We start from the raw sequence: 42,699 nt of genomic DNA, 5'->3' as shown, positions 1-42,699 counted from the left end.
CTAAGCAGAGCGACCGACCACTTCCAATCGCGTTGGGTTCGGCATCATCCGCGACCACGCGGTGCGAGCGCAGCGATGCACTCCGTGCCCGGGCCCTCCGACCTGAGATGCTGCGTGCGCGCAGCGCAGCCGAAGGCGTCCCACCGATGGCTGTCTTAGCAGGCTGCCAATCCCCTAAAGTCGGGTTCGTCCAATAGTCCGTCGACGCAGGCACCAGACAGGGAGCGTAGCTGGCTCGAACCACCGATCACATCAGCGGAAATCACCACCGCCCGAACCACCAACGCCGATGACTTTATTGCCAGCCGCACAGGCGACGCGTTCTTTGGTTACTTTCTGTCGCTCGGACAGAAAGTGACTCGCCGGCTACGCGGGCGAAACAGCCCACGCCCGTCAAGCACGACACCCGCCCTCATGGCGACAAGCCCATAAGCAACCACACCTGCCAAGACCCCCACCAATCATAAAAAAAAACCCCACAGACCCTTGCGAGCCGGCGGGGCATGCCGTCGGAACTACCGACGCCTGGCAGACGCTTACAGGCCAGCCGCAGCGCGCAGGGCAGCCGCCTTGTCGGTGGCTTCCCACGAGAATTCCGGCTCTTCACGGCCGAAGTGGCCATAGGCGGCGGTCTTCTCGTAGATCGGGCGTAGCAGGTCCAGCATCTGCACGATACCCTTCGGGCGCAGGTCGAAATGCTCCTGCACCAGTTCGGCGATCTTGGCGTCGGGGATCTTGCCGGTGCCTTCGGTGTAGACCGTCACGTTGATCGGGCGGGCCACGCCGATGGCGTAGCTGACCTGCAGCTGGCACTGGCGCGCCAGGCCCGAGGCCACCACGTTCTTGGCCACGTAGCGCGCGGCATAGGCGGCCGAGCGGTCGACCTTGGACGGGTCCTTGCCCGAGAACGCGCCGCCACCGTGGGGCGAGGCGCCGCCGTAGGTATCGACGATGATCTTGCGCCCGGTCAGGCCGCAGTCGCCCTGCGGGCCGCCGATCACGAAGCGCCCGGTGGGGTTCACCAGGTACTTGGTTTCCTTGAGCATCTCGGCCGGCAGCACCGGCTTGATGATTTCCTCGATCACGGCTTCGCGGATCTGGGCCTGGGTGATGTCGGGCGAATGCTGGGTCGACAGCACCACGGTGTCCACGCTATGCGGCTTGCCGTCGACGTAACGCACCGTGACCTGCGACTTGGCGTCCGGGCGCAGCCAGGGCAGGCGGCCGTCGCGGCGCAGCAGCGACTGGCGCTCGACCAGGCGGTGGGCGTAGTAGATCGGGAACGGCATCAGTTCCGGGGTCTCGTCGCAGGCGTAGCCGAACATCAGGCCCTGGTCGCCGGCACCCTGGTTCAGGTAGTCGTCGGAAGCGCGGTCCACGCCCTGGGCGATGTCAGGCGACTGCTTGTCATAGGCGACCAGCACCGCGCAGCCCTTGTAGTCGATCCCGTACTCGGTATTGTCATAGCCGATGCGCTTGATCGTGTCGCGCGCGATCTGGATATAGTCGACGTTGGCGGTCGTGGTGATTTCCCCAGCCAGCACCACCAGACCGGTGTTGCAAAGCGTCTCGGCCGCCACACGCGCGTACTTGTCCTGAGCCAGGATGGCGTCCAGGACTGCGTCGGAAATCTGGTCGGCGACCTTGTCGGGATGGCCTTCGGAGACGGATTCCGAAGTAAAAAGGAAGTCGTTTGCCACGAACTTATTCTCCAGGTTGGCTATTGCGTGCCAGCCCGTGCGGTTCATGGCGGCGACGCTTTAGCGGTATTTCAGGCAGCCCGGTTAGAGCCGCATCGCCCCGCAAGTTGTCAGTTAACTCGGCGATACACGCTATTATACGCGCCTGCCGGGCTCGTTGCAGCGCGCCAACGGTACGGCACGGCACCCTGCCAACCGGCCGGGACACCGTGCATATGAATCCCCGATGACGGCACGCTGCGCGCGGAACTGAATACCGCCATGGAAAAAACGCTGCTTGCCCGTCTGTTCCCCGGCACGGACCCGCAGCAGACCTGCTTTTCGCGCCTGATGACCTTTTTATTCTGGCTGATCTCCCGTTTTCCCCTGCGGCTGCTGCAAGCCGCGGGCGGCGCGCTCGGACTGCTGAGCGCGCGCCTGCCCGGCCGCTACGGCCAGCGCCTGCGGGAGAACTTCCGCCAGGCGTTTCCCGACGCCACCGATGCGATGATCGACGAAGCGGCCCGTTCGGCCGGACGCATGATCGTCGAGATGCCCTACTTCTGGAGCCGCAGCAAGATCGGCGCGAAGCTGCATGGCTTTGACGACTACCTGTGGCCCGAGCTGGGCAAGCTGCAGGCGCGCGGCAAGGGCATCATCATCCTGACCCCGCACCTGGGTTGCTTTGAAGTGCTGCCGCAGTCCCACGCACTGCAGCGCCCGGTCACGGCGCTGTTCAAGCCGCCGCACCAGCCCTGGCTGCGCGACTGGATCGAAAAAATGCGCACCCGCCCCGACATGCACATGGCGCCGGCCACGCCGCGCGGGGTGCGCATGCTGGTCAAGGCGCTCAAGCGCGGCCAGGCGGTGGGCATCCTGCCCGACCAGGTGCCCAGCGGCGGCGAGGGCAACTGGGCGCCGTTCTTCGGCAAGCCCGCCTATACGATGGCGCTGGTGCACCGGCTGCAGCAGCTGACCAGTGCGCCGGTGGTGGCGGTCTTTGCCGAGCGCCTGCCGCGCGGCGCCGGCTATCGCGGCCACCTGCGCGTGATCAACGACGGCGGCATGCTGCCGGATGATCCTGCCGCCGCTGCCGCGGTCATCAACCAGACCATCGAGGAACTGGTAAGCCTGTGCCCCACGCAGTACCTGTGGGCTTACAACCGCTACAAGCAACCCGCCGGAGCTGGCACCCCGGACACGCCGGGCACCCCGGGCAACGACACCGAGCCGGCCACTGATCAATCGATTTCATGAGCCGTGTGTTCACGTGGCTTGGCATCGGCTTGCTGAGGGTGCTGGGCAAGCTGCCATATCCGTTCGTCGCGCGCTTCGGCGAGGCGCTGGGAAGCCTGCTCTACCTGGTGCCGAGCGAGCGGCGCCGCGTGGTGCAAGCCAACCTGCGCCTGTGCTTTCCGGACCAGACCGAGGCCGGGATCGACGAGCTGTCGCGGCAGAGCTTCCGCATCCTGTTCCGCAGCTTTGCCGAGCGCGGCATCTTCTGGACCGGCGGCGAAGCGCAGATGCGCCGCTGGGTGCGGATCGACGACCAGGCCGACCTGGTGGCGCTGGATGGCACCCCGCATATCCTGGTGACGCTGCACCTGTCGGGCGTGGAAGCCGGCGCGATCCGGCTCACCATCCACCTGCGCGAGCATCTCGGCCGCTCCGGCGCATCGCTCTATACCAGGCAGAAGAACGAGCTGTTCGACCACTTCCTGAAGCGCGCGCGCGGGCGCTTCGGCGCCAACATGATCTCGCGCAACGACAGCGCGCGCGATATCCTGCGCTGCCTGAAAAAAGGCGAGGCGCTGCAGCTGATCGCCGACATGGATTTCGGCGAGCGCGACTCGGAGTTCGTGCCTTTCTTCGGCGTGCAGGCGCTGACACTGACCTCGGTGTCGCGGCTGGCACGCCTGACCGGGGCCAAGGTGGTACCGATCTACACCGAGATGCTGCCTGACTACCAGGGCTATGTGCTGCGCATCCTGCCACCCTGGGAAGACTACCCCGGCGCAAGCGTCACCGACGACACGCGCCGCATGAATGCCTTCTTCGAGGACTGCATCCGCCCGCGCGTGCCGGAGTACTACTGGGTGCACAAGCGCTTCAAGCACCGCCTGCCGGGCGAGCCCGAGATCTACTGAGCGCGCCGGCACGTCCGGCGCCGCGCAGCTACAATCCCCACCATGAAACTCCAGTTCACCAAGATGCACGGCGCGGGCAACGACTTTGTCGTGCTCGACGGCATCCACCAGCAGATCGACCTGACCCCGGCGCAATGGCGTGCGCTGGCCAGCCGGCATTTCGGCGTGGGCGCAGACCAGATCCTGATCGTTGAAAAGCCGTCCCGCCCCGATGTCGACTTCCGCTACCGCATCGTCAATGCCGATGGCAGCGAGGTAGAGCACTGCGGCAACGGCGCGCGCTGCTTTGTGCGCTTTGTCACCGACAAGGGCATGACCGACAAGCGCTCGGTGCGCGTGGAGGTGATGAACGGCGTCATTACCCTGACGCTGCAGGACGACGGCCAGGTCACGGTGGACATGGGTGCGCCCGAGCTGAAACCGGCGCGCGTGCCGTTCCGTGCCGAAGGGCTGCCCACCCGCGCGCAAGGCGCGGATACGCTGTACGGCCTGGAGGTCAACGGCCGCACCGGATGGATCTCGGCGGTATCGATGGGCAATCCGCACGCGGTGCAGGTGGTGGACGACGTTGAGAACTTCCCGGTGCTGCAGGACGGCCCGGTGGTGGAGCACCATGCCGCCTTCCCCAACCGCGTCAATGCCGGCTTCATGCAGGTGCAGGACCGCCACGCCATCCGCCTGCGTGTCTACGAACGCGGTGCCGGCGAAACCCTGGCCTGCGGCACCGGCGCCTGCGCGGCCGTGGTGGCCGGCATCCGGCGCGGCCTGCTGGACTCGCCGGTGCGGGTGCATACCCACGGCGGAGAACTGACCATTGCCTGGGACGGCGGTGCGGAACCGGTGCGCATGACCGGCCCGGCCACCACCGTGTTTGAAGGCAGCATTGACCTGTCAGCCCTGCCGGCCTGACCATAGGGGCTGTGCGCCCCTTTCCACACGCCCCGCATTGCTGCCGCGGAACCCGGGCGGGGGCGCCCATTCCCTTGACTTTGCTGGTCAGACCGATGGAGCGCCCATGCCGCTGGACGATTTCCGCATCACCTCGGGCAAGCGTTTTCGCCTCGCCGACTTCGACCCGGGCAGCAAGCCGCTGTCGTGCGGCAACAAAGACGAAGACCTTGCCCGCATCATCGAGCTGAGCAACGCCCTCGACGCGCACCAGGACATCTTCTACGCCGAGCACCGGCGCAAGCTGCTGGTCGTGCTGCAGGGCATGGATACCAGCGGCAAGGACGGCACCGTGCGCGGCGTGTTCCGCAGCTTCGATCCGCTGGGCATCCGCGTGGTGGGCTTCAAGGCCCCGTCGCCGGAGGAACTGGCGCGCGACTACCTGTGGCGCATCCACGTGCAGGTACCGAAGACGGGCGAGATCGTGGTCTTCAACCGCAGCCACTATGAAGACGTGCTGATCACGCGCGTGCACGACTGGATCGACGCCGCCGAGTGCGAGCGGCGCTTCCGCCAGATCCAGGCCTTCGAGTCGATGCTGACCGAGACCGGCACCACCATCGTCAAGTGCTTCCTCCATATATCCCGCGACGAGCAGAAGGCACGGCTCGAAGCGCGCCTGGCGGACCCGGAGAAACACTGGAAGTTCGATACCAACGACCTCGCCGAGCGCAAGCACTGGAAGGCCTACATGGACGCCTACGAGGCTGCCATCATGGCGACCAGCACGCCCGAATGCCCGTGGTACGTGGTGCCGGCCGACTCCAAGACACACCGCAACCTGATGGTGGCGGAGATCCTGACCAAGGTCTTCGAGGACCTGAAGCCGGCCTACCCGCCGGCCCGGCCGGAACTGGCCAGGATCAAGGTCGACTGAGCCGCCCGGCCGCCTCAGCCACCGTTGCCGCGGTGCACGTCGTGCGTGACGAAGGGGTGCTCGCGGCTGGGCATCGCCAGCCATTGCGGGTGGCGCAGGGTCTGGCGGATATCGTCCAGCCCGCTGGTCCAGTGCTCATGCATGGTGAGCGCGCCGAACTGGTAATCCTTGGCCAGGTTCTCGAACGACTTGTCGCGGTAGATCAGCTGGATGACGTTGCGGCGCGCGTCGCAGGCCTGCTCCGCCGCGCGGCGGTACCAGGCGTTGTCGCGCTTTGACGGCGGCACCAGCGCCATCACCTCGTTGAGCATGCGCCGCAGGTTCTGCTGCACGCGCATGTAGTCGGTGATGGCCCGCGTGCGGCTGGAATACTGGATGTCCTTCTGGCGCTCGGCCACGTCGGCCAGGTCGTGCGGCAGCTTGCCGCGCGCGCTCCACAGGTCGACCTGGAAGATCAGCGCGTCGCGCCGTGGCTGCGCGGTGAGCACCTCGGCCAGCGGCGTGTTCGAGACCAGCCCGCCGTCCCAGTAGTATTCGCCATCGATCTCCACCGCCGGAAACCCCGGCGGCAACGCGCCCGAGGCCATGAAATGCTCGGGGCAGAGCTTGTCGCGGGTATTGTCGAAATACGCGAAATTGCCGGTGCGCACGTTGACCGCCCCCACCGAGACGCGCATCAGGTCGGGGCGGTGGTTGATCAGGTCGAAGTCGGCAAAGCGCTCCAGCGTCGCCTTCAGCGGCGTGGTGTCGTAGAAGCTGGCATGGGCCGGATCCGAGTAGCGCGACATCAGCGCCGGCCAGCTGCGCGGCTGAAAGAAGCCGCGCTGCCCTTCCATCATGGCGCGCGCCGCATGCAGGCCGTCGAACCAGATCCGCATCGGCTCGGGCCACCCTTCGGCGTGGTCGGAGAACCAGGTGTCGGACAGGCTGGGCAACCACGGCTGCGCGCAGATGTACTCCCAGAACGCCCGCAGTTGCTCCACCCGGCGCTGCGGCGGATTGCCGGCGATGATGGCCGCGTTGAGCGCGCCGATGGAAATGCCGGCGACCCAGTTCGGGTAGATGCCGCCGTCGGCCAGGCCCTGGTACACGCCGGCCTGGTAGGCACCGAGCGCGCCGCCGCCCTGCAGCACCAGCGCGCGCACGGCATAGGCCTCGTGCGCGGGCCGGTCCGGGGCCTTGGCAGCCCGGCGCACCGGCTTGCGCGGCTGCGCCTGCGCGCCGCGCTCGGCCAGCGAGTCGCCATTGCCGGCTGATTCCGCCGTTGCGGATGGCGTTGCCGCCTGCCGCCCTGCCCGTTCCTGCCGCTCTTTTGCCGCCACGCCGCGCTCCCTCCCAGCCTGAAAGTCAGCCGTCCGTCCGCTGTCCGCCGAACGTGCGGAATGAGGGCGCTGGTTGGCAGCGCCCATGGTCATCAACGGCTTCAGACGCCGTAGCGCTGACGATAGGCCGCCACGGCCTCACGCGAAGCCCCCAGCGCCGGATCCTGCGACGCGTCCAGGTACGCCAGCAGGTCCTTCAGGCTGGCGATCGCGATCACCGGGATACCGAATTCGCGCTGCACGTCCTGCACGGCGGAATGCGTGCCGACCTGCTCGGCGGTGCCGCTCTTTTCCATGCGGTCCAGTGCGATCAGCACCGCCGCCGGCTCGGCGCCGGCGGCGCGGATCATGTTCACCGATTCGCGCACCGAGGTGCCGGCGGAGATCACGTCGTCGACAATGACCACCCTGCCCTGCAGCCTGGCCCCGACCAGCGTGCCGCCTTCGCCATGATCCTTGGCTTCCTTGCGGTTGTAGGCGAAGCCGACGTCACGTCCCATGCCCGCCAGCGCCACCGCGGTGGCCGACGCCAGCGTGATGCCCTTGTAGGCCGGCCCGAACAGCACGTCGAACTGCACGCCCGAGGCCAGCAGGGTTTTGGCATAGAATTGCGCCACCTCGCCCAGCATCGCGCCCTGGTTGAACAGGCCGGCGTTGAAGAAGTAAGGCGACTTGCGGCCGGCCTTGGTGACGAACTCACCAAACGACAGCACGCCCGCATCGAGCGCAAAGCGGATAAAGGTCTGGCTGAGATCGGCACCCGCGGGCGGTTTCTGCTGCGTCATCATTTCTCTCTGAATTCAAAATTTCCCCGAATGTTACGGATTATCAGCGCCAACCTCAACGGCATCCGCTCTGCGTCGAAGAAGGGCTTTTTCGACTGGATGGGCAAGCAGGACGCAGACATGGTCTGTGTGCAGGAACTGAAGGCGCAGGCCGCCGACATGACGGAAGCGTTCCTTGCGCCACATGGCTACCACGGCTATTTCCACTATGCCGAGAAGAAGGGTTACAGCGGCGTGGGCCTCTACACGCGCCATCAGCCCGAGCGCGTGATCACCGGCTTCGGCATTCCCGAGTTCGACAACGAAGGCCGCTATGTGGAAGTGCAGTATCCACACCTGGCGGTGATTTCGGTGTACGTGCCGTCCGGATCCAGCGGCGAGGAGCGCCAGCAGGCCAAGTTCCGCTTCATGGAGGCATTCCTGCCGCACCTGCTGCAACTGAAGGCAAGCGGGCGCGAGATCGTGCTGTGCGGTGACGTCAACATTGCGCACAAGGAAATCGATATCAAGAACTGGAAGGGCAACCTGAAGAACTCAGGCTTTTTGCCGGAAGAGCGGGCCTGGATCGGCGAGCTGTTCGACCTCCATGGCTACGTCGACGTGTTCCGCAAGCTCGATCCGCGCCCCGACCAGTACACTTGGTGGAGCAACCGCGGCCAGGCCTATGCGAAGAATGTCGGCTGGCGCATCGACTACCACCTGGCCACCCCGAAGATCGCCGAGACCGCGCACCTGTGCTCGATCTACAAGGACGAGAAGTTCAGCGACCACGCGCCGCTGTCGATCGACTACGATTTTCCGCTCTGATGGCGCGTTGCCGTCATGCCGCCCGGACCTCCTCGAGCAGCTCCGGGTGGCGATCCAGCAGCCTGAGCAGCTTGATCAGCGCCAGTGGCGGCATCGTCCGACCGGTTTCGTAGCGCGAAAAGGCATTGACACCCCCGCCGAAGATTTCGGCAGCCTCCCTCTGGTCGAGACGGAGTTTCTTGCGAACGCCGGAGATGAAGGCCGGATCGAGAAAGCTGGCGTTGACCTGCTTGTTGAAGGCGAACATCGCATCGCCCAAGGAATCATCATTCAGGGGCATAACGCCTTCACCGCACTTGGGGCACCATTCCCCCCTGACATCGCGAATCACAGTGGTTTCACCGCGATACGTATAAGGCACGTCTCGCAGTTCATCTACCAGTTCAGCGCCACCGCATTCCGGGCATTTCATCTGACTGCTCCTTTCACTGTTCGCCTAGGCGCTATCTGATCTTGAAGGACACCACCAGCACCCCTTCGGTCACCGTCAGCTTCACGTACACGGAACCGTACGGCGTGACAGGTCTGTAGACGTCTTGCCACACCCTGTGGTCCTGGTACGTGGTCATGCTCTTGTAGAAGTCCTTTGGGCTGAGCTGCAACAGGATGTCGCGAACAACTCGCCGCTCAAGGCCCATCTGGGTCGCGCCGGCATATGCCGAACGCGTCATCCTCATGCGGCCCGCGTCCAGCAGCTCGTGCACTTTGGCAAGCTTGTAATGCGCGGTCCCCTTCTCCATGCAAATTAACCTACTTGGTTATCACCTGCAAGCCCGGAACTGTGCCAGATCGCAATAATCCCATCGGTACAAACCCCTGCGACCAGCCCCCATCCCCGCTACAATGCAGGTTCCCTACCGCATGCGGCAGGGGACGTTTCGCATTTCACGCCGCGTTTCCCGCACCTCATTGAGTGAGTCAGCCATGGTTTTCAAAGTGTTCGTCGATGGTCAGGAAGGCACCACCGGTCTCCGGCTGCTTGACTATCTTTCCGGCCGTTCCGACGTGGAACTGCTGCGCATTGCCGATGACAAGCGCAAGGACCCGGCCGAACGAGCACGCTTCCTGAACGCCGCCGACGTCGCCTTCCTGTGCCTGCCCGATGTGGCCTCGCGCGAGGCGGTATCGCTGGTGACCAACCCGAACACCTGCGTGATCGACGCCAGCACGGCATTCCGCACCACCGACAGCTGGGCCTACGGCCTGCCCGAGCTGGTGCACGGCCAGCGCGAGAAGATCCGCGCCAGCAAGCGCATTGCGGTGCCGGGCTGCCACGCCAGCGCCTTCGTGCTGGCGGTGCGCCCGCTGGTGGACGCCGGTCTGCTGCCGGCCGACTACCCGGTTTCGGCGTTCTCGCTGACCGGCTACAGCGGCGGCGGCAAGTCGATGATTGCCGAGTTCGAAGCCGGCGGTAACCCGAAGCTGGACAGCCCGCGTCCGTACGCGCTGGGCCTGGAACACAAGCACCTGCCCGAGATGCGCGTGCAGGCCGGACTGGCGCAGGCGCCGGTCTTCAACCCGATCGTCGGCAACTTCCTGAAGGGCCTGGCGGTGACGGTGCCGGTGTTCACTGACCGGCTGGCGCGCAAGGTCAGCCCCGAGCAGATCGTCGATATCTACCGCAAGCACTATGAAGGCGAGCAGTTCGTGCGCGTGATGCCGTACAACAGCGCCGACAACCTCGACGGCGGCTTCTTCGACGTGCAGGCCAACAACGACACCAACCGCGTCGACCTGTTCGTGTTCGGCAACGCCGAGCGCCTGAACCTGGTGGCCCGCCTGGACAACCTGGGCAAGGGCGCGGCCGGCGCGGCGGTGCAATGCATGAACGTGCATGTGGGCGCCGACGAGGCCACGGGACTGCGCGCCTGACGCGGCGGCAAGCCCTGAAAGCGAAAAAAGCCGGCATTGCCGGCTTTTTTCATTTGCGTCAGCAGAGCGCTCAGCGTTGCAGCGGCTTCTGCCGGTCGTCGTCGCCGCTGTCCACCGGCGCGCCGCCCAGGCCCGCCATATTGGCGCGGTATGGCGGCAGCTTGTCCACCGTCGTATTGCTCGCGCGCGCATAGAGCGGCAGCACCTCCGGCAGATGCTTCTCCAGGTCGGCAATGCGGTTGCGCCCGGACGGATGCGTGGACAGGAACTCTGTGCCGGACTGGGTCACTTTGCCCATCTTCTGCCACAGCGACACCGCTGCGCGCGGGTCGTAGGCGGCGCGCGCGGCGATATCCATGCCGATCAGGTCCGCCTCGGACTCATCCGCGCGCGAGAAACGCAGCGTCAGCAGGTGGGCGCCGGTGCCCAGCGCCATATTGCCAAGGTTGCCGAAGCCGAACAGCTGCGAGATCACGTTGGCGCCGAGGTTGGTGATCTCGGACTTGGCGGCGCGCTCGCGCGCATGCTCCTGCAGCGCGTGGGCGATCTCGTGACCCATCGCCATGGCGATCTCGTCGTCGGTCAGCTTGAGCTGGTCGAGCAACCCGGTATAGAAGGCGATCTTGCCGCCCGGCATGCAGAACGCATTGACCTGCCTGGAGCCGATCAGGTTGATCTCCCACTGCCACTGCCGCGCGCGCTCGTTCCAGCGTGCGGTCTGCGGCAGCAGCCGCTTGCCGATCGTGCGCAGGCGCACCAGCTGCGGGTTGTCGGGGGCGGCCAGTGCATGCTTGGCGATGGCTTCCTGCTTGAGCTGCTCGTATTCCTGCGCGGCCTGCTGCTCGATGGCCTCGACCGGCACGATCTTGCGCACGGCCGAGCCGCTGTGGTCCAGCCGGATGCCGCCAGCCTCGCTGTCCTGCGCCTGGGCGGGCAGGCACCAGGCCATGGGCGCCGCCGCCGCGGCCAGCGCCAGCGCGCGGACCAACCGGTCACGGGTGGGACGCTGAACACCTTGCAGGCGGCGGAGCATTTGCGGTTCCTCGGACGCAGTGGAAGACCAGGCAGGCGGATCGGTGATCCGCGGCAACGATGCCGTGCCGCATGTGGCGGGCAGGCGAACAGGTGATGCAATAATACACGGCGCCCGCGCAGCCGCGCGGCGCTTCACGCCGGCCCGTTCATGACCTTCCAGACCTATCTCGATATCTTCCGCAACCGCCGCATCGGCGCCATGCTGGCGCTGGGCTTCGCCTCCGGGCTGCCGCTGGCGCTGACCTCCGGCACCTTGCAGGCATGGATGACGGTCGAGGGGCTGGATATCAAGACCATCGGCTTCTTCTCGCTGGTGGGCCAGGCCTATATCTTCAAGTTCCTGTGGGCGCCGCTGATGGACCGCTACACGCCGCCGCTGCTGGGGCGCCGGCGCGGCTGGTTGCTGGTGACGCAGCTGGGGCTGGTGCTGGGCATCGCCGGCATGGCCTTCTGCCCGCCGCGCGAGGCGCTGTGGATGCTGGCGGCACTGGCCACCCTGGTGGCCTTCCTGTCGGCGTCGCAGGACATTGTCTTCGACGCCTACAGCACCGACGTGCTGCGCCCGGTCGAGCGCGGCGCCGGCGCGGCGGTGAAGGTGCTGGGTTACCGGCTGGCGATGCTGGTCTCGGGCGGCCTGGCGTTGTGGCTGGCCGACCGCGTGCTGGGCTGGCAGCAGACCTACCTGCTGATGGCGGCACTGATGGGCGTGGGCATCGTCACGCTGCTGTGGGCCCCGGAACCGGACGTGCCCGCGCGCGCGCCGCGCTCGCTGGAAGAGGCGGTGGTAGGGCCGCTGCGCGACTTCTTTGGCCGCCAGGGCGCGTGGTGGCTGCTGCTGCTGATCGTGCTGTACAAGCTCGGCGACGCCTTTGCCGGCAGCCTGTCGACCACCTTCCTGATCCGCGGCGTGGGCTTCTCGGCGGGCGAGGTGGGCATCGTCAACAAGACCCTGGGGCTGGCCGCCACCATCATCGGCGCGCTGTTCGGCGGCACGCTGATGGTGCGCCTGGGCCTGTACCGTTCGCTGATGCTGTTCGGCGTGCTGCAGGCGGTGTCGAACCTGGGCTACTGGATCCTGGCGGTGACGCCGCCGCACCTGTGGACCATGGGGACGGTCGTTGCGGTCGAGAACCTGTGCGGGGGCATGGGCACGGCGGCCTTCGTCGCGCTGCTGATGACGCTGTGCAACCGCTCGTTCTCGGCCACGCAGTACGCGCTGCTGTCGGCGCTGGCGTCGGTGGGCCGGGTCTATGTGGGGCCCTCCTCAGGCTATATGGTCGAGGCCTGGGGCTGGGCGCCGTTCTACCTGGGCACCGTGGTGGTGGCGCTGCCCGGCGTGATGCTGCTCTGGGCCATGCGCCACACCGTGCATCGCTACGAGGCCCAGGCGCGCGAAGCAATCGCCTGAGCCCGCGCTTGCCTCACTCCTTGTAGTAGACGATCTGGTGCGAGCTGGCGATCAGCTCGCCGCCGGCGCTCCATAGCTGCGCGCGCTGGTCGAAGAAGCCCTGCCTGAACACCTGCGCCTGCGCGCTGGCCAGAACATGGCTGTCGCCCAGCGCCGCCAGCGTGGCCGCATCGGCATGGAAATAGGTGGTCATCGACACCGTGCCGGCCGGCACGAAGCCCGCGCGCTTGAGGAAGATGCGCGGGTAGAAGCTGTCGGCCCAGGCCGCCACCGCGGCAAAGTCCGGCGTGCGCGCCGGCGCGTCGCGCAGCCAGAACTGCGTCAGGCTGTCCGGATGCTCGGTGCCGGCCTCGGTGGCCGGCTTGGCGCCGCGCACCGGACGCATGTCGTAGGACTTGAGCCAGCGCACCGGCGCAAACCCGCTCATGGCCGGGAGGGTGCCGGCCGCTGGCACCTCCGGCATCAGCGCCTCGCCGCAGGCCCAGGTCTCGCGGCGCACCGCAAACATGGCGGTGGCGGTGGTGGCCACGGCATCGCCCTGGCGCAGCGCCAGCGTCCAGTGCTGGGTCGAGCGGTTGGTGCGCACCGGGCGCGCCTCGATCTCGAACGGGCCCTCGGCGATCGGTCCGGCAAAGTTGACCGTCAGCGAGACCGGGTCCCCCAGGCGCTGCGGATGGTCCAGCGCCGCCTGCAGCAGCGTGGCGGCGGTGATGCCGCCGAACGGGCCGATCATGTTCCAGTACTCGGGCGTGGTGCGGCCCAGGAAGCGGTGCTCGCCGGCCGGCTCCAGCGCCAGCGCGTCGTCAAAGGGATGGAGCGGGCTGGCGGCGGTGGCCGCCTGGGTCTGGGGCGCAGTGGACATGGCTGGTGTGGGTGGGTGACTCGCAGGAAATAGCACGATCGTTCGATCTTCTGCCTACACTAACCGTAGTCAGCGCTCGGGTCAAGACGGGCAGTGCTCCAGCCGCGGGCACCGCGGCACGCGCATCAGCCTTGCGCCCGCCGCCGCAGCGGCAGGCTCCAGCCCAGCTGGTTAGCGACCACGCCCAGCAGCACCAGCGCCATGCCGGCGATCTGGAGCGGCCCCAGCACCACGCCGAACACCATCACGTCGATGACGATCGCCACCAGCGGATAGACAAAGGACAGCGTGGCGATCGACACCACGTTGAGCCGCTGGAACGCGCCGTACAGCAGCGTGTACATCACACCCGTATGCACCAGCCCCAGCGCCAGCAACGCCGCCCAGGTGCCGGTGCCATAGCTGCCGGCCGCGGGATGGGCCAGCGGCGCCAGCATCAGCACGCCCAGCACCATCTGCAGCCCGGCGATCTGGCCCGGCGGAATCGCCTGCAGCCGCCGCGTGGCCATGGTCGTCACCGCATACAGCAGTGCCGCCAGCAGCGCCAGGCCGATACCGGCCAGCATCGCCGCGCCGGTGGCGCCATGCTCCAGCCCGGTGATCAGCATCACCCCGGCAAAGGCCAGCACCAGCCATGGCAGCCGCGCGAACGGGAACGGCTCGCGCTGGATCACCGAGGTGAGCAGCAGCAGGAAGAACGGCTGGGTGTGGTAGACCACCGTGGCAATGGCGATGCCGCTGTACGCGTACGCCGAGAACAAGGCCAGCCAGTTGAGCACCAGCGTAACGCCGCCCAGCGCCAGCCAGCCAAGCTGCGCGCGGCTCATCCGCACCCAGCCGCGCTGTAGCGTCAGCACGCCCAGCAGCGCGGCGCCGCCGAACAGGCAGCGGAAGAAGACCACATCGAGCGGCGGTTGGCCGCTGGTGACAACGAACCAGCCGATGGTGCCAGACAGCAGCATGGCCGCGACCATGCGCCAGGCGCCGCCTGGCAAGGGTTGTTGAGAGGGCATGACAGGCTCCGGTCAGACAATGGCCGCATTGTTTCACCATGCAATCCACTCAACAATCCCGTCATTACTCAATTAGTATTTGATCTGAAGTCATGAATGAGGACGCGCAATGCCGGATATGCCACTTAATGCGATGGCCGTGTTTGCGCGCGTGGTCGAGTGCGGCAGCTTCTCGGCTGCCGCACTCGACCTGGGCATGACACCATCGGCGGTCAGCCGGCACGTCTCCCGCCTGGAAGCCACGCTCGGTGCCAGCCTGCTGCAGCGGACCACGCGCGCCTTTGCGCTGACCGAACTGGGCCAGTCGGTCTACGCCGCCTGCGCCCGCATGACCGCCGCCGCGCGCGAGGTCACTGCGCTGGCCGGCGAGCACGGCGGCACGCCGCATGGCGTGCTGCGCGTGAGCGCGCCGGTCTCGTTCGGGCAGGCCTGGCTGGCGCCGCGGCTGCCGGCGCTGCTGGCCAGGTATCCGGGACTGGACCTGCAGCTGACGCTGGCCGACCGCATGGTCGACCTGGTCGAAGAAGGGATGGACGTGGCCGTACGCATCGCGCGCGAACTGGCGCCCGGGCTGGCCGCGCGCCCGCTGCGCGAGGTGCGCTACCGGCTGGTGGCCTCGCCCGGCTACCTGGCCCGCCACGGCACACCGGCCGCGCCCGCCGACCTGCCCGCCGCACGCTGCCTGTACCTGGGCTACGGCAACTTCGGCGAGCGCTGGACCCTGCGCCACCAGGCCGGCGGCGAGAAGGTGGAGGTGCGCATCCCGCCGCGCCTGACGCTGAACAACAGCCTGGCGATCATGAGCATGGTGGAGCGCGATGCCGGCATCGGCCTGGTGCCGGACTTCTCACTGGGCGATGCGCTGGACCAGGGCCGGGTCGTCACCGTGCTGGCCGACTGGGACATCCTCGAGCCCTACATCGGCACGGCCTACGCGGTCTACACGCCCACACGGCATGTACCGCCCAAGGTGCGCGCCTTTGTCGATCACCTGGCCAGCACCGCCGGCGACACGCCGCGCTGATGCCTCAGGTCGCGCAGACCCGGTACACCGCCAGGCTGCCGCGCCAGTTGCCGCCCCAGTTGACGGTCACGCCCTCGTGCATCACCACGCGGTCGATCACGCGCAGGCCGACCTTGGGCGCCAGCGCCTCGAAGTCGCTGATGGTCAGCACGCGCACGTTGGGCGTGTTGTACCACTGGTAGGGCAGTGATTCCGATACCGGCATGCGGCCGCGGAACACCGACAGCCGGTGCGGCCAGTAGCCGAAGTTCGGGAACGACACGATGCACTCGCGCCCCACCCGCAGCGTGTCGCGCAGCACCTGCGCGGTGTTGTGGATGGTCTGCAGCGTCTGCGACAGGATCACCGTGTCGAAGCTCTTGTCCTCGAACAGCGCAAGGCCGCCTTCCAGGTTCTGCTGGATGACATGCACGCCCTTCTGCGCGCACGCCAGCACGCCTTCGTCGCGGATCTCGATGCCGTAGGCCTGCACGTCGAGCTCGTCCTGCAGCACGCGCAGCAGGCTGCCGTCGCCGCAGCCCAGGTCGAGCACGGTGGAATGGGGTTCGATCCAGCGCGCGATTGCGCGGAAGTCGGGGCGCAGCGCCAGGATGTTGGGATTGGCCAGGGCGTTCATGCGCCGATCTCCTGGGCGATGCGGTCGTAGTAGGCGCGCATCAGATTGTGATAGCGCGGGTCGTCGAGCAGGAAGGCATCGTGGCCGTGCGGCGCGTCGATCTCGGCGTACGAGACCGGGCGCTTGTTGTCCAGCAGCGCCTTGACCAGCTCGCGGCTGCGGCTGGGCGCGAAGCGCCAGTCGGTGCCGAAGCTGGCCACCAGGAAGCTGGCCTGGGTCTGCGCCATCGCGCGGGTCAGGTCGCCGCCGAAGGCCAGCGCCGGGTCGAAGTAGTCGAGCGCGCGCGTGATCAGCAGGTAGGTGTTGGCGTCGAAGTACTCGGCGAACTTGTCGCCCTGGTAGCGCAGGTAGCTTTCGACCTGGAACTCGACATCGAACGAAAAGCGGATGTCGTCGGTCTTCAGCTCGCGGCCGAATTTCTCGGCCATGTCCTCGTCCGACAGGTAGGTGATATGGCCGATCATGCGGGCCACGCGCAAGCCGCGCTTGGGCTTGACGCCATGCGCGTAGTAGTTGCCGCCGTGGAAGTCGGGGTCCGACAGGATGGCGCTGCGCGCGACCTCGTTGAAGGCGATGTTCTGCGCCGACAGCTTGGGCGTGGACGCGACCACGATGCAATGGCGCAGGCGCTCCGGGTACATCAGGCTCCAGGCCACCGCCTGCATGCCGCCCAGGCTGCCGCCCATCACCGCGGCGAACTGCGTGATGCCGAACGCGTCGGCCACGAGCGCCTGCGCATTGACCCAGTCTTCCACCGTCACCACCGGGAACGCCGCGCCGTAGGGCGCGCCAGTGGCCGGGCTGAGGCTCATCGGCCCGGTCGAGCCAAAGCACGAGCCCAGATTGTTGACGCCGATGACGAAGAAGCGATTGGTATCGAGCGGCTTGCCGGGCCCGACCATGTTGTCCCACCAGCCCACGTCGCGCGGGTCTTCGGCATAGACGCCGGCCACATGGTGCGAGGCATTGAGCGCGTGGCACACCAGCACCGCATTGGAGCGGGCCGCGTTGAGCGTGCCATAGGTCTCGACCATCAGGTCGTAGCCGGCAATGGACGAGCCGTTGCGCAGCTTCAGCGGCTCGGCAAAGTGCATGCGCTGCGGCGCAACCACGCCGACCGAATCGGGCGGCAGGTCGAACGCGGCAGGCGCGGCGGTCGGCAGGGCGACATCAGTCATGGAATCCGGCCCGTGGCGAACGGGCATAAAAAAACCCGACCGGCATTTGCGTATGAAGCGTCGCAGCCAAGTCGGGATTCGCTGGATTCCTTGCGGGATTCCGCGTGCCGGCGCCATCCACTGCCGTGGTGGCATGGGGCGCCGACCCAACCTCTTTAGCCGCATTTATAGTGGCAACCCGGACCCTGGTCCCTTGGCTGCCGCGCGCCCGCAAGCCAGTCATCAAATCGGCGCGACCGGGCAATTATAGAGCAATCGGCCCGGCATGTTGATTTCAGCCGAGCAGCACCCGCAAATGCGCCTCGGCATGGTCAGAAGGCGACTTGCGGAAGCCGCTCTTGGCATAGCGGTGCCACTGGCCCTGCACCGCCGCCATGATCAGCGCGGCGCGTGCCGGGATATCGGCGTCCGCGGGGAACGCGGCCTGCGTCACCGCCACCTTCAGGCACTGGCGCAGCGAGGCCTCGATGCGGTCCACCACCTGGTTGATGCGCTCCTGCAGGCGTTCGTGCTCGCCCACCAGCGCCTCGCCGGTCAGCACGCGCGTCATGCCCGGGTTCTTCTCGGCAAACGACAGCAGCATGCGCACGATTGCGTGCGCCTGGCGCAGGCCATGCTCTTCCTTGTCGGTGATCTGGTTGATCAGGCCAAAGACGGTCTGCTCGATAAAGCCGATCAGGCCCTCGTACATCTGCGCCTTGCTGGCGAAATGGCGGTACAGCGCCGCCTCGGACACGCTCAGGCGCGCAGCCAGCGCGGCCGTTGTGATCTTCTCCCCGCGCGGGTGCTCCAGCATGGTGGCCAGCGTCTGCAGGATCTGCACGCGGCGCTCGCCCGGGCGCGGGCGCTTGCGCACCGGCGCAGCCGGCGGCTGGCCACCGTCCTGCGCATCCTGCGCACTGCCTGAAATGACCGCCTCTGGCTCGTGCCCGTTGCTTTGCGTCATGACCCGATTCTCCGCATTCGTCGTTGGAGTTGATGCATCGATTGTACTTTTATGTCCACATAGGCCGGCCGGTTCGGCACGCGGGCGCGCACGCGCGGCACATGCCCGGGCTGCGCCTGCGGTGCCTGGGTCTCCGCGGCCACCAGCGTGACCGACTGCTCCTGCGCGGCGTGGCCGACATGACGCCGGTCCTCCGCCTCCAGCGTCGAGCGTACCGCGGCATCGCGCCGGCTGCCGTCGTCGCGCACCGCGGGCACCTCATGCGGGCGCGATGGCGCGATCGTGCGCAGGTAGCCCGTCACCCACGCGGTGCGGATGCCGGTGCCGGCATAGCGCTTGAGGTGCGACACGGTGTCTTCCACCAGCACCGCGCGATGCGGCGCGATGCGTGCCTGCACCAGTAGCCGGCGCAGCATGCGGCGGTCCGGCTTGGGCCGCAGGTGGCCATGCACCCACATCTGCTCGATTGCCACCACGCGCTCGAAGCAATGCCGTATGCCGGCGATCTCCAGCACCGCCCGCGCGTAGTCCTGCGGCGCATTGGTGACCAGGATCTTGCGCCCCGGCAGGCGCCGCAGGTGCGCGGCCAGCCCGCGCCGCACCCGCACCATGTCGGCCAGCGCCGGGAACTCGTGCGCGGCGCGCAGGAAGTCAGCCGGGTCCACGCCGTGATGCCGGATCATGCCCAGCAGGGTGGCGCCGTAGCGCTGCCAGTAGTCCACGCGCACGCGGCTGGCGGTGGCCTCGTCGCAGCCGAGCACGCGCGCCACGTAGGCAGTCATCAGCCGGTTGATGGCCGGGAAGATCGCGTGCGAGGCGTCGTGCAGGGTGTTGTCGAGATCGAACAGCCACACCGTGTCGCCTGAGGTATTGCCCGCGGGGCGGCGGCAGAGGCGAGCGCGGACACGGCGCGGAGAAGGAAGACTGGAAGGCACGCCGGGCAACTCGGAGGGTGATGGGATGTTCGGGGCGGCCGGCCGCTGCCGTCACCGCCCCGAGGGTCCGCTCAGTGCGAGCGGATCATGGTGCCGAAGGCCTGCTCGGTCAGGATTTCCAGCAGCAGCGAATGCTCGATGCGGCCGTCGATGATGTGCACCGAATGCACGCCGCTCTTGGCCGCATCCAGCGCCGACGAGATCTTCGGCAGCATGCCGCCCGAGATCGTGCCGTCGGCGAACAGCTCTTCGATCTCGCGTGCGGACAGGTCGGTCAGCAGGTTGCCCTTCTTGTCCATCACGCCCGGGATGTTGGTCATCATCACCAGCTTCTCGGCCTTCAGGATCTCGGCCATCTTGCCGGCAACCACGTCGGCGTTGATGTTGTAGGCCTGGCCGTCGTCGGAGAAGCCGATCGGCGAGATCACCGGGATAAAGGCGTCGTCCTGCAGCGCCTTGACCACCGCGGGGTTGATCGCCTCGATGTCGCCCACATAGCCGATATCGATGAAGGCGCCCGGGTTCTCGCGGTCGGGCATCTGCAGGCGCTTGGCGCGGATCAGGCCGCCGTCCTTGCCGGTCAGGCCCACCGCCTGGCCGCCATACTGGTTGATCAGCATCACGATGTCCTGCTGGACTTCACCGCCCAGCACCCACTCGACCACTTCCATGGTTTCTTCGTCGGTGACGCGCATGCCCTGCACGAAGGTGCCGACCTTGCCGACCTTCTTCAGTGCCTCATCGATCTGCGGACCGCCGCCGTGCACCACCACCGGGTTCATGCCGACCAGCTTCAGCAGGATCACGTCGCGCGCGAAGCCGTGCTTGAGCTTCTCTTCGGTCATGGCATTGCCGCCGTACTTGACCACGATGGTCTTGCCGTGGAACTTGCGGATATACGGCAGGGCCTCGGCGAGGATCTCGGCTTTCAGCGCGGGAGCAATGGCGGCCACCGTGGTTGCGGCAGGCCCGGGGTTGTCGGCGTTCATGGGGGACATCCGTGAGAATCAACAGGTATGATGGCTAATCGGCCACGTAGCCAGGGATAACCGACGGGGATCGCCCGAAAGTGCGCCATCCGGCCATGGCAGGCGCCGATTTTACAAGAAACCGCGCGGGGCGCGAGTCAACCGGCCGCACGTGGTCGCGCGAATTGCCTGCAAGCGGCCTGCAAGCGCCCCACGGGGCACCAACGCGTTCCGTCCACGCAACAACGTGCCGCCGCCTCAGCCGTTTGGCTTGCGCCGCGGCACAGCGTTCCCCAGTCTTGACCATCATGCCCGCCGCCAGCCACCATTTGCCTGCCCGGATCCCCAACTTCCCGCCTGCGCCGGGAAGCCAGCCATGAGCGACGCTTCGGCCGTGCTGACCGGCCAGCTGCGCCCGGTCGAACATTGCAGCCACTGCGGCGCCGGCTTTGTCTGCGGCTACGTTGCGGGGCTGCCCGAGTGCTGGTGCGCCAGCCAGCCGCTGCTGCCGGCGCGGCGCATCGTCCCGGGCCAGCACTGCCTGTGTCCGGCCTGCCTGGCAGCGCGCCGGCAAGCGGCTCAGGAACCTGATGCCGCCGCTGGCTGAGGCGCCGGCCCAGGCCCTGCGGCGCTGCCCCACTGCATCACCAGCATCCCCGCCACGATCAGCGCCGCGCCCGCCAGCCGCGCCGGCGTCAGCGCGCGCACCGCAAAGCCGGCCAGCCCGTACTGGTCCACCAGCAGCGCCGCCAGCACCTGGCCTGCCACCACCGCGGCGATAAAGCCGGCGGCGCCCAGCCTGGGCGCCATCATCAGCGCGGCCGAAATATAGAACACCCCCAGCACCCCGCCGATCCAGAGCCAGCCCGGCGCGCGCGCCAGTGCCGACGGCGCCGGCAGCGGCACGCGCATCAGCCACAGCACGGGCAGCAGCGCCGCCAGGCTGACCAGCAGCGACACCAGCGTGGCCGACAGCGGATGCCCAAGCGTGCGCCCGAGGGTGGCATTGGCGCCTGCCTGGAAGGGGATCGCTGCGCCGGCCAACACGGCCGTACCAAGCGGCAACCAGAGTGAAACCGGGATGGAAAACGGCAACTGGGTGCCTGACATGACGCGCTCCATAGGGCAAGATGCGATGCCAGCAGTTTGAAATATCGCAATGCGAATTTCCAATTCTGCTTTCATACGTTTATTATTCGCCGAATGAATAGCCTACGCGGAATCGACCTCAACCTGCTGGTGGTGCTCGAAGCACTGCTGGCCGAGCGCCATATCTCCCGCGCCGCGCTGCGGCTGCACCTGAGCCAGCCGGCGGTCAGCCACGCGCTCGGGCGGCTGCGGCAGCTGCTCGACGATCCCATCCTGGTGCGCGGCAAGGGCGGCCTGGTGCTGAGCGCGCGCGCCCATGAGCTGTCCGGCCCGCTGGCCGAGGCGCTGGCGCAGGTGCGCATCCTGCTTGGGCCCAGCGGCTTCCAGCCGGCCACCGCACGGCGCAGCTTCCGGCTGGCAATGTCCGACTACGGCGCGCTGGTGGTGCTGCCGCGGCTGCTGCGCGCGGTGCGCAAGGCCGCGCCCAATATCGACCTGGTGGTGTCGCAGGCCAGCCGCGAAGGCATGACCGCCCAGGTGGCAGATGGCGAAATCGACATGGCGCTGGGCGTGTTCACCCAGCAGCCGGAAGGCGTGAAATCCGCGGAGTTGTTCCGCGAGAGCTATGCCTGCGCGGTGGATGCCGCCACCGTGCGCGATACCGGCCGGCTCGACCAGGTGGCCTACCTGGCGCGCTCGCACGTGTTGGTGGCCACGCACAGCGAACGCATGGACGCGATCGACACCGCGGTGGCCAAGCTGGGGGGACGGCGCAAGATCGCCTGCGTAGTGCCGCACTGGAGCGTGGCGCCGGCGCTGATCGCCGGGACCAACCTGGTGCTGACCACGGCGCGGCGCAGCCTGGCCGCGCTGGAGGAGGACCCGCGCTACGCCGTGTTCGCGCCGCCGTTTGCACTGGACGACTTCACCTTCAGCATGATCTGGCATGAGCGCACCGAAGCCGATCCCGCCCACGCCTGGTTGCGCGAGCGCGTGCTGGCCGCGGCGGCCAGTCAGGAATCGGAAGAGCCGATCAGCTTGCGCGGCTGACGGCGCGTTGCGGGCTGGGCGGGCTTGCCGCCAGCCGGCGCAGGCGGCTGCGGCCTGGTATCACGGCGCCGGGTGGCGCCGGTGGCTGGCCTGGCGGGCCGCGTGTCCCCGCGAAAGACCAGCTTCTGCCGGGTGCCGTGCTGCTTGTTGGCCATGATGGCTGGATGGATGAGGCCGGGCCCGTCAGGCGCTCAGTGCTTGTGCTCGCCGTGGCCGGCGCTCGCCCCGGCGGCAGCGGGCACCATGTCGCGCACTTCGGCCGTGACCTTCTGCTCGATCACCTTGCCGCCCTGCTCGATCTTCAGCGTGATGGGCACGGTGTCGCCTGCCTTGAGCTGCGACTTCAGGCCCATCAGCATCACGTGGTAGCCGCCCGGCTTCAGTTCCACGTTCTGCATCCCGGGCAGGTCCAGCGAGTTGACCTGGCGCATGCGCATCACGTTGCCTTCCATCTTCATCTCGTGCAGCTCGGCCGCGGCCACCGGCGACGACACGCCGACCAGCTTCGCGTTGTCGTGCGCGTGCAGCACCATGAAAGCGCCGGAGGCAGTCTGGGTCGGCACCGTGCCGCGCACCCAGGCGTTGCTGACATCGACCTGGGCCAGCGCGGCGCCGGACGCCAGCGCGGCTGCGAGGGCAACCGATGCGGCCAGCGTGGCCGAGCGGAATTTGGCTTGCATGAAAGGCTCTCCTGAAAGCAGACATTAGACCATGGCGATGCCCGCCCGTGCATGCCCCAGGCAGCCACGCCTTGCGGCGCACAGCCGGCTAGTCTGGCACCCCGCCCGGCGCGGCGCCAATGCGGCAAGGTGTCGCACGCACCGGTGCCCCGCGGCCGCATTGATACACTCGCGCCATGACCACCGCCGCAGCCGTGACCCGCTTGCCCGACCTCCCCTTCCTGTCGCCACTGCCGGCGGGCTCCTCCGCCCGCCACGGCCAGGTGACGCTGCGCCGGCTGTTCTGGCTGCGCTGGGCATTGCTGGCGGGACAGGCGCTGACCGTGCTGAGCTGCGAGCCCATCGCCGGCATCCGCCTGCCCTACGGGCCGCTGCTGGTGGTGTTCGGCCTGCAGGCGCTGTTCAACCTGCTGACAGGCCTGCGCCTGCGCCAGCACACGCGGCGCAACAGCGCCCCCGGCGAGGCCGAACTGATGGGCCAGCTGCTGGTGGACCTGACCGCGCTGTCGGCGATCCTGTTCTACACCGGCGGCGCGACCAACCCCTTTGTCTCGTTCTACCTGCCGGGGCTGGCCATTGCTGCCGCCATCCTGCCGTGGCGCCAGGTGATCGCGCTGGCGCTGTACGCGCTCGCCTGCTACACGCTGCTGCTGTTCGAATATGTGCCGCTGGACCTGCACAACCCGGACAACGCGGTGAACTACCACCTGGCCGGCATGTGGCTGAACTTCGTCGCCAGCGCGGTGATGATCGCGCTGTTCGTGGCGCGCCTGTCCGGCGTGCTGCGCCAGCGCGAGGCGCAGCTGAACCTGGCGCGCGAGCAGTTGCTGCGCGAGGCGCGCGTGGAAGACCTGAACGGCCAGGCCGCCGCGGTCGCGCATGAGATCGGCACGCCGCTGGCCACGCTGGCGGTCATCGCCGGCGAGCTGCGTGCCGATGCCTCTGACGCGGGCCGCGGCACCTCCGCCATCAACGGTTACCTGCCCGACCTGCAGACCATGGAACAGCAGCTGGCGCTGTGCCGCACAACGCTCGCGCGCCTGCGCGAAGACCCGGCCACGCTGGCGCCGCAGCGCATCGACGGCTGGCTGCCGGCCTTTGCCGAGCGCTGGCAGCTGCGCCACCCCAACGCCAGCCTGCAGGCCAGTGCCACGCCGGGCGCCGGCGCGCAGGCGGTGGAAACCGCGCGCGTGGGCCAGATCCTGACCATCCTGCTGGACAACGCCGCGCGCAGCCAGCAAGCCGCGAGCCGCAGCCAGGAGCCGCTCCAGCTGCAGATCGCCATGGCGCCCGGCAATACCGCGCCGTGGCTGTCGTTCCGCATCGCCGACCACGGCGACGGCATTCCCGAGATGCTGCGCGGCCAACTGGGCGAAACCCCGGTGGCCAGCCAGCACGGCGGCCAGGGCATCGGCCTGTACCTGGCGCAAAGCGCCGCCCGGCAGATGGGCGGCGAGCTGGCCTGGCATGACCGCGCCGGCGGCGGCACCGTTGCCGAACTGCGCCTGCCCGCGCTCTCCACCCTTTCCGCACCCGCTGCCACCGCCGCCACGGCACCACGAATTCCATGACCGACACCCTCACCCCGGTACCCGAAGCCACCGCACCGGCTGGCACGCCCTTCCTGGTCATTGACGACGACGAAGTCTTTGCCGGCACCCTGGCACGCGCGCTCACGCGACGCGGCTATGCCGTGCAGGTGGCGCACGACAGCCGCACCGCACTGGCGCTTGCATCACGCATCGAGTTTGCCTATGTCACGCTGGACCTGCACCTGGAGCCGCCGCCGGATGCCGGCAGCACCGTGCCCGCCGAATCGGGGCTGCAGCTGGTGTCGCCGCTGCGCCAGGCATTGCCGGACGCACGCATCCTGATCCTGACCGGCTACGCCAGCATCGCCACCGCGGTGGCGGCGGTCAAGCAAGGCGCGGACGAATACCTGGCCAAGCCGGCCAATGTCGATTCGATCCTGACCGCGCTGATGGCGGGCGTGTCCGAAGATGCGGCGCAGGCCGCGCTGGAAGAACCGGTGCCGCTGTCGGTGGCGCGGCTTGAGTGGGAGCATATCCAGCGCGTGCTGGCCGAGCATGACGGCAATATCTCCGCCACGGCACGGGCGCTGAACATGCACCGGCGCACTTTGCAGCGCAAGCTGGGCAAGCGGCCGGTGTCGCGGTAATTGCCACGGCAACAAGCTAAAAGGCCGCGCCCAGGCGCGGCCTTTTATATGCCCGATGGCAAGCGCCATCCGGGTTACAGGCGCAGCTGGACATAGTCCCAGTCCAGGCCGTCGGCACTGTCCTGTGGCGTGCTGCGTTGTGCAATGCGCATGGCGTCGCCGGCATGGCGGTCCGCCAGCGTGAACAGCGCGCCTGAGTCCAGCGCCAGCGCCGCCGCCGCGGCAGGGGCCGCACCGATCGTGCCCGATTGCGCCGCTTCGGCAGCCGGAATCGCCGGACGCACACACAGGAACGCGGTCGCCGCGGCCAGTGCGGCCAGCAGGCCACCCGTGGCGAGCACCACCCGGCGGGTCTTGTAGTTGACCATCTGATTTCTCCTGCCAGTGAGTTGATGGGGATGCGGTGGCTCCCGCACCGGTCAATCGACCGTCAAGGTGCGCAAGGGTCGCATCGGCCGGCATTGGCGCGCCAGCGGGCTTACCAATGCTTACGATGGTTACCGGGGTGTGGCAGGTGGAAACGCATGGACATTGAAATCCGATTCCTGCACGCAGCGTGCATGTGATCGCCAGGCCGGGTCAGCGCCGGCCGCCGCGTCGTACAAGACGTCATGCAAAAAAACGGGCGCACCGTAGTGCGCCCTGGCATCGTGGCCGCGCTGATTTACAGCACGTAGCGCGACAGGTCCTCATTGCCGGCGAGGTCGCCGAGGCGCTCGTCAACATAGGCCGCATCGATCGTCACAGTCTCGCCCGACGACCTGGTGGCGTGGAAAGACAGGTCCTCCAGCAGCCGCTCCATCACCGTGTACAGGCGCCGCGCGCCGATGTTCTCGACCTTCTCGTTGACCGAGAAGGCGATCTCGGCCAGCCGGCGGATGCCGTCCGGCGCGAACACCAGGCTGACCTCTTCGGTGTTCAGCAGCGCCTGGTACTGCTTGGTCAGGCTGGCATCGGTCTGCGTCAGGATGGCCTCGAAGTCCTGCACGGACAGGGAATCCAGCTCGACCCGGATCGGGAAGCGGCCCTGCAGCTCGGGAATCAGGTCGCTCGGCTTGGACAGGTGGAACGCACCCGAGGCAATGAACAGGATGTGGTCCGTCTTGATCATGCCGTACTTGGTGCTCACCGTGGTGCCTTCCACCAGCGGCAGCAGGTCGCGCTGCACGCCCTGGCGCGACACCTCGCCGCCGCCGATCTCGCTGCGGCTGGCGATCTTGTCGATCTCGTCCAGGAACACGATGCCGTTCTGCTCGACATTGGCGATGGCCTTGTGCTTGAGCTCCTCGTCATTGACCAGCTTGGCGGCCTCTTCGTCGATCAGCAGCTTGAAGGCCTCCTTGACCTTCATCTTGCGGCGCGCCTTCTTGCCCTGGCCCAGCCCGGCAAACATGGTGCGGATCTGCTCGGTCATGTCTTCCATGCCCGGCGGGCCCATGATGTCCATGCTCGGCATGCCGGCGGAGAGTTCCAGCTCGATTTCCTTGTCGTCAAGCGAGCCTTCGCGCAGCTTCTTGCGGAACACCTGGCGCGTGTTGGAATCCTTTTCTTCCGGCTGCGAAAAGCCGATGTCGCGCGGCGGCGGCAGCAGCACGTCGAGCAGGCGGTCCTCGGCCGCGTCCTCGGCCTTGGTGCGCACTTTCTTCATCTCGGACTCGCGCGTCTGCTTGATTGCCATCTCGGCCAGGTCGCGCACGATGGTGTCGACGTCGCGGCCGACGTAGCCCACCTCGGTGAACTTGGTGGCTTCGATCTTGATGAAGGGCGCGTCGGCCAGCTTGGCGAGGCGGCGCGCGATCTCGGTCTTGCCCACGCCGGTCGGGCCGATCATCAGGATGTTCTTGGGCGTGATTTCCTGGCGCAGGGGCTCGGCCACCTGCTGGCGGCGCCAGCGGTTGCGCAGCGCCACCGCCACGGCCTTCTTGGCCTTGTTCTGGCCGATGATGTGCTTGTCGAGTTCGGAAACGATTTCCGACGGGGTCATGGTGTGCGACATGGTATCCGTTCAGTAGGGCGCGGCAGACTGGCAGGCCGCAGGGCTGGCTGGGGCCGGCCTTCGCTTATTCCAGCGTCTCGATGACGAAGTTGGTGTTGGTGTAGATGCAGAGCTCGCCGGCAATGGTCAGCGCCTTCTCGACCACGTCCTTCGGAGGCAGTTCGGTGTTGTCCATCAGCGCCTTGGCGGCCGACTGCGCATACGCGCCGCCCGAGCCGATCGCGGCGATGCCGCCTTCGGGGTCCAGCACGTCGCCGTTGCCGGTGATGACCAGCGTGGTGTCGCGGTCGGCGGTGATCAGCATGGCTTCCAGCCGGCGCAGGGCGCGGTCCGAACGCCAGTCCTTGGCCAGGTCGACCGCGGCGCGGGTCAGGTTGCCCTGGTATTTTTCCAGCTTGGCCTCGAAGCGGTCCAGCAGCGAGAAGGCGTCGGCGGTGCTGCCGGCAAACCCGACCAGGACCTTGCCGTTGTAGATGCGGCGCACCTTGCGCGCGGTGCCCTTCATCACGATATTGCCGAGCGTGACCTGACCATCACCGCCAAGTGCGACCTGATTGCCGCGGCGGACGCTGACGATGGTAGTGCCGTGATACTGTTCCATGGTGGCTTCCGTGAATATGTCAGGACCGTAGTTGGCGACGCCCCTGGCCGGTTTCAAGGCCTGTCGCGTGCTCCGGAAAGCGCAGCCCGGTCTGACCCAATATAGGATGCCTGCCGGCAGGCTGCCGGACGTCCCGCCAGAAAGCAAAAAGGGCCATGCGCTGCCGCATGGCCCTTGTCCAGCAACGCGCAGGCCAGGGCCCGCGCGCCTTATGCATCACGCTACCTGATCAATCGGCATATACGCCGGCCTTCTTGATCACCGGCGTCCACTTGTTGATTTCAGCGGTCAGGTAGTTGCGCAGCGAATCCGGCGTGGCGCGCTGGGCCGGCACCGCCTCGGCACCGAGCTCAGCCATCTTGGCGCGGAAGGCCGGGTCGGCCACGGCCTTCTGCAGCGCCGCCGACAGCTTGTCGATCACCGGCTTGGGCGTGCCCTTGGGCGCGTACATGGCGTGCCAGACCTTCACTTCCACGCCCGGCAGGCCCTGCTCGGCCGCGGTCGGGACATCCTTGAACGCTTCCACGCGGCGTGCCTGCATGGCCGCGTACGGCTTGACCGAGTGGGCCTTGAGATGGCCGGCAAGATTGGTGGTCTGGTCGCACAGCAGGTTGACCTGGCCGCCCAGGATATCGGTCAGTGCCGGCGCGGCGCCCTTGTACGGCACGGTGGTCAGCTCGGTCTGGATCGCGCTCTGGAACAGCAAGCCGCACAGGTGCGAGGCCGAGCCGATGCCGGCATTGGCCAGCGACAGCTTGCCGGCGTTGGCCCTGATGTACGGCAGCAGGTCCTTGAAGGTGTTCGGCGGCAGCTGCTTGTTGCCGACCAGGATCATCGGCACGTCGGCGATTTCGCCGATCATCTCGAAGTCCTTGAGCGGATCGAAGCCCAGGTTGCGGTACAGCGCCGGGGCCGTGGCCATGCCGATATGGTGGATCAGCACGGTGTGGCCGTCGTTCTTGGCCTGGGCCACCTTCTTGGCGCCGATGGTGCCGCCGGCGCCGCCCAGGTTTTCGATCACGATGGTCGTGCCCAGGTGCTTGGACATGATCGCGGTCAGTTCGCGCGAGACCTTGTCGGTCGGGCCGCCCGCAGAGAACGGCACCACTGCCGACACCGGCTTGCCGCCCGGGAATTCCTGGGCGTACGCGCCCGTCGCCACACCCATCGCACTGACTGCCAGCGCTCCCGCGACCATCTTTACCACTCGTTTCATGCTCTCTTCTCCTGGTTCCCTTTAATACCCGTCTTGCAATGCGTTGCCGCCGGCCCGGCCCCTGCTTGTGCGGGGGGCGCATCTGGCGCGGTCGCTGTGGCCGCGCTCTTGGACCATGCCGGCTGGCTCGGCTGCCCTGCCGTAAACGGCAAGGGCGGGCCTTGATGTTAGCAACTCCAGACAATATGCAGGTATAGGGGCTAACCCGCCTGCAATCAGCCGCATATGGCGGGAAACGGGGAAGATATGGCAGAGATCGGCTGCAAAGGCGTGCGTTTGTGACAGCCGATGCGGCCTAACGGAAGAAACCGAGCATTTCCTCAAGCAGCGGTTCGGCGGCCTCTTCCGGGATGTAGTGCCCGCACGGCAGCGCCTGGCCGCTGATGTCGGTGGCCACCTCCTGCCACAGCGCCAGCGGCTCGAAACAGCGCGCCACCACGCCGTGTTCGCCCCACAGCACGCGCAGCGGCAGCGCCAGCCGGCGCCCGGCCTCGCGGTCGGCACGGTCGTGCTCCAGGTCGATGGTGGCGGCGGCGCGGTAGTCCTCGCACATGGCATGCACGCGCGCCGGGTCGCGCATCGCCGCGGTGTAGGCAGCCATGGCGTCAGGGGCGAAAGGCGTCAGGCCCGCGTGGCGCAGGCCCATCAGCTTCTGGATGTAGAAATCGGGCTCGGCGTTGATCAGCGTCTCGGGGAACGGCGCCGGCTGGATCAGGAAGAACCAGTGCCAGTAGGCGGCGGCAAAGGCCATGCTGGTGCGCTCGTACATCGCCAGCGTGGGCGCGATGTCCAGCAGCATGGCGCGGCTGACCGCCTCCGGATGGTCCATGCACAGCCGGTGCGAGACGCGGGCACCGCGGTCGTGGCCGCACAGCGCAAAGCGCTCGAAACCCAATGCCGCCATCAGCGACACCTGGTCCTGCGCCATGGTGCGCTTGCTGTATTGCTCGTGGCCGGCATTGCCGGGCGGGGCCGAGCTGCTGCCGTAGCCGCGCAGGTCGGTGGCGAACACCGTGAAGTGATCGGCCAGCACCGGCGCCACCCGGTGCCAGATCAGGTGGCTCTGCGGGTGCCCGTGCAACAGCAGCAGCGGCGGCCCCGAACCGCCCCGCACGCCGGCGATTTCGACCTCGCCGACACGCTGCCGGAAGGGCTCGAAGTTCGGGAACAGCAGCGCGCTGGCGTCATTCAGCATGGGTCGTCTCCGCTCTGGGGCTTATGGGTCGTCCTGTGCCGATCATAGGCGCAAAACTCCCCGTCGGCGTGGCTGCGCCGGCTTCGCCATTCGGCCCGCTGACGCAACTGAATTGCATCAACCGGGGGCCTATGGTTAAATCCGCCCATGACCCGTCCCAGTCCGGACCGGCCGGCCGCTGTGCCGGAACCGGCGCTCCCCACCCCTGCGTCCCTGGAAGCCGCCCACGAGCGCCTGCGTCAGCTGGGCGCGCGCGTGACCCAGCCGCGGCTGTGCATCCTGGCCTGCCTGATCGGCAGCGATGAGGCGCTGACGCACCAGGCCGTGATCGACCGCCTGGCCGAACCGGGCGAGACCATCGACCGCGTCACCGTCTACCGCGTGCTGGACTGGCTGGTGGAACAGGGCGTGGCGCAGAAGCGTGCCGGCAACGACCGGGTGTTCCGCTTCAGCCTGGTCGAGCACGAGGCCGCGCGCGCGCAGGAGCACCGCCAGCACAGCCATTTCCACTGCACCCGCTGCGACCGCACCTTCTGCCTGGACGATGCCAGCGCACCGGTGCAGCCGGCCGCGCCGCGCGTGCCCAGCGGCTTTGCCATCGAACATGTCGAACTGACCGTGAACGGCATCTGCGCCGAGTGCGGCAAGCGTGCGCCCGCCTCGCCTGGCGGCGCTTCGCACTGAACGGCAATCTCTAATACCCGGAGAACAACAATGTCCAAACTGACCCCGGTCACGATCCTGACCGGCTTTCTCGGCAGCGGCAAGACCACCCTGCTCAAGCGCATCCTGAACGAGCAGCACGGCATGAAGATTGCCGTCATCGAGAACGAGTTCGGCGAAGAGAACATCGACAACGAGATCCTGGTGCAGGACGGCCGCGAGCAGATCGTGCAGATGAGCAACGGCTGCATCTGCTGCACCATCCGCGGCGACCTGGTGCAGGCGCTGTCGACACTGCTGACGCGACGCGACGCCGGCGAGATCGACTTCGACCGCGTGGTGATCGAGACCACCGGCGTGGCCAACCCGGGCCCGGTGGCGCAGACCTTCTTCATGGACGAGGAAATTGCCTCGCGCTACCTGCTCGACGCGGTGATCACGCTGGTCGACGCCAAGCACGCCCACCTGCAGCTGGACCAGCAGGAAGAGGCGCAGCGCCAGGTTGGCTTTGCCGACGCCATCTTCATCACCAAGTCCGACCTGGTGACAGGGGCCGACGTGGCGGAACTGCGCCACCGCCTGTTGCACATGAACCCGCGCGCGCCGATCCGCCTGGTCAACTTCGGCGAGGCGCCGATCGACACCATCTTCGACCTGCGCGGCTTCAACCTGAACGCCAAGCTGGAGATCGACCCGGAATTCCTGCGCGCCGGCGACCATGAGCACGATCATGACCATGAGCACGGCGAGCATTGTGGCGACGACTGCGGCCATGATCACGGGCACGACCATGCGCACGGGCATGGCCACGCGCACGACCATCACCATCACCACCACCATACCGACCGCATCGCGTCGTTCGTCTTCCGCAGCGACAAGCCCTTCCACTACGGCAAGCTGGAGGAATTCCTGTCCGGCATCCTGGCCGTGTACGGGGAAAAACTGCTGCGCTACAAGGGCGTACTATATATGGACGGTGTGGACCGCAAAGTGGTGTTCCAGGGGGTCCACCAGCTGATGGGCAGCGACATCGGCGCCAAGTGGGATGAAGAGACCCCGGGCACGCGCATGGTGTTCATCGGCGTGGACCTGCCCCGCGACGCCATCCTCAAGGGCCTGGAGAACTGCCTGGCCTGAGTGCACCAGTCGCCCCATCGGCGACGCCCCCTCCAGACACCGCTGCGCGGCTGCCCCCCGTTCGGGGTACCGGGGAAATACCGAAGCGCCAGCCGGTTTTCCCGGTATCTCGGAGAAATTTGTTCAAGTACAATAGGCCGGATTTGATACCGGTGGCGCACCTTTTTCCCGCTGCCGGCATTTGGTCCATCGGATCTGGTGGACTTGCAGGGCGGCGGTTGTCGTCAGCATGAGGCAGGCCGCCGGCAGGTGCGGTCGCAGTGCTTCGTGCGGAGACCGCCTTTTTTCCGCCTGGGGTGCCCCGACGCGCGCCGTCACTGACTGACGCGAGAGAGAGGTGTCCCCATGACAGCCGCAACGAAGACGAAAGAAAGCCGCAGCAAGACAGGTAGTGCCGCGGCAGAGACGCTCAAGGCGCAGCCTGTGAAGGCCGCGCCCGCTCCCCGCGGCAGTACGGCGAACGCCGAAGCGGGCGCAACGAAGGGAGGCCCGCGAAGCAGCAAGACTGCAGCCAGCCAGAGTGAAACAGCCGTGGCGCGCAAGCGCGCGGACAGCGCACCCGAGCGGACCCAGACGCCGCCGGCCGCATCAACAAGAGAATCAGCAGCAACCATGAGCAGCAACAAACTTCTGACTGAAGCTGAAATCCTGAAGATGAGCGACAAGGATTACATGAACGAAGCGCAGCTCGCCTTCTTCAAGCACCGTCTTGAGCAGCTGCGCGACGAAATCCTGAAGAACGCTGACCAGACCACGGAACACCTGCGCGAAACGGTCATCGTGCCGGATCCGGCCGACCGTGCCACCATCGAGGAAGAGCATGCGCTGGAACTGCGCACGCGCGACCGCGAGCGCAAGCTGCTGAAGAAGGTGGAGCAGTCGCTGCAGCGCATCGAGTCCGGCGACTACGGCTGGTGCGAGGAAACCGGCGAGCCGATCGGCGTGCCGCGCCTGCTGGCCCGTCCCACGGCCACGCTGTCGCTGGAAGCGCAGCAACGCCGCGAACTGCGCCAGAAGCTGTTCGGCGACTGATACGCCGCGCACCGGTACGGCCGGTGCAGCAGGCGTAGCGTGACGGCCCGGTTACCCGGGCCGTTTGCTTTGGCGCCGCCGCCGGCGCCGCGACAGGCCGCGACTGCTTTGCCGTGCCGTCGCCACGGCCTACTATTGAGAATCGTCCGGCTGTTGCGGCACCGGCCTTTCTGGTAAATTCGCAACCTTGTTGCAATAACGCGGTCAGCGCCTGGGCTGCGCAGTCCGTCGTCACTTCCTGTCGTCACTTCCACCACACCTGCCATGGCTGATCGCCTGCCCGTCACTGTGCTGTCCGGCTTCCCCGGCGCCGGCAAGACCACGCTGCTGAACCACCTGCTTGCGCACAGCGCGGGCCGGCGCATGGCCGTGATGGTCTGCGGGCCGCAGGACGGGCAGGCGCTGGCGCCGCTGCCGCCCGGCTGCGAGGCCACGGTGCTGCCCGCGGGCGACGCAATGCTCGGCGAAGCCGCCCGGCTTGCCGCCGGGGGCCGCTTTGACGCGCTGCTGATGGAAGCCGACGGCGTAGACGAGCCGCTCGCGATTGCCGAAGGCTTCCTGTTCGAGGCCGAGCATGGCGCCGGGCCAGACGCGGCGGTACAACCCGACACCCTGGTGACGGTGCTCGATGCCGCCACCTTCCTGCGCGACCTCAACGAGGCCGCGTTCCTGGCCGACCGCGGGCTGGCGCAGGCCACGGACGATGACCGGACCGTGGCCGAAGTGCTGGTGGCGCAGGTCGAGTGCTGCGACGTGATCGTGCTGAACAAGGCCGACCTCGCCAGCGCCGCTGAACTGGCACGGCTGCACGCCGTGCTGCAGGCGCTGAACCCGCGTGCCGACATTGTCGAAGCCAGCTTCGGCAAGGTGCCGCCCGAGCGCGTGCAAGGCACCGGCCGCTTCGACTTCGAAGCCGCCGCGGACGCCGCGGGCTGGCTTGCCGCGCTGCGCGGCGAGGTGCCGGCTGCCGACGCCAGCGGCGTCTCCACGCTGGTCTACCGCCGCCGCCGCCCGTTCCACCCGCAACGCTTCGCCGACCTGATCCATACCGAATGGCTGCGCGAGCACGGCAGCGTGCTGCGCTCCAGGGGCTTGTTCTGGCTGGCCAGTCGCATGGATACCGCGGGCGACTGGAACCAGTCCGGCGGCGTCTGCCGCCACGGCGGCGCCGGCGCCTGGTGGGCCGCGCTGGATCCGGCCGAATGGCCGGCCGACACCGCCGAACGCGCCGAAGTCGAAGCCGACATGCAGGTCGACGGCACCCCGGCAGCCTTCGGCGACCGCCGCCAGGAACTGGTGCTCACCGGCCTGGACCTGGACCATGCGGCGCTGCAGGCCCGGCTCGACGCCTGCCTGCTGACCGATGCCGAGATGGCCGCGGGCGCACAAGCCTGGGCGGCCTACGCGGATCCCTTCCCCGGCTGGGTCGACGACTTCGACGACGACCACGATCATGACCATGGCCACGGCCATGGCGATGCCCATGATTGCGGCTGCGGCGATCCCGACCACCACCACGGCAACCACGCCGGCCCTCCGCATGCGCACTGACTGGTTCGCCCGCCTGCGCGCGCACGGCCCGGGCCTCTGGTCCGCGCTGTGGCTGGCGTTATGCCTGCTGCTGGCGCAGCACGCCGGGCTGACCCACCGCATCGTGCATGGCGGCCTGCTCGCGCCGTCGGCCTCCGTGACGACGGCCGGCGCCGCCTCGGCCAACGACCCCGAGCCGCATCCGCTGGCGCAGACATTCAGCGGCCACTCGTGCGTGCTGTTCGATGGCGCGACGGTTGCCGACACCCTGTGCGGCAAGCTGCCGCTGCCGCAGCTTGCCTTTGGCAAACCGGTCAAGCCGGCCAACCTGGCCTGGCGCTGGCCCGACCTGCCCGCTGCCCACCCCTTCCAATCGCGCGCGCCGCCGGCGCCGGCCATCGCCCTCGCCTGATCCGGGACGCGGCCCGCGCCGCGCACCCGTGCCTGACCAATTCCGAGCTGAACGCCTGCCCATTCCGGCTGCGCGGCCACGCCCATCGCGGGTGGCCGGCGCCGTGCCGGGCCGCTGCTGTGCCAGCCGGGCCGATTGCCATTGCCTCGCTCCGCGCGCCATGTCGAAGAATCTTTACACCGTACCAACCAGCGCACCGCGCCTGACCCTGCTGGCGGCCCTTGCCGCTTCTCTCACCACCACCATGGCCACCGCCTTCATGGCGCCCGCCGCGCTGGCACAGGCCGCCACGGCACCCGCCGCCGATAGCGCACCGGCCACGGCCACCACCGCCCCAGCCGGCGCCACGCTGCGCGAGGTCGTCGTCACCGCCAACCCGCTCGGCAGCGACCTCAACGACATGGTGGCGCCAGTATCGACGCTCGGCGGCGACGCCCTGGCCGTGCGCCAGGGCAGCACGCTGGGCGACACGCTCGACAAGCTGCCCGGGGTTTCGTCCACCTACTTCGGCCCCAATGCCAGCCGGCCGGTGATCCGCGGCCTGGACGGCGACCGCATCAAGGTGCTGCAGAACGGCGGCACCACGGTCGACGCCTCTACGCTGTCCTACGACCACGCAGTGCCGGTGGACCCGCTCGTGGCCGAGCGCATCGAGGTCGTGCGCGGCCCGGCGGCGCTGATGTACGGCGGCAACGCCATCGGCGGCGTGGTCAACGTGATCGACAACCGGATTCCGAAGGAGCCGATCGAAGGCATCGGCGGCGCGGTCGATGCCAGCGCCACCGCTGGCGGCGACCAGGCGCGCAACGCCAGCGCGCTGATCGAGGCTGGCAACGGCAAGTTCGCCGTCCACGCCGACGCCTTCGCGCGCAAGACCAGCGACCTGCGCATCCCCGGCTACGCCCGCAGCGACCGCCTGCGCGCCGCCAATCCGCTGCCCGAAGGCGAGACCGAAGCCTATGGCCGCCTGCCCAACACCAGCGCGCAGCAGGAAGGCGGCGCGATGGGCGGCTCCTACACCTGGGCCGATGGCTTCGTCGGCGCCAACTACAGCGCCTACCGCAATGAGTACGGCACGCCCGCCGAGGACGACGTACGGCTGAAGATGCGGCAGGACCGCCTTGCGCTGGAAGGCGAGGCGCGCAACCTGGCCGGCAGCACCGCCGGCTGGCTCGAATCGGTCAAGGGCAAGTTCAGCTACACCGACTACGAGCACAAGGAAATCGAGGGTGGCGAGACCGGCACGATCTTCAAGAACCGGGGCTGGGATGCGCGCTTCGAGGCCAGGCACGCCAGGATCGGCAACATGACGGGCGTGATCGGCACGCAGTTCGGCCATACCGACTTCTCGGCGCTGGGTGAAGAGGCGTTCGTGCCCAGCACCAATACGGATAACGCGGCGCTGTTCGTGTTCGAGGAACTGCCGCTGACCGCTTCCGGCGACCTCAAGCTGAACCTGGGCGGGCGCCTGGACCACAGCAGCATCAAGGCCAGCGCCAACGGCAACGACCGCTTTACCGATGCCAACCGCAGCTTCAACGCCACCAGCGCGTCGGCCGGCCTGCTCTACAAGGTCAACCCGCTGTGGTCGCTGACCAGCAACCTGTCGTACACCGAGCGCGCGCCGACCTTCTACGAGCTGTATGCCAACGGCCCCCACGTGGCCACCGGCAGCTGGGAGCTGGGCGACCCCAATGCCAACAAGGAACGGGCCACGTCTGTCGACCTGGGCGTGCGCTTCAAGTCCGGGGCGCACAGCGCCGGCGTGTCAGGCTACTACAGCCGCTTTGCCAACTACCTGGCGCTGAGCGCCACCGGCCGCGCGCGCGACGAGGCGGGCGACGTGGTCGCCACCGGCAGCCCGGATGCGCTGCCGGAGTTCCAGTACCTGGGTGTGCCGGCCACGCTCTACGGCTTCGAGGCAGAAGGCAAGACGCGGCTGCTGCAGAAGATGCTGACCACCAGCGACACGCTGGATTTCGAGGCGCGCGCCGACTACGTGCGCGGCGAGAACCGCAATACCGGCGAACCGCTGCCGCGCCTGGCCCCGCTGCGCCTGGGTGGCGCATTGGTGTATGGCGCGGGCCCGTGGGGCGCGCGCGTGGATGTGACCTACGCCGCCAGGCAGACCCGCGTGCCAACCAACGACACGCCGACCGATGCCTATACGCTGCTGAGCCTGGCGCTGACCTACAAGTTCAAGGTGTCGGGCACGCAGACGCTGGTGTACCTGCGCGGCGACAACCTGACCAATCAGGATGCGCGCAACTCGGCGTCGATCCTGCGTGATATCGCGCCGCTGGCCGGGCGCAGTGTGAAGGTGGGGTTCAGGACGTCGTTCTGAGCGGTGCCGGCAGGCGTGGTGAATCAATCCCGATTCACCACCCACTCCCCCTCCAACGCCAGCGCCTTCACCCCCGCCAGCGCGCGCACCGTCTGCGCGCAGATCTCGGCCATCTCCAGCCCCGGCATGAACCGCTGGCGGATGCGCACCATCAGCGGCGCCGCTTCCATCCATGCCACCAGCGCGTCCTGGGCCATGCGCTGCTGCTCCAGCAGCTTGAACTTCACCAGCACCTTGACCGCGTGGCTGGCATTGCGCGCCGGGTCGGCGCTCAGGTAGGCCAGGCGCCCTTGCGCGCGGTCGACCGCCGCCGCCACGTCGGTAAACATCCGGCCATGGCCCGGGATCACCAGCCGCGCGCCGAGCCGGGCGATGCGTTCCAGCACCGCCGCCTGCTCGGCAAAGCCGCTCTCGCCATCCAGCTCGGGGAAGATCACGCCGAAGCCGTTTTCCCACAGCGCATCGCCGGAAACCAGGATGCGCACGGCCGGCGCGAACAGCATCACCGCGTGCGGGTCATGGCCGGGGGCGGCCACGACTTGCCAGTCGATGCCACCCAGGCGCAGCGTGTCGCCGTCGCTCAGCACGCTGTCGAAAGTGAAGCGGTCGCACTGCTGGCCGGTGGCGTCGTAGCTGAGCGCTTCCGTATCCCATGCGGCAACGGCTGCAGCCTCTGCCGCGGGGATCGCGGTGCGCGGCTGCCAGCGTGCCTGCAGCGCGGCATTGCCGCCGCAGTGGTCGGAGTGGAGATGGGTATTGATCACGCGTGCGAGCGGCCGGCCCTGCAAGGCCGCCGCCACCAGCGCCACCGTCTGCGGCGCGTGGGTGGCGTAGCCGGTATCGACCAGCACCGTATCGTCGCCCTCCATGAACAGGATATTGTTGGCCGACAGCCAGCCGCGCTCGAACACGCGCATGGTGGCCGGCAACTGCGGGAGCGGGCGTTCGCTCAAGGGGATGCCTCCTCGCCTGCCAGCCACGCGGCGCGCTGTGGCAGTTGCGCCCAGATGCGGCGCTTGTCTTCGTCGCCGGCGCACGACCAGCCGGCAATCTCTTCGATGGTGCGCAGGCAGCCCTCGCAATAGCCGCTGGCGGGGTCCATGCGGCAGATGTTGCGGCATGGCGACGGCACCGGCGAGGCTTGCCGCGCGGTTTCGGCCTGCGCGGCCAGTTCCGCGGCCAGCAAGGCAGGCGTGATGGGTGTGGGGGGCGTGGAGGCCATGGTGCTGCGCTCGCTCGCCACTCAGCCCGCCGCGCGCGCGGCCTTGGCCGCCACTTTCTGGTTGAAGCGGCCGGTGTCGATCAGGTGGCGCTCATGCACGCCCTCTGAGATCTTGTCCTCGCCGTCCCAGGCGCTCAGCTGGAAGCGCAGGCGGCGCCCGTCCACGGCCACCAGTTCTCCCTTGACCGTCACCGTCATGCCCGGCGGCGTCGGCGCCAGGTGCGAGAAGCTGACCAGCGTGCCGAGCGACTGCTCGCGCGGCCAGTCCAGGTGCTCGTGCAGCATCTGCAGGCAGGCACACTCCATGATGCCGACCATATAGCCGGTGGCCAGCACGTCGGGCATCTCGGGGCAGCCCGGGATATCGTCGTACAGTCGCGGCACGGTGGCCTTGGGCGGCACCGTGTATTGCCAGCTGAAGGTCAGGCCGGGGCGCAGGTCGGGACTCATGCCACGGAGCCTGCCGCGACGTCGGCCACTTCAGCGCCCGTCATCTGCTGCAACTGGTGCGGCGTCAGGTTGAATACCGCATGGGGATGCCCCGCCGCGGCCCACAGGCTGTCATGGCGGAACAGGTCCTGGTCCAGCAGCATCACTGGCGCCACCGCATGGCCGATCGGGCAGACGCCGCCGATGGCATAGCCGGTCTTCTCGCGCACGAAGCGCGCGTCGGCCTTGCCCAGCGCGCCCACGCGCGCGGCCACCTTGGCCTCGTCGACGCGGTTGCTGCCGCTGGCAATCACCAGCACCGGCGCATCGTCGGCGACGCGCCGGAAGATGATGGACTTGGCGATCTCCGCGACGCTGCAGCCCAGGCCGGCCGCGGCCTCGGCCGAGGTCTTGCCGGTGGCCGGCAGCATCACCACGGGCCGGTCATGGCCAAGCTCGGCCAGCAGCTCCGCCACGCGCTGCGCGGACTCAGGCAGCGCTTCGTCATTCGCCGTCATGCGTTCTTCTCCTTGTCCTGTGGCCCGCGCTTGATCCGCACTTACGCGCAGGCGGGCGCCGCATCGCTGGCGGCGGCCCACTTGGTCAGCAAGGCACGGCCCACGCGCGAGCTGTTGGCGCGGCCGATTGCCTGCGAGATATAGTCGCCGGTGCGCACCACCGCTTCCAGGTCGATGCCGGTGTGGATGCCCATGCCGTGCAGCATGTACAGCACGTCCTCGGTCGCCACGTTGCCGGTAGCACCCTTGGCGTACGGGCAGCCGCCCAGCCCCGCCACCGACGCATGGAAGATCGAGATGCCCACTTCCAGGCTGGCCAGGATATTTGACAGCGCCTGCCCGTAGGTATCGTGGAAATGGCCCGACAGGCGATCCAGCGCAAACTCCGCCGCCGCGGCGCGCATCACTTCCTGCACGCGCACGGGGGTGCCCACGCCGATGGTGTCGGCAATGTCGATCTCGTCGCAGCCCAGTTCGCGCATGCGGCGCACCACGTCGACCACCGCGTGCACCGGCACCTCGCCCTGGTACGGGCAGCCCAGCGCGCACGAGATGCTGCCGCGCAGGCGTACGCCCTTTTCCTTCGCTGCGGCGGCCACCGGCGCAAAGCGCGCGATCGACTCGGCGATCGAGCAGTTGATGTTTTTCTGCGAGAACGCCTCGCTGGCGGCGCCGAAGATCACCACCTCGTCGGCACCGGCCTCGATCGCGCCTTCAAACCCCTTCATGTTCGGCGTCAGCGCCGAATACAGCGTGCCGGGCCGGCGCAGGATGCGCGCCATCACGTCGGCACCGTCGGCCATCTGCGGCACCCACTTGGGCGACACGAACGATGCGGCCTCGATATTGACGAAGCCGGCATCGGTCAGCTGGTTGATCAGCGCGACCTTGACCTCGGTCGGCACCATCGCCTTCTCGTTCTGCAGGCCGTCGCGCGGGCCGACTTCAACAAGCTTCACGTAGTTCGTCATGGTCATGGCTGTCTCCTGTATTTAGTTCGTCCTGGTCGGGGGCTCAATAGCCCCGCTGCACGTCGACCACGCCCGCGATCGGCTGGCCCGCACGCAGCGCGCGGATCTTGCCGGCGATCTGCGCGATGCTGTCTTCGCGCAGCGTCAGCGCAGAGATATGCGGCGTAAGGGTGATGCGCGACTCCTGCCAGAACGGGTGTTCCGCCGGCAACGGCTCGGTGCGGTATACATCCAGCGTGGCACCTGCGACCTGCCCCGACTGCACCGCGGCAAGCAGGTCTTCCTCAACCAGATGCTGCCCGCGCGCGACGTTGATCACGTATGCGCCCTGCGCCAGCCGCGCGAACAGCCCGGCGTTGAGGATGTCCTCGGTCTGCGGCGTCAGCGGCAGCACATTGACCAGCACGCGCAGGCCATCCAGGAACGGCGCCTGCCCGGCATCGCCATAGAATCCGCTCACGCCTTCGATCGCGCGCGCGGTGCGGCTCCAGCCACGCACCGGAAAGCCGAAGCCCGCCAGCGTGCGGGCGATATGCGTGCCGAGCGTGCCCACCCCCATCACGCCGATGGTGAAGTCCGCGCGGCGATGCGGCTTGAGGAACTTCCAGTTGCCGGCGCGCTGCTGGGCCTCGTAGGCGTCCATCCTGCGGAAATAGCGCAGCACGGCGTGGGTGACATACTCGGCCATCTGCGCGGCCATGCCGGCATCGTCGAGCCGCACGATCGGTACGCCGGCGGGCAAGGCGTCAGGGGCTTCATCGCGCAGGCGCAGGATGCCGTCGACGCCGGCGCCGAGGTTGAACACCGCCTTCAGGTCGGTACGGCCACGCAGCATCTCCACCGGCGGGCGCCAGACCACGGCGTAGTCGGCCGGTTCGCCACGGCTGTCCTCCCACGTCACACATTGCGCTTCGGGCAGTGCCTCGGTGAAGCCCGCGATCCAGGGGTCGTAGCGGCCGTCGGGGACGTACAACTGCAACTTCATTTTGTCTCCAGGGGAATTCTGGTGGGGTTAAAGGCGTATTTTGGCAGAGGAATGGGCGTGGGGTTGGCTGGGGCAACGGTGATCGGGCTCCGTGCCCCGGCCACCCCTGTCGCGCATCAGGTCCCTGACTTCCCCTCAAACGCCAAAAGCTGCGCCCCCTCCACAACCTGCTCTCCCACCGCATAAAGCACCTCACTCACCACCCCATCCACCGGTGCGCTGATGGTGTGCTCCATCTTCATGGCTTCCATCACCAGCAACGGCGTGCCGCGCGTGACGGTGCTGCCAGCCTCGACCATCACGGCAATGACCTTTCCGGGCATCGGCGCAGTGAGCTTGCCGCCTTCGCTTTCGGCCTCACCGGCATGGGCCAGCGGATCGAGCCACGCCAGGCTCACATGCCGCCCGGCATAAAAGACGTGAAAGGTCTCACCGTCCGCATGCACCTGCCCATGCGCGCGCCGCGTGCCAAGGTTGATGCGGATGTCGTCGGCGTGGCAGGTGCAGGCAAAAGGCGCGGCCTGGTCCGCATAGATCAGCGTGCTGCCGCGCTCGTTGGTGTTCAGCGTCACCTCCAGCACCTGCTCGCCATAGCCGAAGCGCAGCGCGCGCGACACGCCGCCGTTCAGCCGCCATGCGCCGCCATGGGTCCACGGCGAATGCTGGTCGGCTGCATCGATGCGGCGTTCGCGGGCCTCGCGGTCGAACAGCGCCGCCACGGCCAGCGCGATGACTTCCATGCCGACCGGCGCCGGCGGCGGGAACAAGACCTTCTCGTTGCGCTCGATCAGGCCGGTGTCGAGATCGGCGGTGCGGAACGCCTGGGACGACACCAGCCGCTGCAGGAAGGCCACGTTGGTCGACAGCCCCACCACGTGGTAGGCCGCCAGCGCCTGGCGCATGCGCGCNAGCGCCTCGTCGCGGTCCTTGCCCCAGACGATCAGCTTGGCGATCATCGGGTCGTAGAACGGGCTGATGGTGTCGCCCTCGCGCACGCCGGCATCGATGCGGATACCCGCCGGGCCGTG

Annotated in this window: 45 protein-coding genes; 18 read left to right on the top strand and 27 right to left on the bottom strand. The window is 67.8% G+C overall.

Going from position 1 to position 42,699, the window contains the following annotated elements; genetic code table 11:
• Positions 1 to 536: 536 nt before the first annotated feature.
• Positions 537 to 1,700 carry a methionine adenosyltransferase gene (metK, locus tag A3A5_RS0127785; protein WP_026201207.1) on the bottom strand — a complete coding sequence of 388 codons (1,164 nt, stop codon included), beginning with the start codon at positions 1,698 to 1,700 and terminating at the stop codon, positions 537 to 539.
• Positions 1,701 to 2,030: 330 nt separating this feature from the next.
• Here metK and A3A5_RS0127780 point away from each other — a divergent pair, with 330 nt between their 5' ends.
• The 4 genes from A3A5_RS0127780 to A3A5_RS0127765 all read left to right on the top strand — a co-directional run bounded on the left by A3A5_RS0127780 (position 2,031) and on the right by A3A5_RS0127765 (position 5,651).
• A complete protein-coding gene (locus A3A5_RS0127780) occupies positions 2,031 to 2,936 on the top strand; it encodes a lysophospholipid acyltransferase family protein (RefSeq protein WP_026201206.1) in 906 nt (301 codons plus the stop codon).
• On the top strand, positions 2,933 to 3,826 hold the full coding sequence (locus A3A5_RS0127775; RefSeq protein ID WP_018313733.1) for a lipid A biosynthesis lauroyl acyltransferase: 894 nt from the start codon (positions 2,933 to 2,935) through the stop codon (positions 3,824 to 3,826). The genes A3A5_RS0127780 and A3A5_RS0127775 overlap by 4 nt, the downstream gene beginning before the upstream one ends.
• A gap of 42 nt (positions 3,827 to 3,868) precedes the next feature.
• Positions 3,869 to 4,735, top strand: coding sequence for a diaminopimelate epimerase (dapF, locus tag A3A5_RS0127770; protein WP_018313732.1), 867 nt, complete (start codon positions 3,869 to 3,871; stop codon positions 4,733 to 4,735).
• A 106-nt stretch (positions 4,736 to 4,841) separates the two neighbouring features.
• Positions 4,842 to 5,651 carry a polyphosphate kinase 2 family protein gene (locus A3A5_RS0127765; RefSeq protein ID WP_018313731.1) on the top strand — a complete coding sequence of 270 codons (810 nt, stop codon included), beginning with the start codon at positions 4,842 to 4,844 and terminating at the stop codon, positions 5,649 to 5,651.
• 14 nt (positions 5,652 to 5,665) lie between these two features.
• Here the strand turns inward: A3A5_RS0127765 and A3A5_RS0127760 are convergent, their stop codons facing one another.
• Entirely contained in the window at positions 5,666 to 6,973 is a 1,308-nt protein-coding gene (locus tag A3A5_RS0127760; protein ID WP_018313730.1) for a patatin-like phospholipase family protein, read from the bottom strand.
• A 101-nt stretch (positions 6,974 to 7,074) separates the two neighbouring features.
• Positions 7,075 to 7,761, bottom strand: a complete 687-nt coding sequence (pyrE, locus tag A3A5_RS0127755; RefSeq protein WP_018313729.1) for an orotate phosphoribosyltransferase — start codon at positions 7,759 to 7,761, stop codon at positions 7,075 to 7,077.
• Between the two features lie 27 nt (positions 7,762 to 7,788).
• Between pyrE and A3A5_RS0127750 the strand changes: the two genes are divergently transcribed.
• The gene (locus tag A3A5_RS0127750; protein WP_018313728.1) at positions 7,789 to 8,565 is read left to right on the top strand and encodes an exodeoxyribonuclease III; all 777 of its coding nucleotides are present in this window, start codon (positions 7,789 to 7,791) and stop codon (positions 8,563 to 8,565) included.
• A 13-nt stretch (positions 8,566 to 8,578) separates the two neighbouring features.
• Here A3A5_RS0127750 and A3A5_RS0127745 read toward each other — a convergent pair whose 3' ends face one another.
• Positions 8,579 to 8,977, bottom strand: coding sequence for a type II TA system antitoxin MqsA family protein (locus A3A5_RS0127745; protein WP_026201204.1), 399 nt, complete (start codon positions 8,975 to 8,977; stop codon positions 8,579 to 8,581).
• A gap of 31 nt (positions 8,978 to 9,008) precedes the next feature.
• A complete protein-coding gene (locus tag A3A5_RS0127740; RefSeq protein WP_018313726.1) occupies positions 9,009 to 9,305 on the bottom strand; it encodes a type II toxin-antitoxin system MqsR family toxin in 297 nt (98 codons plus the stop codon).
• Positions 9,306 to 9,489: 184 nt separating this feature from the next.
• On the opposite strand from A3A5_RS0127740, the gene argC reads away from it, so the two are divergent.
• Entirely contained in the window at positions 9,490 to 10,437 is a 948-nt protein-coding gene (gene argC, locus A3A5_RS0127735) for an N-acetyl-gamma-glutamyl-phosphate reductase (RefSeq protein WP_018313725.1), read from the top strand.
• Positions 10,438 to 10,507: 70 nt separating this feature from the next.
• Here argC and A3A5_RS0127730 read toward each other — a convergent pair whose 3' ends face one another.
• Positions 10,508 to 11,470, bottom strand: a complete 963-nt coding sequence (locus tag A3A5_RS0127730; protein WP_018313724.1) for a M48 family metallopeptidase — start codon at positions 11,468 to 11,470, stop codon at positions 10,508 to 10,510.
• A 150-nt stretch (positions 11,471 to 11,620) separates the two neighbouring features.
• Between A3A5_RS0127730 and A3A5_RS0127725 the strand changes: the two genes are divergently transcribed.
• Entirely contained in the window at positions 11,621 to 12,880 is a 1,260-nt protein-coding gene (locus tag A3A5_RS0127725) for a muropeptide transporter (protein WP_018313723.1), read from the top strand.
• A gap of 13 nt (positions 12,881 to 12,893) precedes the next feature.
• Here the strand turns inward: A3A5_RS0127725 and A3A5_RS0127720 are convergent, their stop codons facing one another.
• Together A3A5_RS0127720 and A3A5_RS0127715 are read right to left on the bottom strand one after the other, a co-directional pair.
• Positions 12,894 to 13,742, bottom strand: coding sequence for an acyl-CoA thioesterase II (locus A3A5_RS0127720; RefSeq protein WP_018313722.1), 849 nt, complete (start codon positions 13,740 to 13,742; stop codon positions 12,894 to 12,896).
• Between the two features lie 125 nt (positions 13,743 to 13,867).
• Positions 13,868 to 14,755 (bottom strand): DMT family transporter, encoded by an 888-nt coding sequence (locus A3A5_RS0127715; protein ID WP_026201203.1) that lies wholly within the window; start codon positions 14,753 to 14,755, stop codon positions 13,868 to 13,870.
• 109 nt (positions 14,756 to 14,864) lie between these two features.
• Here A3A5_RS0127715 and A3A5_RS0127710 point away from each other — a divergent pair, with 109 nt between their 5' ends.
• Complete coding sequence (locus tag A3A5_RS0127710; protein WP_026201202.1) at positions 14,865 to 15,779, top strand: LysR family transcriptional regulator; 915 nt, start codon at positions 14,865 to 14,867, stop codon at positions 15,777 to 15,779.
• 4 nt (positions 15,780 to 15,783) lie between these two features.
• On the opposite strand, the gene metW is transcribed toward A3A5_RS0127710, so the two are convergent.
• From metW to argB, 5 genes are all read right to left on the bottom strand, one after another.
• The gene (gene metW, locus A3A5_RS0127705) at positions 15,784 to 16,395 is read right to left on the bottom strand and encodes a methionine biosynthesis protein MetW (protein ID WP_018313719.1); all 612 of its coding nucleotides are present in this window, start codon (positions 16,393 to 16,395) and stop codon (positions 15,784 to 15,786) included.
• Complete coding sequence (locus A3A5_RS0127700; RefSeq protein WP_018313718.1) at positions 16,392 to 17,573, bottom strand: homoserine O-acetyltransferase; 1,182 nt, start codon at positions 17,571 to 17,573, stop codon at positions 16,392 to 16,394. The genes metW and A3A5_RS0127700 overlap by 4 nt, the downstream gene beginning before the upstream one ends.
• Before the next feature lie 274 nt (positions 17,574 to 17,847).
• Positions 17,848 to 18,519 (bottom strand): nucleoid occlusion factor SlmA, encoded by a 672-nt coding sequence (slmA, locus tag A3A5_RS0127695; protein WP_018313717.1) that lies wholly within the window; start codon positions 18,517 to 18,519, stop codon positions 17,848 to 17,850.
• The gene (locus A3A5_RS0127690; RefSeq protein ID WP_026201201.1) at positions 18,516 to 19,454 is read right to left on the bottom strand and encodes a pyrimidine 5'-nucleotidase; all 939 of its coding nucleotides are present in this window, start codon (positions 19,452 to 19,454) and stop codon (positions 18,516 to 18,518) included. Before A3A5_RS0127690 ends, slmA begins: the two co-directional genes overlap by 4 nt.
• Before the next feature lie 71 nt (positions 19,455 to 19,525).
• Entirely contained in the window at positions 19,526 to 20,443 is a 918-nt protein-coding gene (gene argB / locus A3A5_RS0127685; protein WP_010813296.1) for an acetylglutamate kinase, read from the bottom strand.
• 355 nt (positions 20,444 to 20,798) lie between these two features.
• Between argB and A3A5_RS0127680 the strand changes: the two genes are divergently transcribed.
• A complete protein-coding gene (locus A3A5_RS0127680; protein WP_018313715.1) occupies positions 20,799 to 21,029 on the top strand; it encodes a cysteine-rich CWC family protein in 231 nt (76 codons plus the stop codon).
• On the opposite strand, the gene A3A5_RS0127675 is transcribed toward A3A5_RS0127680, so the two are convergent.
• A complete protein-coding gene (locus tag A3A5_RS0127675) occupies positions 21,002 to 21,532 on the bottom strand; it encodes a DMT family transporter (RefSeq protein ID WP_026201200.1) in 531 nt (176 codons plus the stop codon). The two genes, A3A5_RS0127680 and A3A5_RS0127675, sit on opposite strands and share 28 nt — an antisense overlap.
• Positions 21,533 to 21,625: 93 nt before the next feature.
• On the opposite strand from A3A5_RS0127675, the gene A3A5_RS0127670 reads away from it, so the two are divergent.
• Entirely contained in the window at positions 21,626 to 22,561 is a 936-nt protein-coding gene (locus A3A5_RS0127670; RefSeq protein WP_018313713.1) for a LysR family transcriptional regulator, read from the top strand.
• 191 nt (positions 22,562 to 22,752) lie between these two features.
• On the opposite strand, the gene A3A5_RS0127660 is transcribed toward A3A5_RS0127670, so the two are convergent.
• On the bottom strand, positions 22,753 to 23,241 hold the full coding sequence (locus A3A5_RS0127660) for a copper chaperone PCu(A)C (RefSeq protein ID WP_018313712.1): 489 nt from the start codon (positions 23,239 to 23,241) through the stop codon (positions 22,753 to 22,755).
• A gap of 176 nt (positions 23,242 to 23,417) precedes the next feature.
• Between A3A5_RS0127660 and A3A5_RS0127655 the strand changes: the two genes are divergently transcribed.
• Positions 23,418 to 24,812 (top strand): ATP-binding protein, encoded by a 1,395-nt coding sequence (locus A3A5_RS0127655; protein WP_018313711.1) that lies wholly within the window; start codon positions 23,418 to 23,420, stop codon positions 24,810 to 24,812.
• On the top strand, positions 24,809 to 25,420 hold the full coding sequence (locus A3A5_RS0127650) for a response regulator transcription factor (protein WP_018313710.1): 612 nt from the start codon (positions 24,809 to 24,811) through the stop codon (positions 25,418 to 25,420). The genes A3A5_RS0127655 and A3A5_RS0127650 overlap by 4 nt, the downstream gene beginning before the upstream one ends.
• Before the next feature lie 74 nt (positions 25,421 to 25,494).
• On the opposite strand, the gene A3A5_RS0127645 is transcribed toward A3A5_RS0127650, so the two are convergent.
• The 5 genes from A3A5_RS0127645 to A3A5_RS0127625 form a co-directional block, all read right to left on the bottom strand.
• Positions 25,495 to 25,788 (bottom strand): hypothetical protein, encoded by a 294-nt coding sequence (locus A3A5_RS0127645; RefSeq protein ID WP_018313709.1) that lies wholly within the window; start codon positions 25,786 to 25,788, stop codon positions 25,495 to 25,497.
• A gap of 296 nt (positions 25,789 to 26,084) precedes the next feature.
• Complete coding sequence (hslU, locus tag A3A5_RS0127640) at positions 26,085 to 27,416, bottom strand: ATP-dependent protease ATPase subunit HslU (RefSeq protein ID WP_018313708.1); 1,332 nt, start codon at positions 27,414 to 27,416, stop codon at positions 26,085 to 26,087.
• A 64-nt stretch (positions 27,417 to 27,480) separates the two neighbouring features.
• Positions 27,481 to 28,017 (bottom strand): ATP-dependent protease subunit HslV, encoded by a 537-nt coding sequence (hslV, locus tag A3A5_RS0127635; protein WP_018313707.1) that lies wholly within the window; start codon positions 28,015 to 28,017, stop codon positions 27,481 to 27,483.
• 229 nt (positions 28,018 to 28,246) lie between these two features.
• Positions 28,247 to 29,233, bottom strand: coding sequence for a tripartite tricarboxylate transporter substrate-binding protein (locus tag A3A5_RS0127630; RefSeq protein WP_026201198.1), 987 nt, complete (start codon positions 29,231 to 29,233; stop codon positions 28,247 to 28,249).
• A gap of 295 nt (positions 29,234 to 29,528) precedes the next feature.
• Positions 29,529 to 30,428 (bottom strand): alpha/beta fold hydrolase, encoded by a 900-nt coding sequence (locus A3A5_RS0127625; RefSeq protein ID WP_018313705.1) that lies wholly within the window; start codon positions 30,426 to 30,428, stop codon positions 29,529 to 29,531.
• Between the two features lie 147 nt (positions 30,429 to 30,575).
• On the opposite strand from A3A5_RS0127625, the gene A3A5_RS0127620 reads away from it, so the two are divergent.
• From A3A5_RS0127620 to A3A5_RS0127595, 6 genes are all read left to right on the top strand, one after another.
• Positions 30,576 to 31,112: a Fur family transcriptional regulator gene (locus tag A3A5_RS0127620; protein ID WP_018313704.1), complete on the top strand. Its 537-nt coding sequence runs from the start codon at positions 30,576 to 30,578 to the stop codon at positions 31,110 to 31,112.
• Between the two features lie 30 nt (positions 31,113 to 31,142).
• Entirely contained in the window at positions 31,143 to 32,228 is a 1,086-nt protein-coding gene (locus A3A5_RS0127615) for a GTP-binding protein (RefSeq protein ID WP_018313703.1), read from the top strand.
• A 612-nt stretch (positions 32,229 to 32,840) separates the two neighbouring features.
• Positions 32,841 to 33,260 (top strand): RNA polymerase-binding protein DksA, encoded by a 420-nt coding sequence (gene dksA / locus A3A5_RS0127610; protein ID WP_010813282.1) that lies wholly within the window; start codon positions 32,841 to 32,843, stop codon positions 33,258 to 33,260.
• A 264-nt stretch (positions 33,261 to 33,524) separates the two neighbouring features.
• Entirely contained in the window at positions 33,525 to 34,811 is a 1,287-nt protein-coding gene (locus tag A3A5_RS0127605) for a GTP-binding protein (RefSeq protein WP_018313702.1), read from the top strand.
• Complete coding sequence (locus tag A3A5_RS0127600) at positions 34,744 to 35,202, top strand: hypothetical protein (protein WP_018313701.1); 459 nt, start codon at positions 34,744 to 34,746, stop codon at positions 35,200 to 35,202. The genes A3A5_RS0127605 and A3A5_RS0127600 overlap by 68 nt, the downstream gene beginning before the upstream one ends.
• 160 nt (positions 35,203 to 35,362) lie before the next feature.
• Positions 35,363 to 37,546: a TonB-dependent receptor gene (locus A3A5_RS0127595; RefSeq protein ID WP_018313700.1), complete on the top strand. Its 2,184-nt coding sequence runs from the start codon at positions 35,363 to 35,365 to the stop codon at positions 37,544 to 37,546.
• A gap of 23 nt (positions 37,547 to 37,569) precedes the next feature.
• On the opposite strand, the gene A3A5_RS0127590 is transcribed toward A3A5_RS0127595, so the two are convergent.
• The 7 genes from A3A5_RS0127590 to A3A5_RS0127560 all read right to left on the bottom strand — a co-directional run.
• Positions 37,570 to 38,526 carry an MBL fold metallo-hydrolase gene (locus A3A5_RS0127590; RefSeq protein WP_369797824.1) on the bottom strand — a complete coding sequence of 319 codons (957 nt, stop codon included), beginning with the start codon at positions 38,524 to 38,526 and terminating at the stop codon, positions 37,570 to 37,572.
• Positions 38,496 to 38,768, bottom strand: coding sequence for a DUF1289 domain-containing protein (locus A3A5_RS0127585; RefSeq protein WP_085958731.1), 273 nt, complete (start codon positions 38,766 to 38,768; stop codon positions 38,496 to 38,498). The genes A3A5_RS0127590 and A3A5_RS0127585 overlap by 31 nt, the downstream gene beginning before the upstream one ends.
• 21 nt (positions 38,769 to 38,789) lie before the next feature.
• Complete coding sequence (locus tag A3A5_RS0127580; RefSeq protein WP_018313697.1) at positions 38,790 to 39,218, bottom strand: thioesterase family protein; 429 nt, start codon at positions 39,216 to 39,218, stop codon at positions 38,790 to 38,792.
• Positions 39,215 to 39,715, bottom strand: coding sequence for a YbaK/EbsC family protein (locus tag A3A5_RS0127575; protein ID WP_018313696.1), 501 nt, complete (start codon positions 39,713 to 39,715; stop codon positions 39,215 to 39,217). The genes A3A5_RS0127580 and A3A5_RS0127575 overlap by 4 nt, the downstream gene beginning before the upstream one ends.
• 41 nt (positions 39,716 to 39,756) lie before the next feature.
• Entirely contained in the window at positions 39,757 to 40,692 is a 936-nt protein-coding gene (locus tag A3A5_RS0127570) for a hydroxymethylglutaryl-CoA lyase (protein ID WP_018313695.1), read from the bottom strand.
• A gap of 37 nt (positions 40,693 to 40,729) precedes the next feature.
• Positions 40,730 to 41,671 carry a glyoxylate/hydroxypyruvate reductase A gene (locus tag A3A5_RS0127565; protein WP_018313694.1) on the bottom strand — a complete coding sequence of 314 codons (942 nt, stop codon included), beginning with the start codon at positions 41,669 to 41,671 and terminating at the stop codon, positions 40,730 to 40,732.
• 116 nt (positions 41,672 to 41,787) lie between these two features.
• Positions 41,788 to 42,699 (bottom strand): biotin/lipoyl-containing protein (locus A3A5_RS0127560; RefSeq protein ID WP_018313693.1); only part of this gene is annotated, 912 nt, incomplete at its 5' end.

The organism is Cupriavidus sp. UYPR2.512 (assembly GCF_000379565.1).
Classification (GTDB): Bacteria; Pseudomonadota; Gammaproteobacteria; order Burkholderiales; family Burkholderiaceae; genus Cupriavidus.
The sequence above is the reverse complement of the archived record's forward strand: the minus strand, read 5'-3'. Positions and strand labels throughout refer to the sequence as shown.

Excerpts from the sequence above, each read along its gene's own strand:
- A3A5_RS0127780 (WP_026201206.1), top strand. The coding sequence starts at position 2,031 with ATGACCTTTTTATTCTGGCTGATCTCCCGTTTTCCCCTGCGGCTGCTG.
- A3A5_RS0127775 (WP_018313733.1), top strand. The coding sequence starts at position 2,933 with ATGAGCCGTGTGTTCACGTGGCTTGGCATCGGCTTGCTGAGGGTGCTG.
- dapF (WP_018313732.1), top strand. The coding sequence starts at position 3,869 with ATGAAACTCCAGTTCACCAAGATGCACGGCGCGGGCAACGACTTTGTC.
- A3A5_RS0127765 (WP_018313731.1), top strand. The coding sequence starts at position 4,842 with ATGCCGCTGGACGATTTCCGCATCACCTCGGGCAAGCGTTTTCGCCTC.
- pyrE (WP_018313729.1), bottom strand. The coding sequence starts at position 7,761 with ATGATGACGCAGCAGAAACCGCCCGCGGGTGCCGATCTCAGCCAGACC.
- A3A5_RS0127750 (WP_018313728.1), top strand. The coding sequence starts at position 7,789 with ATGTTACGGATTATCAGCGCCAACCTCAACGGCATCCGCTCTGCGTCG.
- A3A5_RS0127745 (WP_026201204.1), bottom strand. The coding sequence starts at position 8,977 with ATGAAATGCCCGGAATGCGGTGGCGCTGAACTGGTAGATGAACTGCGA.
- A3A5_RS0127740 (WP_018313726.1), bottom strand. The coding sequence starts at position 9,305 with ATGGAGAAGGGGACCGCGCATTACAAGCTTGCCAAAGTGCACGAGCTG.
- argC (WP_018313725.1), top strand. The coding sequence starts at position 9,490 with ATGGTTTTCAAAGTGTTCGTCGATGGTCAGGAAGGCACCACCGGTCTC.
- A3A5_RS0127730 (WP_018313724.1), bottom strand. The coding sequence starts at position 11,470 with ATGCTCCGCCGCCTGCAAGGTGTTCAGCGTCCCACCCGTGACCGGTTG.
- A3A5_RS0127725 (WP_018313723.1), top strand. The coding sequence starts at position 11,621 with ATGACCTTCCAGACCTATCTCGATATCTTCCGCAACCGCCGCATCGGC.
- A3A5_RS0127720 (WP_018313722.1), bottom strand. The coding sequence starts at position 13,742 with ATGTCCACTGCGCCCCAGACCCAGGCGGCCACCGCCGCCAGCCCGCTC.
- A3A5_RS0127715 (WP_026201203.1), bottom strand. The coding sequence starts at position 14,755 with ATGCCCTCTCAACAACCCTTGCCAGGCGGCGCCTGGCGCATGGTCGCG.
- A3A5_RS0127710 (WP_026201202.1), top strand. The coding sequence starts at position 14,865 with ATGCCGGATATGCCACTTAATGCGATGGCCGTGTTTGCGCGCGTGGTC.
- metW (WP_018313719.1), bottom strand. The coding sequence starts at position 16,395 with ATGAACGCCCTGGCCAATCCCAACATCCTGGCGCTGCGCCCCGACTTC.
- A3A5_RS0127700 (WP_018313718.1), bottom strand. The coding sequence starts at position 17,573 with ATGACTGATGTCGCCCTGCCGACCGCCGCGCCTGCCGCGTTCGACCTG.
- slmA (WP_018313717.1), bottom strand. The coding sequence starts at position 18,519 with ATGACGCAAAGCAACGGGCACGAGCCAGAGGCGGTCATTTCAGGCAGT.
- argB (WP_010813296.1), bottom strand. The coding sequence starts at position 20,443 with ATGAACGCCGACAACCCCGGGCCTGCCGCAACCACGGTGGCCGCCATT.
- A3A5_RS0127680 (WP_018313715.1), top strand. The coding sequence starts at position 20,799 with ATGAGCGACGCTTCGGCCGTGCTGACCGGCCAGCTGCGCCCGGTCGAA.
- A3A5_RS0127675 (WP_026201200.1), bottom strand. The coding sequence starts at position 21,532 with ATGTCAGGCACCCAGTTGCCGTTTTCCATCCCGGTTTCACTCTGGTTG.
- A3A5_RS0127670 (WP_018313713.1), top strand. The coding sequence starts at position 21,626 with ATGAATAGCCTACGCGGAATCGACCTCAACCTGCTGGTGGTGCTCGAA.
- A3A5_RS0127660 (WP_018313712.1), bottom strand. The coding sequence starts at position 23,241 with ATGCAAGCCAAATTCCGCTCGGCCACGCTGGCCGCATCGGTTGCCCTC.
- A3A5_RS0127655 (WP_018313711.1), top strand. The coding sequence starts at position 23,418 with ATGACCACCGCCGCAGCCGTGACCCGCTTGCCCGACCTCCCCTTCCTG.
- A3A5_RS0127650 (WP_018313710.1), top strand. The coding sequence starts at position 24,809 with ATGACCGACACCCTCACCCCGGTACCCGAAGCCACCGCACCGGCTGGC.
- A3A5_RS0127645 (WP_018313709.1), bottom strand. The coding sequence starts at position 25,788 with ATGGTCAACTACAAGACCCGCCGGGTGGTGCTCGCCACGGGTGGCCTG.
- hslU (WP_018313708.1), bottom strand. The coding sequence starts at position 27,416 with ATGTCGCACACCATGACCCCGTCGGAAATCGTTTCCGAACTCGACAAG.
- hslV (WP_018313707.1), bottom strand. The coding sequence starts at position 28,017 with ATGGAACAGTATCACGGCACTACCATCGTCAGCGTCCGCCGCGGCAAT.
- A3A5_RS0127630 (WP_026201198.1), bottom strand. The coding sequence starts at position 29,233 with ATGAAACGAGTGGTAAAGATGGTCGCGGGAGCGCTGGCAGTCAGTGCG.
- A3A5_RS0127625 (WP_018313705.1), bottom strand. The coding sequence starts at position 30,428 with ATGCTGAATGACGCCAGCGCGCTGCTGTTCCCGAACTTCGAGCCCTTC.
- A3A5_RS0127620 (WP_018313704.1), top strand. The coding sequence starts at position 30,576 with ATGACCCGTCCCAGTCCGGACCGGCCGGCCGCTGTGCCGGAACCGGCG.
- A3A5_RS0127615 (WP_018313703.1), top strand. The coding sequence starts at position 31,143 with ATGTCCAAACTGACCCCGGTCACGATCCTGACCGGCTTTCTCGGCAGC.
- dksA (WP_010813282.1), top strand. The coding sequence starts at position 32,841 with ATGAGCAGCAACAAACTTCTGACTGAAGCTGAAATCCTGAAGATGAGC.
- A3A5_RS0127605 (WP_018313702.1), top strand. The coding sequence starts at position 33,525 with ATGGCTGATCGCCTGCCCGTCACTGTGCTGTCCGGCTTCCCCGGCGCC.
- A3A5_RS0127600 (WP_018313701.1), top strand. The coding sequence starts at position 34,744 with ATGATTGCGGCTGCGGCGATCCCGACCACCACCACGGCAACCACGCCG.
- A3A5_RS0127595 (WP_018313700.1), top strand. The coding sequence starts at position 35,363 with ATGTCGAAGAATCTTTACACCGTACCAACCAGCGCACCGCGCCTGACC.
- A3A5_RS0127585 (WP_085958731.1), bottom strand. The coding sequence starts at position 38,768 with ATGGCCTCCACGCCCCCCACACCCATCACGCCTGCCTTGCTGGCCGCG.
- A3A5_RS0127580 (WP_018313697.1), bottom strand. The coding sequence starts at position 39,218 with ATGAGTCCCGACCTGCGCCCCGGCCTGACCTTCAGCTGGCAATACACG.
- A3A5_RS0127575 (WP_018313696.1), bottom strand. The coding sequence starts at position 39,715 with ATGACGGCGAATGACGAAGCGCTGCCTGAGTCCGCGCAGCGCGTGGCG.
- A3A5_RS0127570 (WP_018313695.1), bottom strand. The coding sequence starts at position 40,692 with ATGACCATGACGAACTACGTGAAGCTTGTTGAAGTCGGCCCGCGCGAC.
- A3A5_RS0127565 (WP_018313694.1), bottom strand. The coding sequence starts at position 41,671 with ATGAAGTTGCAGTTGTACGTCCCCGACGGCCGCTACGACCCCTGGATC.